The sequence below is a fragment of the Lentzea sp. NPDC060358 genome (assembly GCF_042725365.1).
Taxonomy (GTDB): Bacteria; Actinomycetota; Actinomycetes; order Mycobacteriales; family Pseudonocardiaceae; genus Lentzea.
This window is the reverse complement of record NZ_JBHXCW010000003.1, coordinates 1-54,922: the sequence shown is the minus strand read 5'-3', so window position 1 is coordinate 54,922 and position 54,922 is coordinate 1. Positions and strand designations below refer to the sequence as shown.

57 protein-coding genes and 1 tRNA gene (1 of these 58 cut by a window edge) are annotated in these 54,922 nt (G+C 69.7%); 28 read left to right on the top strand and 30 right to left on the bottom strand.

Features of this window, described 5'->3' with window-relative positions:
• From ACFWGZ_RS01225 to ACFWGZ_RS01195, 7 genes are all read right to left on the bottom strand, one after another.
• Nucleotides 1–268 carry the 5' portion of a SigE family RNA polymerase sigma factor gene (locus ACFWGZ_RS01225; RefSeq protein WP_382449423.1) on the bottom strand. The gene continues 227 nt to the left of window position 1, outside the view, so only the first 268 of its 495 coding nucleotides appear in the window; its start codon is at nt 266–268; its stop codon lies beyond the left edge, outside the window.
• 119 nt (nt 269–387) lie between these two features.
• A complete protein-coding gene (locus ACFWGZ_RS01220; protein WP_382449422.1) occupies nt 388–1,998 on the bottom strand; it encodes a cation acetate symporter in 1,611 nt (536 codons plus the stop codon).
• A complete protein-coding gene (locus tag ACFWGZ_RS01215) occupies nt 1,995–2,345 on the bottom strand; it encodes a DUF485 domain-containing protein (protein ID WP_382449421.1) in 351 nt (116 codons plus the stop codon). The genes ACFWGZ_RS01220 and ACFWGZ_RS01215 overlap by 4 nt, the downstream gene beginning before the upstream one ends.
• 257 nt (nt 2,346–2,602) lie before the next feature.
• The gene (locus tag ACFWGZ_RS01210; protein ID WP_382449420.1) at nt 2,603–4,402 is read right to left on the bottom strand and encodes a cation acetate symporter; all 1,800 of its coding nucleotides are present in this window, start codon (nt 4,400–4,402) and stop codon (nt 2,603–2,605) included.
• Nucleotide 4,403: 1 nt separating this feature from the next.
• Nucleotides 4,404–4,832, bottom strand: coding sequence for a hypothetical protein (locus ACFWGZ_RS01205; protein ID WP_382449419.1), 429 nt, complete (start codon nt 4,830–4,832; stop codon nt 4,404–4,406).
• The gene (locus tag ACFWGZ_RS01200) at nt 4,829–5,686 is read right to left on the bottom strand and encodes a LytR/AlgR family response regulator transcription factor (protein WP_382449418.1); all 858 of its coding nucleotides are present in this window, start codon (nt 5,684–5,686) and stop codon (nt 4,829–4,831) included. The genes ACFWGZ_RS01205 and ACFWGZ_RS01200 overlap by 4 nt, the downstream gene beginning before the upstream one ends.
• A gap of 72 nt (nt 5,687–5,758) precedes the next feature.
• Nucleotides 5,759–6,619 (bottom strand): S49 family peptidase, encoded by an 861-nt coding sequence (locus ACFWGZ_RS01195; protein ID WP_382449417.1) that lies wholly within the window; start codon nt 6,617–6,619, stop codon nt 5,759–5,761.
• A gap of 91 nt (nt 6,620–6,710) precedes the next feature.
• Here ACFWGZ_RS01195 and ACFWGZ_RS01190 point away from each other — a divergent pair, with 91 nt between their 5' ends.
• Nucleotides 6,711–6,878: a hypothetical protein gene (locus ACFWGZ_RS01190; RefSeq protein ID WP_177220854.1), complete on the top strand. Its 168-nt coding sequence runs from the start codon at nt 6,711–6,713 to the stop codon at nt 6,876–6,878.
• Between the two features lie 302 nt (nt 6,879–7,180).
• Here ACFWGZ_RS01190 and ACFWGZ_RS01185 read toward each other — a convergent pair whose 3' ends face one another.
• Entirely contained in the window at nt 7,181–8,443 is a 1,263-nt protein-coding gene (locus ACFWGZ_RS01185) for a histidine kinase (protein WP_382449416.1), read from the bottom strand.
• Nucleotides 8,444–8,553: 110 nt separating this feature from the next.
• Between ACFWGZ_RS01185 and ACFWGZ_RS01180 the strand changes: the two genes are divergently transcribed.
• Genes ACFWGZ_RS01180 through ACFWGZ_RS01170 form a run of 3 tightly spaced genes read left to right on the top strand, consistent with a single transcriptional unit; the run spans nt 8,554 to nt 11,232 of the window.
• Nucleotides 8,554–9,261 (top strand): (Fe-S)-binding protein, encoded by a 708-nt coding sequence (locus ACFWGZ_RS01180; protein WP_382449478.1) that lies wholly within the window; start codon nt 8,554–8,556, stop codon nt 9,259–9,261.
• Nucleotides 9,243–10,661 carry a LutB/LldF family L-lactate oxidation iron-sulfur protein gene (locus tag ACFWGZ_RS01175; protein WP_382449415.1) on the top strand — a complete coding sequence of 473 codons (1,419 nt, stop codon included), beginning with the start codon at nt 9,243–9,245 and terminating at the stop codon, nt 10,659–10,661. Before ACFWGZ_RS01180 ends, ACFWGZ_RS01175 begins: the two co-directional genes overlap by 19 nt.
• Complete coding sequence (locus tag ACFWGZ_RS01170; protein WP_382449414.1) at nt 10,654–11,232, top strand: lactate utilization protein C; 579 nt, start codon at nt 10,654–10,656, stop codon at nt 11,230–11,232. The genes ACFWGZ_RS01175 and ACFWGZ_RS01170 overlap by 8 nt, the downstream gene beginning before the upstream one ends.
• On the opposite strand, the gene ACFWGZ_RS01165 is transcribed toward ACFWGZ_RS01170, so the two are convergent.
• From ACFWGZ_RS01165 to ACFWGZ_RS01155, 3 genes are all read right to left on the bottom strand, one after another.
• Nucleotides 11,225–12,091 (bottom strand): Fpg/Nei family DNA glycosylase, encoded by an 867-nt coding sequence (locus ACFWGZ_RS01165; RefSeq protein ID WP_382449413.1) that lies wholly within the window; start codon nt 12,089–12,091, stop codon nt 11,225–11,227. The genes ACFWGZ_RS01170 and ACFWGZ_RS01165 overlap by 8 nt on opposite strands.
• Before the next feature lie 15 nt (nt 12,092–12,106).
• Complete coding sequence (locus tag ACFWGZ_RS01160; RefSeq protein ID WP_382449412.1) at nt 12,107–12,544, bottom strand: DUF983 domain-containing protein; 438 nt, start codon at nt 12,542–12,544, stop codon at nt 12,107–12,109.
• A 94-nt stretch (nt 12,545–12,638) separates the two neighbouring features.
• The gene (locus tag ACFWGZ_RS01155; RefSeq protein WP_382449411.1) at nt 12,639–13,961 is read right to left on the bottom strand and encodes a sigma-70 family RNA polymerase sigma factor; all 1,323 of its coding nucleotides are present in this window, start codon (nt 13,959–13,961) and stop codon (nt 12,639–12,641) included.
• 159 nt (nt 13,962–14,120) lie between these two features.
• On the opposite strand from ACFWGZ_RS01155, the gene ACFWGZ_RS01150 reads away from it, so the two are divergent.
• The 3 genes from ACFWGZ_RS01150 to ACFWGZ_RS01140 all read left to right on the top strand — a co-directional run bounded on the left by ACFWGZ_RS01150 (nt 14,121) and on the right by ACFWGZ_RS01140 (nt 15,251).
• Nucleotides 14,121–14,519 (top strand): hypothetical protein, encoded by a 399-nt coding sequence (locus ACFWGZ_RS01150; RefSeq protein WP_382419063.1) that lies wholly within the window; start codon nt 14,121–14,123, stop codon nt 14,517–14,519.
• A gap of 32 nt (nt 14,520–14,551) precedes the next feature.
• Nucleotides 14,552–14,627: transfer RNA gene (locus tag ACFWGZ_RS01145), tRNA-Gly, on the top strand.
• Between the two features lie 195 nt (nt 14,628–14,822).
• On the top strand, nt 14,823–15,251 hold the full coding sequence (locus ACFWGZ_RS01140; protein ID WP_382449410.1) for an OsmC family peroxiredoxin: 429 nt from the start codon (nt 14,823–14,825) through the stop codon (nt 15,249–15,251).
• On the opposite strand, the gene ACFWGZ_RS01135 is transcribed toward ACFWGZ_RS01140, so the two are convergent.
• On the bottom strand, nt 15,226–15,984 hold the full coding sequence (locus ACFWGZ_RS01135; protein WP_382449409.1) for a cytochrome P450: 759 nt from the start codon (nt 15,982–15,984) through the stop codon (nt 15,226–15,228). The genes ACFWGZ_RS01140 and ACFWGZ_RS01135 overlap by 26 nt on opposite strands.
• Before the next feature lie 345 nt (nt 15,985–16,329).
• Between ACFWGZ_RS01135 and ACFWGZ_RS01130 the strand changes: the two genes are divergently transcribed.
• From ACFWGZ_RS01130 to ACFWGZ_RS01120, 3 genes are read left to right on the top strand one after another with little or no spacing between them, the layout of a single operon-like run.
• The gene (locus tag ACFWGZ_RS01130) at nt 16,330–19,119 is read left to right on the top strand and encodes a BTAD domain-containing putative transcriptional regulator (protein ID WP_382449408.1); all 2,790 of its coding nucleotides are present in this window, start codon (nt 16,330–16,332) and stop codon (nt 19,117–19,119) included.
• Between the two features lie 40 nt (nt 19,120–19,159).
• Nucleotides 19,160–19,789, top strand: coding sequence for a hypothetical protein (locus ACFWGZ_RS01125; RefSeq protein ID WP_382449407.1), 630 nt, complete (start codon nt 19,160–19,162; stop codon nt 19,787–19,789).
• A gap of 28 nt (nt 19,790–19,817) precedes the next feature.
• Nucleotides 19,818–20,210 (top strand): contact-dependent growth inhibition system immunity protein, encoded by a 393-nt coding sequence (locus tag ACFWGZ_RS01120; RefSeq protein ID WP_382449406.1) that lies wholly within the window; start codon nt 19,818–19,820, stop codon nt 20,208–20,210.
• A gap of 195 nt (nt 20,211–20,405) precedes the next feature.
• On the opposite strand, the gene ACFWGZ_RS01115 is transcribed toward ACFWGZ_RS01120, so the two are convergent.
• Together ACFWGZ_RS01115 and ACFWGZ_RS01110 are read right to left on the bottom strand one after the other, a co-directional pair.
• Complete coding sequence (locus ACFWGZ_RS01115) at nt 20,406–20,630, bottom strand: hypothetical protein (RefSeq protein WP_382449405.1); 225 nt, start codon at nt 20,628–20,630, stop codon at nt 20,406–20,408.
• 101 nt (nt 20,631–20,731) lie between these two features.
• Nucleotides 20,732–21,661 (bottom strand): hypothetical protein, encoded by a 930-nt coding sequence (locus tag ACFWGZ_RS01110; protein ID WP_382449404.1) that lies wholly within the window; start codon nt 21,659–21,661, stop codon nt 20,732–20,734.
• 295 nt (nt 21,662–21,956) lie between these two features.
• On the opposite strand from ACFWGZ_RS01110, the gene ACFWGZ_RS01105 reads away from it, so the two are divergent.
• Nucleotides 21,957–23,081, top strand: coding sequence for a hypothetical protein (locus tag ACFWGZ_RS01105; RefSeq protein ID WP_382449403.1), 1,125 nt, complete (start codon nt 21,957–21,959; stop codon nt 23,079–23,081).
• On the opposite strand, the gene galE is transcribed toward ACFWGZ_RS01105, so the two are convergent.
• Nucleotides 23,066–24,049 carry a UDP-glucose 4-epimerase GalE gene (gene galE / locus ACFWGZ_RS01100; RefSeq protein ID WP_382449402.1) on the bottom strand — a complete coding sequence of 328 codons (984 nt, stop codon included), beginning with the start codon at nt 24,047–24,049 and terminating at the stop codon, nt 23,066–23,068. The two genes, ACFWGZ_RS01105 and galE, sit on opposite strands and share 16 nt — an antisense overlap.
• 53 nt (nt 24,050–24,102) lie before the next feature.
• Here galE and ACFWGZ_RS01095 point away from each other — a divergent pair, with 53 nt between their 5' ends.
• The 3 genes from ACFWGZ_RS01095 to ACFWGZ_RS01085 all read left to right on the top strand — a co-directional run bounded on the left by ACFWGZ_RS01095 (nt 24,103) and on the right by ACFWGZ_RS01085 (nt 28,479).
• A complete protein-coding gene (locus tag ACFWGZ_RS01095) occupies nt 24,103–25,518 on the top strand; it encodes a glycosyltransferase (protein WP_382449401.1) in 1,416 nt (471 codons plus the stop codon).
• On the top strand, nt 25,511–27,454 hold the full coding sequence (locus ACFWGZ_RS01090) for a glycosyltransferase (protein WP_382449400.1): 1,944 nt from the start codon (nt 25,511–25,513) through the stop codon (nt 27,452–27,454). The genes ACFWGZ_RS01095 and ACFWGZ_RS01090 overlap by 8 nt, the downstream gene beginning before the upstream one ends.
• A gap of 71 nt (nt 27,455–27,525) precedes the next feature.
• Entirely contained in the window at nt 27,526–28,479 is a 954-nt protein-coding gene (locus tag ACFWGZ_RS01085) for an NAD-dependent epimerase/dehydratase family protein (protein WP_382449399.1), read from the top strand.
• Here the strand turns inward: ACFWGZ_RS01085 and ACFWGZ_RS01080 are convergent.
• The gene (locus ACFWGZ_RS01080) at nt 28,459–29,745 is read right to left on the bottom strand and encodes a UDP-glucose dehydrogenase family protein (protein ID WP_382449477.1); all 1,287 of its coding nucleotides are present in this window, start codon (nt 29,743–29,745) and stop codon (nt 28,459–28,461) included. The genes ACFWGZ_RS01085 and ACFWGZ_RS01080 overlap by 21 nt on opposite strands.
• A gap of 439 nt (nt 29,746–30,184) precedes the next feature.
• On the opposite strand from ACFWGZ_RS01080, the gene ACFWGZ_RS01075 reads away from it, so the two are divergent.
• Nucleotides 30,185–30,559, top strand: coding sequence for a hypothetical protein (locus ACFWGZ_RS01075; protein ID WP_382449398.1), 375 nt, complete (start codon nt 30,185–30,187; stop codon nt 30,557–30,559).
• On the opposite strand, the gene ACFWGZ_RS01070 is transcribed toward ACFWGZ_RS01075, so the two are convergent.
• Together ACFWGZ_RS01070 and ACFWGZ_RS01065 are read right to left on the bottom strand one after the other, a co-directional pair.
• The gene (locus ACFWGZ_RS01070; protein ID WP_382449397.1) at nt 30,560–30,739 is read right to left on the bottom strand and encodes a DUF397 domain-containing protein; all 180 of its coding nucleotides are present in this window, start codon (nt 30,737–30,739) and stop codon (nt 30,560–30,562) included.
• A gap of 5 nt (nt 30,740–30,744) precedes the next feature.
• On the bottom strand, nt 30,745–31,557 hold the full coding sequence (locus tag ACFWGZ_RS01065; protein WP_382449396.1) for a helix-turn-helix domain-containing protein: 813 nt from the start codon (nt 31,555–31,557) through the stop codon (nt 30,745–30,747).
• A gap of 55 nt (nt 31,558–31,612) precedes the next feature.
• On the opposite strand from ACFWGZ_RS01065, the gene ACFWGZ_RS01060 reads away from it, so the two are divergent.
• Together ACFWGZ_RS01060 and ACFWGZ_RS01055 are read left to right on the top strand one after the other, a co-directional pair.
• Nucleotides 31,613–31,888, top strand: coding sequence for a hypothetical protein (locus tag ACFWGZ_RS01060; protein WP_382449395.1), 276 nt, complete (start codon nt 31,613–31,615; stop codon nt 31,886–31,888).
• A gap of 65 nt (nt 31,889–31,953) precedes the next feature.
• A complete protein-coding gene (locus tag ACFWGZ_RS01055) occupies nt 31,954–32,298 on the top strand; it encodes a hypothetical protein (protein WP_382449394.1) in 345 nt (114 codons plus the stop codon).
• An 80-nt stretch (nt 32,299–32,378) separates the two neighbouring features.
• Here ACFWGZ_RS01055 and ACFWGZ_RS01050 read toward each other — a convergent pair whose 3' ends face one another.
• Both ACFWGZ_RS01050 and ACFWGZ_RS01045 read right to left on the bottom strand, forming a co-directional pair.
• Complete coding sequence (locus ACFWGZ_RS01050) at nt 32,379–34,163, bottom strand: gamma-glutamyltransferase family protein (protein WP_382449393.1); 1,785 nt, start codon at nt 34,161–34,163, stop codon at nt 32,379–32,381.
• Nucleotides 34,164–34,182: 19 nt separating this feature from the next.
• Complete coding sequence (locus tag ACFWGZ_RS01045; RefSeq protein WP_382449392.1) at nt 34,183–35,484, bottom strand: UDP-glucose dehydrogenase family protein; 1,302 nt, start codon at nt 35,482–35,484, stop codon at nt 34,183–34,185.
• A gap of 293 nt (nt 35,485–35,777) precedes the next feature.
• On the opposite strand from ACFWGZ_RS01045, the gene ACFWGZ_RS01040 reads away from it, so the two are divergent.
• Complete coding sequence (locus tag ACFWGZ_RS01040; protein WP_382449391.1) at nt 35,778–36,536, top strand: SDR family NAD(P)-dependent oxidoreductase; 759 nt, start codon at nt 35,778–35,780, stop codon at nt 36,534–36,536.
• Here the strand turns inward: ACFWGZ_RS01040 and ACFWGZ_RS01035 are convergent.
• On the bottom strand, nt 36,533–38,176 hold the full coding sequence (locus ACFWGZ_RS01035) for a TM0106 family RecB-like putative nuclease (RefSeq protein WP_382449390.1): 1,644 nt from the start codon (nt 38,174–38,176) through the stop codon (nt 36,533–36,535). The genes ACFWGZ_RS01040 and ACFWGZ_RS01035 overlap by 4 nt on opposite strands.
• Nucleotides 38,177–38,259: 83 nt before the next feature.
• Here ACFWGZ_RS01035 and ACFWGZ_RS01030 point away from each other — a divergent pair, with 83 nt between their 5' ends.
• Complete coding sequence (locus ACFWGZ_RS01030; protein WP_382449389.1) at nt 38,260–38,694, top strand: DUF6474 family protein; 435 nt, start codon at nt 38,260–38,262, stop codon at nt 38,692–38,694.
• On the opposite strand, the gene ACFWGZ_RS01025 is transcribed toward ACFWGZ_RS01030, so the two are convergent.
• Complete coding sequence (locus tag ACFWGZ_RS01025; RefSeq protein WP_382449388.1) at nt 38,672–40,342, bottom strand: BCCT family transporter; 1,671 nt, start codon at nt 40,340–40,342, stop codon at nt 38,672–38,674. The genes ACFWGZ_RS01030 and ACFWGZ_RS01025 overlap by 23 nt on opposite strands.
• A 59-nt stretch (nt 40,343–40,401) precedes the next feature.
• On the opposite strand from ACFWGZ_RS01025, the gene ACFWGZ_RS01020 reads away from it, so the two are divergent.
• The 4 genes from ACFWGZ_RS01020 to ACFWGZ_RS01005 are packed head-to-tail and all read left to right on the top strand — an operon-like array spanning nt 40,402 to nt 43,251.
• The gene (locus ACFWGZ_RS01020; protein ID WP_382449387.1) at nt 40,402–40,917 is read left to right on the top strand and encodes a hypothetical protein; all 516 of its coding nucleotides are present in this window, start codon (nt 40,402–40,404) and stop codon (nt 40,915–40,917) included.
• A 50-nt stretch (nt 40,918–40,967) separates the two neighbouring features.
• Entirely contained in the window at nt 40,968–41,702 is a 735-nt protein-coding gene (locus ACFWGZ_RS01015; RefSeq protein WP_382449386.1) for a YcnI family protein, read from the top strand.
• A complete protein-coding gene (locus ACFWGZ_RS01010) occupies nt 41,699–42,235 on the top strand; it encodes a copper resistance CopC family protein (RefSeq protein WP_382449385.1) in 537 nt (178 codons plus the stop codon). Before ACFWGZ_RS01015 ends, ACFWGZ_RS01010 begins: the two co-directional genes overlap by 4 nt.
• The gene (locus ACFWGZ_RS01005) at nt 42,232–43,251 is read left to right on the top strand and encodes a copper resistance D family protein (protein ID WP_382449384.1); all 1,020 of its coding nucleotides are present in this window, start codon (nt 42,232–42,234) and stop codon (nt 43,249–43,251) included. Before ACFWGZ_RS01010 ends, ACFWGZ_RS01005 begins: the two co-directional genes overlap by 4 nt.
• Here ACFWGZ_RS01005 and ACFWGZ_RS01000 read toward each other — a convergent pair.
• Nucleotides 43,244–44,077, bottom strand: coding sequence for a LysR family transcriptional regulator (locus ACFWGZ_RS01000; protein WP_382449383.1), 834 nt, complete (start codon nt 44,075–44,077; stop codon nt 43,244–43,246). The genes ACFWGZ_RS01005 and ACFWGZ_RS01000 overlap by 8 nt on opposite strands.
• 88 nt (nt 44,078–44,165) lie before the next feature.
• On the opposite strand from ACFWGZ_RS01000, the gene ACFWGZ_RS00995 reads away from it, so the two are divergent.
• Entirely contained in the window at nt 44,166–44,885 is a 720-nt protein-coding gene (locus tag ACFWGZ_RS00995; RefSeq protein ID WP_382449382.1) for an SDR family oxidoreductase, read from the top strand.
• A 100-nt stretch (nt 44,886–44,985) separates the two neighbouring features.
• Here the strand turns inward: ACFWGZ_RS00995 and ACFWGZ_RS00990 are convergent, their stop codons facing one another.
• Together ACFWGZ_RS00990 and ACFWGZ_RS00985 are read right to left on the bottom strand one after the other, a co-directional pair.
• Nucleotides 44,986–45,267, bottom strand: coding sequence for a hypothetical protein (locus tag ACFWGZ_RS00990; protein WP_382449381.1), 282 nt, complete (start codon nt 45,265–45,267; stop codon nt 44,986–44,988).
• Between the two features lie 152 nt (nt 45,268–45,419).
• Complete coding sequence (locus ACFWGZ_RS00985; RefSeq protein WP_382449380.1) at nt 45,420–46,799, bottom strand: helix-turn-helix domain-containing protein; 1,380 nt, start codon at nt 46,797–46,799, stop codon at nt 45,420–45,422.
• 217 nt (nt 46,800–47,016) lie between these two features.
• Here ACFWGZ_RS00985 and ACFWGZ_RS00980 point away from each other — a divergent pair, with 217 nt between their 5' ends.
• Nucleotides 47,017–47,280, top strand: coding sequence for a hypothetical protein (locus tag ACFWGZ_RS00980; RefSeq protein ID WP_382449379.1), 264 nt, complete (start codon nt 47,017–47,019; stop codon nt 47,278–47,280).
• A gap of 13 nt (nt 47,281–47,293) precedes the next feature.
• Entirely contained in the window at nt 47,294–47,653 is a 360-nt protein-coding gene (locus ACFWGZ_RS00975) for a hypothetical protein (RefSeq protein WP_035909125.1), read from the top strand.
• A gap of 365 nt (nt 47,654–48,018) precedes the next feature.
• On the opposite strand, the gene ACFWGZ_RS00970 is transcribed toward ACFWGZ_RS00975, so the two are convergent.
• The 4 genes from ACFWGZ_RS00970 to ACFWGZ_RS00955 are packed head-to-tail and all read right to left on the bottom strand — an operon-like array spanning nt 48,019 to nt 51,529.
• Entirely contained in the window at nt 48,019–48,261 is a 243-nt protein-coding gene (locus ACFWGZ_RS00970; RefSeq protein ID WP_382449378.1) for a three-helix bundle dimerization domain-containing protein, read from the bottom strand.
• Between the two features lie 40 nt (nt 48,262–48,301).
• Entirely contained in the window at nt 48,302–49,084 is a 783-nt protein-coding gene (locus tag ACFWGZ_RS00965) for an SDR family NAD(P)-dependent oxidoreductase (protein WP_382449377.1), read from the bottom strand.
• Nucleotides 49,084–50,241 carry an MFS transporter gene (locus tag ACFWGZ_RS00960; RefSeq protein ID WP_382449476.1) on the bottom strand — a complete coding sequence of 386 codons (1,158 nt, stop codon included), beginning with the start codon at nt 50,239–50,241 and terminating at the stop codon, nt 49,084–49,086. The genes ACFWGZ_RS00965 and ACFWGZ_RS00960 overlap by 1 nt, the downstream gene beginning before the upstream one ends.
• A 40-nt stretch (nt 50,242–50,281) precedes the next feature.
• Nucleotides 50,282–51,529: a GH1 family beta-glucosidase gene (locus ACFWGZ_RS00955; RefSeq protein ID WP_382449376.1), complete on the bottom strand. Its 1,248-nt coding sequence runs from the start codon at nt 51,527–51,529 to the stop codon at nt 50,282–50,284.
• A gap of 82 nt (nt 51,530–51,611) precedes the next feature.
• Between ACFWGZ_RS00955 and ACFWGZ_RS00950 the strand changes: the two genes are divergently transcribed.
• The gene (locus ACFWGZ_RS00950) at nt 51,612–52,256 is read left to right on the top strand and encodes a TetR family transcriptional regulator (RefSeq protein WP_382449375.1); all 645 of its coding nucleotides are present in this window, start codon (nt 51,612–51,614) and stop codon (nt 52,254–52,256) included.
• An 8-nt stretch (nt 52,257–52,264) separates the two neighbouring features.
• Here ACFWGZ_RS00950 and ACFWGZ_RS00945 read toward each other — a convergent pair whose 3' ends face one another.
• Nucleotides 52,265–53,446 (bottom strand): amino acid deaminase/aldolase, encoded by a 1,182-nt coding sequence (locus ACFWGZ_RS00945; protein WP_382449374.1) that lies wholly within the window; start codon nt 53,444–53,446, stop codon nt 52,265–52,267.
• A gap of 88 nt (nt 53,447–53,534) precedes the next feature.
• On the opposite strand from ACFWGZ_RS00945, the gene ACFWGZ_RS00940 reads away from it, so the two are divergent.
• A complete protein-coding gene (locus ACFWGZ_RS00940; RefSeq protein WP_382449373.1) occupies nt 53,535–54,821 on the top strand; it encodes a D-arabinono-1,4-lactone oxidase in 1,287 nt (428 codons plus the stop codon).
• The last annotated feature ends 101 nt before the right edge of the window (nt 54,822–54,922 follow it).

Sequence of the window (54,922 nt, the reverse complement as noted above, 5' to 3'; positions counted from 1 at the left end):
CCACGCCGTGGTCCGGCAGGTCGGCGACAGCGCGTTCGCGGTCGCGGCCGCGCCTCCTGCTGTCGATGAAGGCACGCGTCAGGATGGTGCGGACGTAGGCCTCCGCCGTCTCCCGCCTGATGCCCGGCCACTTCGCGTACGCCTTCACGAACGCGTTCTGCGCGAGCTCTTCCGCCTCCGACCAGTCGCCGCACAGCGCGTACGCCGTGCGGCGGGCCCAGTCGAACCTGCTCGCGAAGAACTCCGAGAACTCCTCGTCCCGTCGCACTCCGGTCCCCCATGCCTTCGCCGCCTTCGCGTTCATTACGCGAGCGGCGCGACCAGGGTTGCACGCACGAAGAACGGGCCGCCCCTCGTGAGGGACGGCCCGTTTCCGTGCTTTCCGGACTAGTGCGCGATCGCCTTCTCGGCGCCCGCACCGGTGAGGGAGCGGACCTCCATCTCGGCCTGCTTGGCGGGGTCGGCCTTGTCCTTCGAGAGGATCGTGCCGATGTAGCCCAGCAGGAACGCGACGGGGATCGAGACGATGCCGGGGTTCGACAGCGGGAACAGGTCGAAGTCGGCGTTCTTGAACATCGAGGTCGGCGTGCCGGAGACGGCCGGCGACAGGATGATCAGGGTGATCGTCACGAGCAGGCCGCCGTAGATGCTCCACAGCGCGCCCGAGGTGTTGAAGCGCTTCCAGAACAGCGAGTACAGGATCGTCGGCAGGTTCGCCGAGGCCGCGACCGCGAAGGCCAGTGCCACGAGGAACGCGATGTTCTGGCCGTTGGCGATGATACCGCCGCCGATCGAGACCAGGCCGATGACGATCGCGGTGATGCGGGCGACCTTGACCTCGTCGGTCTTGTCCTCGGCGTCGCCGTTCCCGTTCTCCTTGCCCTTCTTGATGATGTTGGCGTAGATGTCGTGCGCGAACGACGCCGACGCCGTGATCGTCAGACCGGCCACGACCGCGAGGATCGTCGCGAAGGCGACGGCCGCGATCAGGCCGAGCAGGATCGGGCCACCCAGTTCCAGCGCGAGCAGCGGGGCGGCCGAGTTGGCCTTGCCGGGAGCCGCGTTGATCTTGTCCGGACCCACGAGCGCGCCGGCGCCGTAGCCCAGGACCAGGGTGAACAGGTAGAAGATGCCGATCAGCCAGATCGCCCACACGACCGAGCGACGGGCTTCCTTCGCCGTCGGCACGGTGTAGAAGCGCATCAGGATGTGCGGCAGGCCCGCGGTGCCGAGCACCAGGGCGAGCGCCAGCGAGAGGAAGTCCAGCTTGCTGGTGCCGGTCTTGCCGTACTGCAGGCCGGGGCCGAGCAGCTTCTCGCCCGCCTTCGGGGCGGCGTCGACCGCGGCACCGAGCAGGGACGAGAGGTTGAAGCCGTACTTGCCGAGCACCCAGACGGTCATGATGCCCGCACCGGCGATCAGCAGGACGGCCTTGATGATCTGCACCCAGGTGGTGCCCTTCATGCCGCCGATGAGGACGTAGGCGATCATCAGGGCGCCGACGACGGCGATGACCAGGGCCTGGCCGCCGGTGCCGGTGATGCCGAGCAGCAGGGCGACGAGGCCGCCCGCACCGGCCATCTGGGCCAGCAGGTAGAAGAACGAGACCGCCATCGTCGACGTGGCGGCGGCCGCGCGGACCGGGCGCTGGCGCATCCGGAAGCTCAGCACGTCGCCCATCGTGTACTTGCCGGTGTTGCGCAGCAGCTCCGCGACCAGGAGCAGCGCGACGAGCCACGCCACCAGGAAGCCGATCGAGTACAGGAAGCCGTCGTAGCCGTTGAGGGCGATGGCGCCCGCGATGCCGAGGAACGACGCGGCCGACAGGTAGTCGCCGGCGATCGCGATGCCGTTCTGCGGGCCCGTGAAGGCGCGGCCGGCGGCGAGGTAGTCGGCAGCGGTCTTGGTGTTGCGGCTCGCCCGGACGACCACGACGAGCGTGATCAGGACGAAGACACCGAAGATGCTGATGTTGAGGATCGGGCTGGACTCGTTCACTTGCCGTCTCCCTCGATCTCGTTGCGGAGCTTCTCCGCGAGCGGGTCGAGGTTCTTGTTCGCGTGCCGCACGTACAGCGTCGTGATGAGGAACGTCGACACGAACTGCAGCAGGCCGAAGATGAGCCCGACGTTGATGTTGCCGAACACCTTGGTGGACATGAAGTCGTGCGCGTAGTCCGCGAGCAGCACGTACAGCAGGTACCACGCGAGGAAGAGGCCGGAGACGGGGAAGACGAACCTGCGGAGCCGGCGCTTCAGCTCGGTGAAGTCGTCACTTGCTTGGACGTCGGCCCACCGTTGTGCGTCCGGGGCCGACTCGGACGGGGTGTGTTCAACGCTGCTCACAGGCCCCTCCTCGCGGTACTCGTCGTAGGTGTCAGCAACGTGACGTGCACGTAATGCCTCCTGGTGCGGTCCGTTCTTGGTCGAGAACCGTATGGAGACTTGAGTCACTCAGGTAAGAGTCCGTTCGGGCCGTTGCGCTCAGCAGTCGGGTGATGCGACGAACGGTCGGTATGCGTAGACGAACAGCACTCTGGGTGACCAGATTCACCGTTCACCGATTCGAGTGACCGTTTTCACCCATTTGAAACGGTGCTAACTCACCGTGCGCGATCGGTTCCCCTGCGCTTGTCCTCGGCCATGCGGGCCTTCTCCTCGGCGGTCCCGAACCGGGCGATGTCGCGGTCGCGGATGAAGCCGAGGGGGTCGGGGGCGTGCAGGCGCAGCAGGATCTGGCTGACGTCCGCGGGCACGCGCCGGGGGGTCGCCTTGCTGACGACGATCATCGTCGCGAACGCCAGCGGCACCGTGATCAGCGCCGGCTGGGTGATGAACGCGGGCGCCCAGCGGCCCGTGAAGGAGCTGACGACGCTCACGGCCTGGGCCGTGATGACCAGGCCGCCGCCGACCACGAGCCCGCACACCGCGCCCACCCACGTGAGCCCGCGCCACCAGATCCCGAGGACCAGGAGCGGGCAGAACGTCGACGCGGCCAGCGCGAAGGACATCGCCACCGTCAGCGACGCGTCGGAGCGCGGGAGCACCGTGGCGAGGCAGATCGCGACGATGCCGGTAAACGCGGTCGCCCACCGGAAGTCGCGGACCTTGCCCGGCAGGATGTCCGTCGAGACCACCCCGGCGACCGACACCACGAGGCCCGACGAGGTCGACAGGAACGCCGCGAACGCACCGGCGGCGACGATCGCGCCGAGGATCTGGCCGCCCAGGTTCGGCAGCATCGTCTCCGGCAGCATCAGCACCGCCACGTCGGTCTTGCCGTTCACGAGCAGCTGCGGCAGGTAGAGCCGGGACAGCACGCCGAGCACCGTCGGGAAGAGGTAGAAGAGCCCGAGCAGGTAGAGCACGTGCAGCGCCGTGCGGCGGGCCGCCTTGCCGTCCGGGTTGGTGTAGAAGCGCACCAGGACGTGCGGCAGGCCCATCGTGCCGAGGAACGTCGCGAAGATCAGCGAGTACGTCCTGATCAGCTCGGACAGGCCGCCGGTCTGCGGGTGCGTCCAGTCGAAGTTCGTCGTCGGCGACCCCTCGACCACCGGCACCGGGCTGCCCGCGTCGAACTCCAGGACGGTGCCGGGAGCCACCTCGTAGAGACCGCGGGTCCAGTACACCGGGCCGTCGACGTCGGCGCCGTCGATCCTGCCGTCCGCCCGCAGCATCAGCGGCTCGTCGACGCGGACCTTGACGAGCTGCTCGGCCACGGTGATCTTCGCGGCCTCCGGGAACCGGACCGCGCCGTTCTCGCTGATCGGCTGCGTGCCGCGGTCGGGCGAGGCGAGGAACACGACGAAGAGCACGAACGTGGGCGCGGCGATCGCGAAGAGCTTGCCCCAGTACTGGAACGCCTGCACGAGCGTGATCGCCCGCATGCCGCCGCCGAGCACGTTGACCACCACGATGGCCGTGACGATCAGGCCGCCGAGCTCCGCGGGCAGCCCGGTGATGGTGGTCAGCGTGAGGCCCGCGGACTGCAGCTGCGGCACCAGGTACAGCACGCCGATGCAGACCACGAAGAACGTGCTGAAGTGCCGCACGTTCACCGACCCCAGCCGCGCCTCGGCGAAGTCAGGCAGCGTGTACGCGCCGGACCGGCGCAGCGGCGCGGCCACGAACAGCAGCAGCGCGAGGTAGCCGGCGGTGAAGCCGACCGGGTACCAGAGCGCGTCGACGCCGTCCTTGAGCACGAGCCCGGCCACGCCGAGGAACGACGCGGCGGACAGGTACTCGCCGGAGATCGCGGCGGCGTTGCGGCTGGCGGGGATCGCCCTGCGCGCCACCAGGAAGTCCGGCGTGGTGTTGGCCTTGCGGGACCCGACGTACCCGAGCAGGAACGTCACGCCCGCGACGAGCACGATGGCGCTGAGGCTCCAGATGGTGGCGTTCACGTCAGCGGTCGACCATGTTCACGAAGTCGCGCTCGTGCCTCTCGGCCTGTCTGCGGAACACCCACCCGACGCAGTAGAGGACGGGGAACGGCGCGAGACCGAGCACGAGCCAGGGGACGGGGATGCCGAGCACCAGCAGGTCCCCGATCTCGGGGAACGCGAAGAAGGCGATCGGCAGCAGGCACATCCCGATCAGGACCGCGAACGCGAGCCCGAACGCGGACCTCAGCTGCTGCCGGATGAGGTCGCGGACCAGCTTCTCGCCGACGCTGGTCTGCTCCTCCAGCTCGATGATCGTGCGCAGCGCCTTGCCGCGCGTCTTGGTGGAGTCGGCGAGCACGACCCTGCGCCTGCGCGGCTTGCGCGCCTGCTCACCGAGCCAGGCCTCGCGGGCGGCCTGCTCGGGCTTTCCCGCGTCGTGCCTGCTCACCAGCCGCTCTTCGGCGGTCGCACGATCCGTTCCTTGAGCTCCTTGGTGTGCCGGCGGCTCACCGGGAGTTCCTTCGCGCCCTCACCGGTGCCGATGACGACCGCGTAGCCGTTCGCCGTCATCCGCAGCTCGCTCACCAAAGGCAGCGCGACCAGGTACGAGCGGTGGATGCGCACGAACCCCGCGTTGGCCCACCGCTCCTCGAGCTGGGCGAGCGGGATGCGCACGAGGTGGCTGCCGTCCTGGGTGTGCAGGCGGGCGTAGTCGCCCTGCGCCTCGACGTACCGCACGGTCGCGCGCGGCACGAGCTTGATGGTGCCGCCGAGCTCGACGGGGATGACCTCGTCGTCGGTCGGTTCGGCGGGGTTCTGCGCGGTGGCCGCGCTCTGGGCGGCCGGTGCCGCCGTGCGCCCCACCCGGTCCGCGACCCGCGAGATCGCCTTGAGGACGCGCTCCTCGTTGATCGGCTTGTTGATGAAGTCGAGCGCGCCGACGTCGAACGCCGTGACGAGCGCGTCGCGTTCCTCCACGCCCGTCACGAAGACGAGCGCGGGCGGGTAGCGGAAGGCGCTGAGCACCCGTGCGAGATCCATGCCGGACAGGCCGGGCATGTTGATGTCGGCGAACACCGCGTCGACCGGCGGCAGGCCGGCCTTGGTCCTCGCCATGACCTCCTGCTCGTAGTCACCCCTCAGGATGCGCAGCGCCTCGGCGGCGTCGAAGGCCGTGAGGACGCGCCGGATGTGAGGGCTGCTCTCGAGCAGGAACTTGATCTCGCTCAGGCCGGGAGCCTCGTCATCGACTGCGAGGACGAGGAGACCGGCGTTGTCTTGGGTACTCACTGTGTCGGGCATCTTGCCCACCAATGTGCGGTCGTGTCTACGCCGGGGCAGGGCTCGACACGCCCTGCGAAACCGAACTGATGCTCACAGCCCGAATCGGGACCAGCGAGCACGTTCCTCGACGCTCGCCAGCACCTGTGCCACGAGATCGCCCGATCGGGTGGAAGTACTTGCCAGGCCGAGCTTCGCCAGCAACGGCTTGCGCGGCTCCGCGACCGTCAGCTCCGCGTCCGGGAACCGCTTCGCGATGACGCTGCGGATCGTCCCGATGCCGTCCACCAGACCGAGTTCCACGGCCTTGCTGCCGGTCCACACCTCACCGCTGAAGAGGTCGGTGCCGTCCTTGAGCTTGGCGCCGCGGCGTTCGGTGACCCACTCCTTGAACTGCTCGTGCAGGTCGGCGTGCAGCCCCTTGAGCCACTCGACGTCCTCGGGCTTCTCGGCCTGGAACGGGTCGAGCCGCACCTTGTTCTCCCCGGCCGTGTAGACGCGGCGTTCGACGCCCGCCTTGTCCAGCAGGCCGTTGAGCCCGAACCCGGCGCTCACCACACCGATGGACCCCACGAGACTCGTGCCGTGCGCGTAGATCTCGTCACCCGCGCACGCCAGCCAGTAACCACCCGAGGCCGCCACGTCCTCGCAGAACGCGAGCACCGGCACGTGCTTCTTGGTGGCGAGCTCCCGGATCCGCTCGGCGATGAGCGCCGACTGCGTGGGCGCGCCACCGGGCGAGTTGATGAGCAGAGCCACGGCGATCAGCCGCTCGTTGTCGAACGCGCGGTTGATCGCCGACTCGACGTTCTGGAGGTTGATCGTGTTGCGGGCGACCGGCGAGGACTGCGGGGTGATGACCCCGTGCAACCGCACCGCGGCGACGACCGGCGGCCGCTCGCCCCGGTCCATGACCCTCGGAAGACGGGCCGCGATCTTGTCCGTGACGCTCATGTGCTCGACAGTACGTGCGTTTCGCGGTCACGCGGGGTCGAGATGGTCCGAGGTTGCTCCCGCGTGACCTTGGACACGTATGGTTCGGCAGGTGACGTTCAACCCGATCCGCTGGCTGGAACGCTACGTCGAGTGGTGGGACGACCGGGGCCGGCAAAACGCCGCCGGTCCCACGCCGATGCACATCTACTGGATGTGGGTCAGCTGGGGGGTCTGCGCCGTCGTGCTGATCACGACCCTGGCGGTGGCAGCGCGCTGAACGGCGGCGTTGCTCAGCACTTGCAGCTGGAAAGACCTTTGGCGGTGCACTTGATGCAGACGCGGACACGTTCGGGTGCCTGTGGTTCGTGCATTGACTTCGCCCTCACTCGCGGCCGGCACCTGGTGTTTCAAGCACCGGCTCCTGCTTGGTCACCACCACAATCGGCAGCTTGCTCACACGGGTTGAGCCATGGTTGCGCACGCAAGTTGACTCGCGACTCAGGTTGGGATTGCACAGGCGCGCGTTGCCGTTCCGAGGTGAGGTGAAACCACACGTCCGGGGCCTGCGGAGGGGTTCGGTCAGGCCCGGATCGCCGGCTGCTCGTTCGTCATCGGCTCGTCCGTCAGCTGCGTCCCGATGTTCAGGTTCGGCAGCACGTTCCGCGCGAACTTCGGCACGTTCAGGATCACCTTCGTGCCTGCGTTGGGCGCCGTCTCCACCACGAGTGCGTACTCGGCGCCGAACACGGTCCGCATGCGGTCGTTGATGTTGCCGATGCCGACGTGCGCGCCGGTCTGGTGCGCGTCCTTGATGTCGTCGAGGCGCTCGGGGTCCATGCCGACGCCGTCGTCCTCGACGCTGATCAGGGCCTCGTTGCCGTTGTCCTCGGCGGTGATCGTGAGCATGCCGCCGCCCGGCTTCTTCGCCAGGCCGTGCCGCACCGCGTTCTCGACCAGCGGTTGCAGCACCAGGAACGGGAGCACGACCTGGAGCACCTCGGGGGCGATGCGCAGGCGGACGTTCAGCCGGGAGCCGTAGCGCGCCTGTTCGATGGTCAGGTAGCGGTGGATGTTCGTCAGCTCGTCGGCCAGGGTCGTGAAGAGGCCGTCGGTGCGGAACGAGTAGCGCGTGAACTCCGCGAACTCCTGCAGCAGCTCGCGGGCGTGCGCCGGGTCGGTGCGGATCAGCGACGAGATGGTGTTCAGGGCGTTGTAGACGAAGTGCGGGGAGATCTGCGCGCGCAGCGCCTTCACCTCGGCCTGGGCCAGGGCCTGCCGCTGCTTCTGGACGACCTCGAGCTCGAGCTGGGTCGAGACGAAGCGGGCCGTTTCCTCGGCCATGCGGACCTGGCGCTTCGAGGCCACGCCGTAGACGACGATCAGCGTGCCGGTGACGTTGCCCTCGACGACCAGCGGCACGACCACGACGCTGTGCAGGGAGCACGGGCCCTGGAGCTCGCAGCCGAGCTTGCGGTGGTCGACGTGTTCCTTGTGGCAGCTGGTGATGGCCCGGGCCACCGTGTCGTTCAGATACTCGCAGTGGTCGTTGGCGCCGCCGTCCCACGACAGGACGGTGCCCTCCTCGTCGGTGATGGCGACCGCGACGCACCGCAGCATCTCGCGCAGGTGGGGTGTCGCCTTGTCGGCGGCCTCCTGGGTCAGGCCCGCGCGGAGGTCGCTCGACGCCTTGGACATGCGGTCGAGCATGTCCATCACAGCATCCTCGGCGGAGGTGCTGACTCGTCGAGCGCGGCACAGCATCACGAAGAGGCCCAGAACGGCCAGGGTCGCGATGACACCGAGCACGGCGCGCTCGGTCAACAGGTCGCCCACAGCGCACATGCTCTGCTGAGTGGACCTGCTTGGCAAGGGGCTCGCCTCCCGTACCCCCGGACGGTCCACTGCCACGGGTAGACATCCGATGAATTTGGGGAGAGGGTGTGCTGGTGAAAGTGGCCCTGTTCGCGACCTGCCTGACCGACACGTTCTTCCCGTCGACGGCTCGTGCGGTGGTGCGTCTGCTGGAGAGGCTCGGCTGCGAGGTCGACTTCCCCCTCGACCAGACGTGCTGCGGCCAGATGCACTTCAACACCGGCTACCGGGAGCAGGCCAAGCCGTTGGCCCGCAAGTACACCGACGTCTTCCGGGACTACGACCACGTGGTTGCGCCATCCGGGTCATGCGCGGGCATGGTCAGGGAGATCCACCCCACGCTCGGTGAGGCGCCGCCGCGCACGTTCGAGCTCGCCGAGTTCCTCGTGGACGTGCTCGGCGTGACGGACGTCGGAGCGTGGTTCCCCCACCGCGTCACCTACCACCCCACGTGCCACTCGTTGCGCATGCTCGGCGTCGGCGACAAACCGCTGGCGCTGCTCAGGGCCGTGAAGGCACTCGATCTGGTGGAGCTGCCGGACTCGACGCACTGCTGCGGCTTCGGCGGCACGTTCGCGGTGAAGAACGCCGAGACGTCCACGGCGATGCTCGCGGACAAGATGACGTGCGTGCTCTCCACCGGCGCGGAGGTGCTGTGTGCGGGCGACAACTCGTGCCTCATGCACATCGGCGGCGGCCTCTCGCGGCTGCGCGCGGGTGTGCGGCCGGTGCACCTGGCCGAGATCCTGGCTTCGACGGAGGAGGACCCGTGGCGCGCAACCCCGTGACGTGGCTGGGCAGCCCGACGTTCCCGAAGGCCGCCCACGAGGCGCTCGCCGACACCCAACTGCGGCAGAACCTGCGCAAGGCCACCGGCACGATCCGCGGTCGCCGGGCGGCGGCGGTCGCCGAGATGACCGACTGGGAGCAGCTGCGGGTCGCCGGCGAGCAGATCAAGAACGACGTCCTGGCCCGCCTCGACACGCTCCTGCTGCAACTCGAGGAGTCGGTCACGGCCAGGGGCGGCGTCGTCCACTGGGCGCGCGACGCCGAGGAGGCGAACCGGATCGTCCTCGGCCTCTGCAAGGCCGAGAACACCTCGGAGGTCGTCAAGGTCAAGTCCATGGCCACGGCCGAGATCGGGCTGAACGAGGCCCTCGAAGCCGGTGGCGTGCAGGCGATCGAGACCGACCTCGCCGAGCTGATCGTGCAGCTCGGCGAGGACCGGCCGTCGCACATCCTGGTGCCCGCGATCCACCGCAACCGCTCGGAGATCCGCGAGATCTTCCAGCGCCGCATGGGTGTCGAGGTGTCCGACGAACCGGCCGACCTCGCCGAGGCGGCCCGCACCTACCTGCGGCAGAAGTTCCTCTCCACGAAGGTCGCGATCTCCGGCGCGAACTTCGCCGTCGCCGACACCGGGTCGATCGTGGTGCTGGAGTCCGAGGGCAACGGCCGCATGTGCCTGACGCTGCCGGACACCCTGATCACGGTGATGGGCATCGAGAAGCTCGTGCCCACGTGGCAGGACCTCGAAGTCTTCCTGCAACTGCTGCCGCGCTCCTCGACCGCGGAACGCATGAACCCGTACACGAGCGTCTGGACCGGTGTGACCCCCGGCGACGGCCCGCAGCGGTTCCACCTCGTGCTGATCGACAACGGCCGCACCGCGACGCTGCAGGACTCCGTGGGGCGCCAGGCACTCCGCTGCATCCGGTGCAGTGCGTGCCTCAACGTGTGCCCGGTCTACGAACGCACCGGCGGCCAGTCGTACGGCTCGGTCTACCCCGGCCCGATCGGCGCGATCCTGACGCCGCAGCTGGTCGGCGACATGCACGACCCGCAGGCGGCCTCGCTCCCCTTCGCCTCGTCGCTGTGCGGCGCGTGCTTCGAGGTCTGCCCGGTGCGGATCGACATCCCGTCGGTCCTCACGCACCTGCGCGCCGAAGCAGTGGAAGCCAAGGGGCGCACCGCGGAGTCGATCGCGATGGCGGCCGCCGCGTGGGTGTTCCAGGACGCCTCCCGCTACGAGAAGGCGCAGAAAGCCGGTTCCCTGGCCCGTTTCCTCGCGAAGGACGGGCGCATCACGTCGTTGCCGTGGCCGGGCTCGAGGTGGACGTCGTCGCGCGACGTGCCCGCGCCGCCCGCCGAGTCGTTCCGCGCCTGGTGGAGGAACAACCGTGGCTAGCGCCAAAGAAGAGATCCTGGCCCGCATCCGGGGTGCACGCGTCCCGCCGGCGGCACCGGTCGTCCGCGGCTACCACCGCGAGGGGTCCGGTGACGTCGAGCTGTTCGCCGAACGGGTCGCGGACTACCGCGCGATCGTGCACACGGTCACGGACGTGCCCGCGGTCCTCGACCGCCTCCGGGGCAAGCGGATCGTCGTGCCGCAGGACGTTCCGGCGGAGTGGCTCGTCGACGGCGTCACGTGGTTGCGCGAACCGCTCACGATCGACGAGCTGGACCGGTCCGACGGCGTGCTGACCGGGTGTGCCGCGGCGATCGCGGACACCGGCACGATCGTGCTGGACGGCGGCGTGGCCCAGGGCCGGCGCGCGCTCACCCTGCTACCCGACCACCACCTGTGCGTGGTGCGCCGGGACCAGATCGCCGCGTCGGTGCCGGAAGCGTTGCAGCGATTGGAACCGACGCGTCCGCTGACGTTCATCAGCGGCCCGTCGGCGACGAGCGACATCGAGCTCAACCGGGTGGAGGGCGTGCACGGCCCCCGCACCCTGGAGGTCCTGATCGTCACTTGAGCAGGCGCGACAACCGGCGGTCGGCCAGCGGCTTGCCGCCGGTCTGGCACGTCGGGCAGTACTGGAACGCCTTGTCCGCGAACGACACCTCACGAACCGTGTCGCCGCACACGGGACACGGCAGCCCGGTGCGCGCGTGCACCCGCAACCCCGACCGCTTCTCGCCCTTCAGCCGTGCGGCGTCCTGCCCCACGGACCGTGCGACGGCGTCCGTCAGCGTGGTGAGCATGGCCTCGTGCAACCGGTCGAGCTGCTCCTCGTCTAGCTTGCCCGTCGTCGCATACGGCGAGAGCCGGGCCATGTGCATGATCTCGTCGGAGTAGGCGTTGCCGATGCCCGCGATCAGGGTCTGGTCCGTGAGCGACGTCTTGAGCCGCTCGGTGCGCTTGGCGAACAGGTCCTCGAGCTGCGTGCGGGTGATCCCCAGCGCGTCGGGGCCCAGCCGCGCGATGCTCGCGATGGTCAGCGGGTCGCGGACGATCCACGCCGCGAGCCCCTTCTTCGTGCCGGCCTCGGTCAGGTCGAAGCCGGGGCCCTGGCCGGGCGGGCCGAGGTGCACGCGCAACGCGAGCGGGCCGCGGCCCTGCTTGGGCGGCGGTGCGGCCATGGTGTCCGCCCAGCGCAGCCAGCCGGCGCGGGCGAGGTGGACGACCAGGTGCAGGCCGTCGGCGACCTCCAGGTCGAGGTGCTTGCCGTGCCGGTGCGCGGCGACGACCTCCTGGCCGTGCAGCGCGGTCCACGGCGGGTCGAACGTCTTGAGCACCTGCAGCGAGGCGACGTCGACGCGGTGCACGGCACGGCCCACCGCGTTCTCGCGCAGGTGGTGGACCAGTGCTTCTACCTCGGGTAGCTCGGGCACCGGTCCAGTGTCGCATCAGTCGACGGGTTGCAACGGGCCTTCGACGTCGGGCAGCGAGTGCATCTCGATCGTCCTGGCGACCCGCGACGCCTCCTGGCGCACCGCGAGGGGACCCCGGACCTGGCCGATCCACCGTTCGGGCGGCAGCTCGTCGGCCGTGGCCTTGCTCTCCGCGACCAGCGTGTGCGGGCGGCGCAGCGCCCAGCGGACCGGGAAGAACAGGAAGAGGAAGATCAGCGCGAGGATCAGCCACGCGGGGATGACGACCTGGGCGGGTGTCCAGGCGATCAGCACGACCACCATCACGACCAGCATGCCCGCCATCATGATGCCGGGCAGCGCACCACCGCTGACGTCGTGCTCGAAGTCGTCGGAAAGCACCGGGTTGCGCCACTCGACGCGGCTGTGGACCGTCCACATCCGCCCGTCCGCACCGCGCACCAGCCGTGTCATGTCCCCGTCTCCCACGCTCGGTCGGTCTTGGACAAACCGTACCTGGCGCAGGCCGAGCCTTGTGGGTGAACTCGCCCGGCCTTGATCGTCACCGTCAGTTCTGGACGGGTTCCGTGGGGTAGAGCGTGGCGGTCGTCTCGGTGGTCCACGGCGTGGAGCACGGCTTCGACGGCGGGGGCGACGAGCCGGACGTGGTGGCCTGCGTGTTCAGCGAGTTGATGTCCCGCGACGTCGTGACGACCGTGGGCTGGGCGGAGGAGGAGGGCGTCTCCACGACCTTCTCGGACCGCTCGACCGGCGGTTCCTCGTGCTGCTCGGAGGTCGGCTGCGCGGCGGACGACGTCGTCCTGCGCCCGGTCTCCTGCCGCGGCTGGCCGGCGGGCGCGACCACGTTCCCGTGCCCCTCCTGCTGCCGCTGGGGCTGCGGCGGCGGGACGACCGCGAACTCCTCGGCACGGCCGGAGCTCGACGTCCCCGACGACGTGTTCAGCGCGACCACCGCCGGGTTCTGGTCCGGCTCCAGCACCGCGGTCCCCGGCCCGGCGGTGAACACCGCCGCCATCGTCCCGACCAGGCCGACCGTCGCGACGCTCGCCGCCGCGAACGCCAGCTTGACCTTGGTGAGGAACACGTTCCCGGCGAACGCGAGCCCGAGCCCGGCCGGCACGACCAGGAACGCCGCGTTGGCCCGCAGCGTCGCGCAGACCTCGTTCAGCTCGGCGTGCAGCTGCGAGCAGGACGAGCAGGTGTCGAGGTGCGCGCCGATCCGGCGTTCCTCGACGCCCTGGACCCCGCCCGCGGTGTAGGTGCCGAGCTTCGCCCGGATCGCCGCGCACGACGAACGCCCGTCGTCGGCCGCGAGGTGAGCTTGCAGGTACGCCGCACGCAGCCCCTCGCGCGCACGGCGGGCCAACGCCGACATGGCGTTGGGCGAGAGTCCGAAGTGCGGTGCCACCGTGGCGGGGCGTTCGCCCTCCACCTCGACGCGCCACAGCACGACACGCCACCGCTCGGGCAGGCTCGAGAAGGCGCGGGTGATCAGGTTGTGCTCGACCCGGCGGTTCGCGTTGTCGCTGACCGGCTCGACGCGCCGGCCCAGCTCCTCGTCCTCGACGGGCACGTCCCGGCGGCGGCCGCTCCACTCCCACGCGACGCGGCGGGCGACGGTCAGCAGGTAGGTGCGCACGTGGTCGGTGGGACCACTGCCGCGGCGGATCGCCTGCAGCATGCGGAAGAACGCCTCCGCGGTGAGGTCGTCCGCCTCGGCGGCCTCCCGCACGTGCCTGAGAGAAAAACGGCGAATCGCGTCCGCATGCCGGGAGAACAGTTCGCCGTAGGCCGAGTCGTCTCCCTCGCGCACCCTGGCGAGCAGGTCCCGGTCGACCTCGTTCTCGTCGACCATCACGCGCTTCAACATGCCACAAGGGGCCAGACCTGCCCCGGGATGAGAACAGGTCGATATACAAGACCATCCGTTAGTAGTGGTCTGTTCAGCGCAACGCATCCGGTGACGAAGCGGTCACAGGTGGGCGTCGGGCGGTCGGCCGGAGAAGATCCAGCGACTATCGTCAGCCCCGTGGTGGACTGGCGAGAACGCGCCTCGGCACTCGTGCCGGAACTCCGTGCTGTCGCCGAGACCGAGGAGTGGTCCTGCCACGTCTTCTTCTCCGAGCTGTCGCAGCTGGCCCAGGAGGCGCACCGCGAGCAGGACGACGACGTGCTGCGCCGCGCGTACGGCTTCGCGCACTGGTGCTTCCACCAGCCGGAGCAGTTCCTGGAGAACGCCGCGCTGGTGAGCTTCTACGAGCACGTGTTCGACGACTGGGACCTCCGCGAGGAGGTGGCGGCCTGGCTGCCGGTCGACGTGCTGGCCAAGGTGCGGGCGCTGTGGGAGTGGCGGTGGCCGAAGGAGCAGTTGTCCGAGGTAGATCAACTGCTGGCCGGTTTGCAGCCCCCCGGTCGAGACGCCGTCTGAGCCTGTTGTATAGTTCTCTCCCGTAAGGCAGTGCGGATGTAGCGCAGTTGGTAGCGCATCACCTTGCCAAGGTGAGGGTCGCGAGTTCGAGTCTCGTCATCCGCTCCACTCGGGAAGGCCCGTGCTCATGGAGAGCACGGGCCTTTTCGTTTCGCCATGACTTTGGGGGACGACCCCCCAAGCCCCCCTTCTCCGCGGTGTTTCCCGGGCTCGTCGAGGTGATCTCCGGGCCCACCCGTGACAGGCTGGTCCCAGCCGCTCGCATCAACCTGATCGAGCTCGTTCGACAAGGACCCGGAGATCATGGCCATCACTCAGACGGCAAACGCGCACTGGGAAGGTTCCCTCGTCGAGGGCAAGGGCAACGTCGCCCTCTCCACCTCCAACAGCGGCAGCTTCGACATCGACTGGAAGGCGCGCGCCGAGGAGGCGGGGGGCAAGACCAGCCCCGAGGAGCTCATCGCGGCCGCGCACTCGGCCTGCTACTCGATGGCGCTCTCGCACGGCCTCACCGGTGCGGGCACGCCGCCCACCTCGATCGACACCAAGGCCGAGGTGAAGTTCCAGGCCGGTCAGGGCATCCTCGGGATCCACCTGACGGTGCGCGCCAGCGTGCCGGGGCTGTCCCAGGAGGACTTCGTCGCGGCCGCCGAGGGCGCCAAGGCGAACTGCCCGGTCTCCAAGGCGCTCGCGGCCGTCGAGAACATCACGCTGGACGCCGCCCTGGTCTGAACCGCAGTGCCGCGGGCCCGTGACTGATCAGGTGCCTGCGGTAGCGCACGTCGCCGGGCTGCTCGGCCACTTCGAACGAGCGGTCGAGCAGCTCTTCGGCGACGATCCGGCCCTCCAGGCGGGCCAGGCCCGCGCCCAGGCAGTAGTGCGGCCCGTGGCCGAAGCCCAGGTGGGCCGGCACCGACGGTCTGCCGGGGTCGAAGTCCCCGGTGAACACGCGCGGGTCGCGGTTGCCCGCCGCGTAGTCGAGGAAGAGGTGCTCGCCCTCCTCGATCCGCACGCCCGCCACCGTCACCGGGCACGTCGCGGTGCGGAAGAAGCCGGTGAACGGCGCGTCGAGCCGCACCACCTCCTCGACCACGCCGTCGAGCCGGCGTTCCCGCTCGTCGAGCCGCAGCAGCATGCTGGCCAGCAGGTTCGTGGTCGACTCGGTCCCGGCCACGATGACGGCGAGGCAGAGCGACAGCCGTTCCCGTTCGGAGAGCTGCCCGCCGCGGAACGCTTCCGACCGGGCGAAGTAGGCGCAGAACTCGTTCATCCCGGCGAAGTACGAGCCGAGGACCCGTTCGTCCACCTCCTCGCCGCTCGTCAGGTCCAGCACGGGCGCCATGAACTCTTGGAACAGCGGGAAGTCCCGTTCGGGCACGCCGAGCAGGTCGCCGATGACGCCCAGCGTGAGGGGCGCGGCGAACTCGCTGACGAAGTCCGCCTCGCCCGGAATCGAATCGAGCAACCCGCGGACCCGTTCCCGAATTGCACCAGCCAGGTGGCGCACGGCCGTTGGAGTGAATTTCTGGTTCGCCACCGCACGAATTCGCGCGTGTTTCGCGCCGTCCGCCGTGTTCACCGAAGACATCAGTTCCAACAATCGCCGCTGCTCCGGCGGCAACATCGCCGCCAGGGCCGCGAGCTGCGGACCTGACATGTCCCGGGAAGAGAACGTCGCCGGATCAGCGAGCACGGCACGCAGGTCGGAGTAAGCGACAACTCTTCGGGCTTTGATTCTCCCATCAAATTCCATTGGGATATCTTGGCGCGGTTCCAGTCTTTGTCGGGGCTGACGACAGGACGAAAAAACGTGATCATCCGGCTGCTCGGACCGCTCGAACTCACCGGTCCGAACGGAGCAGTGCAGCTCAGCAGCGCGGGACAGCGGACCCTCGTGGCCCGCCTCGCCGTCAACCCCGGGGAAACGGTGCCGAGGAGCGCGCTCGTCGACGCGCTCTGGTCCGACGAGGTGCCCGCGACCGCCACGAAGACCCTGCACAGCCTCCTCGCCCGGCTGCGCGGCCAGATCCGCGACGCGGGGCTCGGCGAGCTGATCACGACCCGCGAGCCCGGTTACGTGTTCAACGCGTCCGCGGACCACGTGGACGTCGCACGGTTCGAATCGCTCGTCGCAGCAGCACGGCGCAGTGACGAACCGGCGGAGTCCGCGCGGATGCTGCGCGAGGCCCTCGCGTTGTGGACGGGCGACCCGCTGGTGGACTGCCGGCCCGGCGAGTGGGCGCGCACCGAGTCCGCGCGGCTCACGGAGCTGCGGCTGGGCGCGACCGAGGACCTGATGGACGCGTCGCTCGCGCTCGGGGAGCACGCCGCCGTGGCGCCGCTGGTGAGTTCGCTGGTCGAGCAGCACCCGTTCCGCGAACGGCTGTGGGAGCAGCTGATGATCGCGCTCTACCGGTGCGGGCGGCAGGCCGAGGCGCTGGCCGCGTTCCACCGGGCGCGCGGGGTGCTGGTCGACGAGCTGGGCATCGAGCCCGGTACCCGGCTGCGCGACCTCGAACAGGCGGTGCTGACCGCCGACCCCCGCCTCGACCTGGTCGAACGCCCGCCGGTGCCGGTCCGCGGCAACCTGCCGGCCGACCGGTCCGGCTTCGTCGACCGCCCGGAGACCGCGCAGCTCGCGGACCTGGTCCGGCAGCACCGGCTGGTCACGCTGATCGGTGTCGGCGGCGTGGGCAAGACGCGCCTCGCGGTGCAGGTGGCGCGCGGCGAGCACCCGTCGGACGGGGTGTGGCTGGTCGAGCTGGCGGCGTTGCGCGACCGGGCGCTGGTCCCCCACGCCGTGGCGGAGGCGCTGGGCGTGGTCGACCAGACCGGGCGCGGGCTGCTGACCGTGCTCACGGAGTTCCTGGCCGACCGCGACGCGCTGGTGGTGCTGGACAACTGCGAGCACGTCGTGGACCACTGCGCGGTACTGGTCGACACGCTGCTGCGCGCCGCTCCACGGCTGCGGGTGCTCACGACGTCGAGGCGCGCGCTACGGGTCTACGGCGAGCAGGTGCTGTCCGTGGCTCCGTTGTCGGTGCCGTACCCGGCGGCGACGTTGTTCGCCCAGCGCGCCGACGCCGCGATCCCCGGCTCGTTCGTCATCACAGCGGCGAACGAGCAGGCCGTGGCCGACCTGTGCCGCCGGCTGGACGGCATCCCGCTGGCGATCGAGATGGCCGCGCTGCGCGTGCGCGCGTTGTCGCCCGCACAGCTGCTGGCACGCCTCGACGACCGGTTCAGGGTGCTGACCGACGGCGAACGGACGGCGTTGCCGCAGCACCAGACCCTGATCGCGACGATGGACTGGAGCTTCGACCTCTGCTCGCCGCGCGAACAGCTGCTCTGGGCGCGGGCGTCGGTGTTCGCGGGCAGCTTCGACCTCACCGCGGCCGAGGCCGTGTGCTCGGACGACGCGCTGACCGCGGACTTCATGTTCGACGCGGTCGACGGACTGGTCGACAAGTCCGTGCTGCTGCGCGAGGAACACGGCGGCGTGGCGCGCTATCGGTTGCTGGAGACCATGCGCCAGTACGGCCAGACGCGGTTGCGTGCGGGCGATGAGGAACCACGGCTGAAGCTGCGGCACCGCGACTACTACGCCGGTGTCGCCGTGCAAGGTGAACGGGCCTGGTTCACGCCACGGCAGGCGGCGACCGTCGGTGCGATGACGACCGAACGCGGCAATCTGCGGGCGGCGCTGGAGTACTCGCTGACCACGCCCGGCGAGGCCGAGGCGGGACTGCGGCTGGCGGCGACGCTGTGGTTCTACTGGGTCGGCTGCGGGCGGCTCGCCGAGGGGCGGCACTGGCTGACCTGGGCGTTGTCGCTGGAGACCGAGCCGTCCCGGGCGCGCTGCAAGGCGCTGTGGGTCGCGGGGTACGTGGCGACGTTGCAGGGCAACACCGCCGCGGTGCCGGCGTTGGTGCGGACGTGCCGCGCCGAGGCGTTGTTGGTGGACGACGAGAACGCCGACGTCTACGCCACCTACGTGCAGGGCGCGGCGGCGGTGTTCGACGACGAGCTGCCGCTGGGCGCGTCGCTGCTGGCCGAGGCCGACCGGCGCCACGCCGCGTTGGGGCACCTCGACAGCAACGTGATCATGTCCCGGGTGGCGCTGGCGATCACCGTGGCGTTCAGCGGTGATTTCGACCGAGCGACGGCCATCTGTGCCGAGGCGCGCGCTGTGTGCGAGGAGAACGGCGAGCTGTGGGCGCGCGCGTACGCGTTGTACGTCCTGGCGTTCGTGGCGATGGGACGCGGTGACGTCGCCGAGGCCCGTGAGCTGGCGACCACGTCGTTGCGCATCAAGGAGAGCTTCGACGACCTGCTGGGCATCGCGGTGTCGGTGGAGCTGCTGGCGCTGGTGTCGGTGGTCGCGGGGTCGGCCGCGCACGCCGCGCTGCTGCTGGGCGGGGCGGACCGGGTGTGGCGGTCGGTCGGGTTGCCGCTGTTCGGCTCGGCGAACTTCGCGGCGTCGCACGACCAGTGCGTGGCGCTGTGCCGTCAGGCCCTCGGCGACGAGGCCTTCGACGAGCACTTCGCCCGCGGCGCGGCGCTGACCGTGGCGGCGGTGGTGGCGGCCGCGCAGTCGTGACGCAGCCCCCGTGCAGCCGTACGGGCGCACCGTGATCAGCATGAGGACCAGCGTGCGCACGCCAGACGCGGGAACCGTCGACGAAGTGCTGAAGCTCGCCGTGAGGGCGCCGTCGTTCGGCGTCGTGCCGCCGTGGCGGTGGCGCAACAGCAAGGACTGTCTCGAGCTCCTGACGACGCGCACGGACCCGACGGCGCTCCTCGCGTGTGGAGCAGTGCTTCACCACGTACGAGTCGCACTGTCGGCCATGGGCTGGGACTGCCACGTGCTGCGAGACAGCGCACCTGACGGCCGGGTCGCGTCCGTGTACCCGCGCTGGGAGCTGGACCCGTTCTCGTGCGAGGTGGCCTCGGCGGCCGCGATCTCGTTGCGCAGGGCCGATCCCCGCCCCTACCTGCCCGACGAGGTGCCGGACTCGGCGCTGACGTGGTTGCTGCACGCGGCCCGCGCCGAGCTGTGCGACGTGGAACTGGTGGCACGGCGCCACGGCGTGCTGCTGCGCCTGGTCGGGGACGACCGGCTGCGGCTGGGCGAGGCGATGAGCGCCGTGCTGCTGGCCTCGACCGTGTGGGGCCTGGCCTCGCAGCCGCTGCTGCACGAGGGCGAGGTGCTCGTCCGGGTCGGCTGGCAGTCGCCCAATGCCGAACCGTTGCCGCGGTGCGCTCGTTAGATCGTCCCCTTACCGGGACGATGTGCGGGTGGACCGGGACCGCACGCTCGCGCACCTGATCGACGACGACTGGCGGGGGCCGGACGCGTCGTCCACCCAGCTGTACCGCGACCTCTGCGCGCTGCGGGACCTGCCGGTGGGGCAGCTGACACCGACGTCGCTGCACCTGCTCGTCACGCACCAGGTCGGCCTCGACGTGACGGCCCTGCTGGCGCTGGAGCACGTCGAACGAGACCCGCTGCGCTCGTTCGCCCTCTACCCCGGCGACCTGCTCGCGGCTCTACTGAGAGTAGATCACTCCTTCTGGATTGATCACCCGCAGTTACTGACGAGAATGTCGGTATTGCTCGACCGTTTGCGCACCCTTCCCGAGGGCGATTGGCGCCTTCTCGTATCGGCCGCCGAACAATTCCCGGGCTGATTTCGGAGTCGAGATGTCTGCCGTGGTCACGCGGCGTGTTCGAGCTGCGGTACATCACTACGTGATTGAGTAGAAAACGCTCGTACTGCTTGACCCAATCGAGTGAACCAGATAGGCAATCCGAGTGTTAGCGGCGATGAGCGGGCCGGGTCGGCTCGCAACGGGGGCGCTCCTGGGAGTCGCCGTAGCCGCGTTTTACGTGCTAGCACCACTTGTCGGATCATTCGCATCGGGCGATCCGGTGGCACCGGAGGGCGACGGCAGAGCCCGCGTCTCGCTCATCAACACACCTTCGTTGCTCCCAACGCCATCTGAGACGACATCACTGTCGGTGTCGTCCGCCGCGAGTTCGTCATCCGCGCCGTCTTCTTCTTCCAAGACAACGACTACGACGACCACGAAGACGACGACGGCCGTCACGACGACGACAACTCAGGCACCGCCTCCCACGACGACGACCACCCGTCCCCGGCCGACGACCACCACCACGACGACGACCACGACAACGCGGCCGTGCGGGATCATCTTCTGCTGATGCGCCGCTGGTGGTGGGCTTCGAGCCTGGCCGGGTCGGTGAGGTTGTGCCGCAACAGGTACGCGGCGTCGACGAGGTTTTTCTCGGTGCGTGTCAGACCTTCGGAGACGTGGTCGAGACACGCGTCGACCAGTTCGTCGTGACTCGGCACCACCAGCTCCGGATAACGCTCATCAAGCCGTGCAACGAACTCGGCCCGTGAGAGCGCGACCTCCTCCGGCAGGTACACGCCCTTGGCGAGACCGTGGTCCCACATCCAGAACGCCAGGTCCACGAACGTCTGCCGGTCGCTCACCGCATCGTGCGACGCCACATGCCCCGCCGTCAGCCTTGCGCAGTACCGCCACCACGACCGGAAGTCCCGCGGCGCTGCCCGTTCGGCCCAGCGGACCCGCTGCTCGGGCGACATCGCGGCAACCGCTTTCACCTGCCGCCACACGGTCTCGGGATCGCCGTCGAACGCGATGGTGAAGTCCTGCCCGAACGCCGTGAAGACCTTGTGCACGGCACCGGCCTCGACATGGACGACGACCTGCGCGTCCGGCTGCCAGAACCGCGCGGGCCCGACCTCGACCAGCCCCACCCCGCGCCGCGCCAGCTCGGCCTCGAGCTCCTCGAACGCCAACAGCCCGCCGAACCGGCCGTAGTGCGCGGCGACGGCGTCGTCCAGGAACTCGACGCCGTACTTCAGCCGGTGCGCCTGCACGGCCAGGTGCACGCCCTGCCAGCCCAGCCCGCGCAGCCGCTCGTACCAGCTGATCTCGACCAGCCCGTGGGAGTGCGTGCAGCTGCGCCCGAACCGGTTCTCGCCGCCCTTGCCGCCCATGACCTCGGCGGCGACGTCCGGGCCCATGTTCGCGTCGAGGCCGAGGACCGTGCCGGTCTGCACGACGTCGGCGAGGAACCGGGCCTTCACGGCCGGCCGGTGACCTTCAACCCCGCCGGGCACTACACCCCCGTCCCCCGAGACTGCGGTACCCGTGAGGGTTCTCGGCGTGCGAGGGCGCGACCCGCACCGGCTCCGCGCGGCCCGGCAGCGCGTCGGCAACGCCGTCCACCTGCGGTTTCTTGCGCTGGAACCACGCCATCCGGCCAATATATCGGTGGGAAGCGCCACAACCAGGTCACGACTTGAGAGGCCAGCACGAAGGGATTAACGGGCACGGGCACAATGTCCGAGTCTCATGTTCGCGCGGAAGGGGGTGCCAGGGGTGACCTGGCAAGACGAGCTGCAGAAGCTCGACAACGAACTCGCCTCTGGTCGGATCTCGGCTGACGACTACCGACGCCGCCGGGACGAGGTCCTCTCCGGGTCGGCCGGCGGTGGGCCCGCCCAGAATCCTCAGAGCGGGCCTTTTGCCCCGCCGTTCAAGTGGGAGGCGCAGCCGCCCAACACCTCGGACCGCACCCAGGTCGTGAACGTCCAGGGTCAGCAGCAACCGCCGCAGCAGCAACAGCAGAACCCGAACCCCGACGCCACCCAGGTGGTGCCGGGCAGCCCGCGCGGCGGCGGTGGCGGTGGTGGCGACGCGGACCGCACGCAGTTCGTCACGCCCGTGCAGCCGCAGGGCGGCTGGGGTCAGCCCCAGCAGCAGCAACAGTCCGCGCCGCCGCCCTGGCTCGGCGGTGACTTCGACCAGATCAACCAGCCGCCGAGCTGGAGCCACGGGCCCGAGGTCTTCGACGAGTCCGGTGGTGGCGGCGGCAAGGGCAAGGTCTTCGCGATCATCGGCGTCGTGCTGGTGCTCGCGCTGATCGGTGGCGGCATCTGGTGGTTCACGGCCGGGAGCAAGTCCGGCAACAACAACACGGCGACGAGCAGCACCCCGCCGCCGCCTCCCACCACGTCGTCGAGCGCCGGCCCCAAGCTGCCGCTCAACGGCCTGTCGGGCAAGGTCGACGCCGCCAACACCGGTCCCGTGACGGTGGACAAGGCGTCGAAGGAGAAGTCTCAGTTCAGCCCGGACGAGGCGGCGCTGATGACGACGTGCGGCGCCGACGAGGGCATGTCGCAGGTGCTCTTCGCGGACGACTGGTTCACCCAGGTCCACGTCTTCACCTGCACGGACGGCGCGGCGGCCAAGACCGCGGCCGACGCGCTCACCGAGCTGCAGAAGGGCTACGGCTTCACCGCCGCGACCGGTCCGAAGCAGCTGCCCGCGATGGTGTCGGAGAAGGCGACCGACGTGCCGGACGCGCCTTTCGACATGCGCATCTTCTACGTCTCGAACAAGTCGCTGGTGCGGGTCGAGGTCCGCGGCAAGACGAAGGCCGCGATGGACAGCGGCGCCGACAAGGTCGTCACCGCCATCGACAAGAACTACCCCGCCAAGTGAGCGGTGCTGGCGTGCCACCGCCACGCGGTGGCGAGGATCTCGGGCAGACCGAGCCCGGCACGCCAGCCCAGCACCTCGAAGGCACGGGCCGGATCCGCCCACACCACGGGCGGGTCCCCCGGCCTGCGGTCGCCGAAGGTCACCGGCAACGGCCGGCCCGCGACCTCCTCCAGCCCCTTCACGACCTGCAGCACCGAGTACCCGGTGCCGGTCCCCAGGTTCAGCGCCGCCGACGCACCACCGGACTGCAGGTGGTCCACCGCGCGGACGTGCGCCTCGGCCAGGTCCACCACGTGCGTGTAGTCCCGCACCGCGGTGCCGTCCTCGGTCGGGTAGTCGCTGCCGAACAACGTCACCGGTGGACGCGCTCCCAGAGCGGCCTTCGCCAGCAGTGGCACCAGGTTGTGCGTCGGGCCCCAGTCCTCGCCGATGCTGCCGTCGAGCGCCGCTCCGGCCGCGTTGAAGTAGCGCAACGACATCCAGCGCAGCCCGTGCGCGTTCCCGTACGCCTCGATCATCCGTTCGCCCACGAGCTTGCTGTGGCCGTACGGGCTGATGGGCTGCAACGGGCTGTCTTCGGTGATGGGCAACGTCTCCGCGGCGCCGTAGACCGAACAGGACGACGAGAACACCAGGTCGCGGACACCCGTGGCCACCAGCGCGTTCAGCACGGACAGCGTGCCGGTCGCGTTGTTGTGGAAGTAGAGGCCGGGGTCCTTCATGGACTCACCGGGGTTCTTGAGCCCCGCCAGGTGGATGCACGCCGTCACGCCGTGCTCCCGGATGACCTGTTCCAGCTTCGCCGTGTCGGTGACGTCGATAGGGTGTGCGGGGGTGCCGGACGGTACGGCCTCGGGCGAGCCCGTGCGCATGTTGTCCACCACGACGACACCACGCCCGGCTTCGGCGAGGGCGTGCACGACGTGCGAACCGACGTAGCCCGCACCGCCGGTAACCAGGATCGTCACCGCTTGTCCTCCGTTCGACGGCGACAGGCTATGCCAGACCCACGAGGGGATTGATGTCGACCATGACTCGCCAGGTCGTGTACGTAGTCCCGGACGTCGCCGAGCCGTCGGGCGGCGTGCGCGCGATGTACCGGCACGCGGAGCTCGCCGAGCGCACCGGCTTCGACGCCAAGGTGTGGCACTTCGCGGAGGGCTTCCAGGCCGGTTGGTTCTCCTCGACCGCGCCGGTCGTCACCGGTGAGACCTGCGAGCTCGGCCCGGACGACGTGCTCGTCGTGCCCGAGGTCATGGTGCTGGACGGGTTCGACCCGGCCCCCGGCGTGCGCAAGGTCGTCTTCAACCAGAACCACTACTACACCTACGACAACTTCAAGGGCACCGACTACCCGGCGTGGAAGCCCGCGCCGCAGGTGTGGGCGGGCTCCAAGGTCAGCGTCGACGTGCTGACCGCGTTGCACCCCAAGCTCAAGGTGCACCTGGTGCCGTACGTGATCGACACCGCGCTGTACCGGTTCGCCGAGGAGCGCAAGCGCAAGATCGTGCTGCTCCCCCGCAAGCGCCCGCGCGAGGCCGCCGTGCTGACGGCGCTCTTCAGGAACGACAAGCGCTTCGCGGCCGTCGAGGTCGTCTCGCTCGACGACGTCAGCGAGCAGAAGATCGCCGACGAGCTCGCGGACGCGTCGGTGTTCATCGCGCTCGGCCGCGACGAGGGCTTCGGCCTGCCCGTCGCGGAGGCGCTCTCCGCGGGCTGCGTCGTGATCGGTTACCCGGCCGGTGGCGGCGCCGAGCTGTTCGAGGCCCCCGGCACGCACGCGGTCGAGGACGCCGACGTGCTCGCGGTCGTCGAGAAGGCCGCCGCGGTCCTCGCGCAGGAGCCGACGGTCGAGGAACGCCGCACCTACCGCGCGTGGGTCGAGCAGCACTACTCCGAGGACTCGCTGGTCAGCCACCTGCAGGCCGCGATCTCCGCCGCCACGAGGACCAGGGCCAAGGGCGGCACCGCGCGCCACCCGCTCAGCCAGGTCGTCACCAGGGCCGACCCGGCGGAGGACCAGCTGGAGCGCAGCCTCCGGTTCGCCGACGAGCAGAAGGCCGCCCGCGAGCGCGCCGAGTCCGTCGCGACCGGTCTCGAGGAGGCGCTGGGCAAGGCGATGGCCGAGCTCGAGGAGTCGCGCCGCCGCGAGTACGTGGTCGCGCAGGAGCTGCACGACCTGAAGAACGAGTACACCGAGCTGGCCAAGGCCGCCGAGCGCCTCACCGCGCTCGACGAGGCCACGACGCTGCTCGCCGAGTACGCGCGCGACAACGACCGCCTCAACCGCAGGCTGGACGAGGAGATCCGCCAGCACCTGCACTGGCGCACCACGCTGCAGGACAAGATCGCGGACCTGGAGCGCTCGACGTCGTGGCGCGTCACGGCCCCGCTGCGCAAGGCCTCCGGCGCGCTCAAGGGCGGCAAGAATGCCTGATCTGCGCCTGCGGGTCGTCCAGTCGCGGTTCCAGAACGCGTTCTTCCACGAGCTGGCCGACGCGATCGTCGACGAGGCCACGCGGCTCGGCGTTTCGGCTGACGTCGTCACGTCCGTCGTGGACACCGAACCGGACGACGTCTTCGTCCTGCTGCCCACGCACGAGTACGCGGTGCTGGAGGGCGGCCAGTTCCTCGAGGACCCGCGCCTCGCGAAGCGCTGCATCGGCATCACCGCCGAGCAGCCGTCGTCGTCACACTTCGACACGAACGTCTACTACGGACACAAGCTCGGCGCCGTCTTCGACTTCAGCACGCTGTCGGTGAAGCGCTACCAGGCCCAGGGCATCGCCGCCGAGCACCTGCAGTTCGGCTGGACGCCCACGTGGGACGAGTTCCGGCCCGACGCCGGCCGCGAAGAGCTCGACGTGCTGTTCATGGGCTGCGCGACCCCGCGCCGTGAGCACGCTCTCTCGAAGATCGGCCGACAGCTGTGGTCGCGCCGCAGCCGACTGATCCTGTCGGACAACGCGGCCCCGAACACCGGCGACCACGCCGCGTTCGTCACGGGCGAGCGCAAGCGGGAGCTGTTGGCGGGCACCAAGGTCCTGGTCAACATCCACCAGGCCGACGAGCCGTACTTCGAGTGGCTGCGCGCCGCCGAGGCCGCGCACTGCGGTGCGGTGATGCTGTCCGAGACCTCGCTGCACACCGACCCGTTCCAGCACGGCGAGCACCTGGTGTTCTCGGCGCTGTCCACGATGCCGCACGCGCTCGCCGCGTTGCTGGAGGACCCGGACCGGCTGACCACGTTGCGCCGCAACGCCTACGCGCTGATCAAGGAGAACCCGTTCTCCGTCGGCGTCGAGAAGCTCGTGTCGGTGGCGCAGGACCTGCGCAAGACCCACGAGGGCCACCGCCTGAAGCTCGGCCCGAGCCGAACGCAGCCGTTCCGGCAGAAGATCACGCCGTCGTGGGAGCGCGAGCCGGAGAGCATCGACGCGGTGCGCCAGGCGATCCGCGAGATCCGCCTCGACATCATCGACCTGCGCCGGCGCGTCTCGACCGATCCGACGATCGACCCGACGCCGGTGATCGACCACCGCACGCCCGCGTGGGACCGCCGCACGCCGCGCGTCTCGGTGATCATGGCGCTCTACAACCACGAGCCCTACGTCGTGGAGGCGCTGGAGTCGGCCGCGTCCGGCACGTACGGCGACCTGGAGATCATCGTCGTCGACGACTGCTCGAACGACGGCTCCAACGAGACCGTGCGCCGCTGGATGGACAAGAGCCCGCACGTCCCCGTCACGCTCGTGCGGCACCCGGTCAACCGGGGTCTGCCGCGCTCGCGCAACGAGGCGTTCAGGCACGCCCGCGGCGAGCTCGTGTTCGTGCTCGACTCGGACAACGCGATCGTGCCGACGGGTCTCGAACGCCTGGTGGCCGCGATCGACGCCGAACCGGACGCGTCGTTCGCGTACGGCGTGCTGCAGCGCTTCGACTCGACCGGCCCGGTCGGGCTGATGGGCGTGTGGCCGTGGGAGCCGTGGCGGCTGCGCTACGGCAACTACATCGACGCCATGGCGTTGATCAAGGCAACCGCGTTGGAGAAGTTCGAGGGCTACACGCTCGACCGCCGCCTGCACGGATGGGAGGACTACGAGCTCTGGTGCCGGGTAGCCGAGAGCGGTGGACACGCAGCACACGTGCAGACGATCGTCGGCCGCTACCGGCAGTCGGCGACGTCGATGCTCAGCCTCACGAACATCTCGCAGGACGCGGGCTTCGACGCCGTCCGGGAGAGCTGCCCGCGCCTCATGTCCGGCGCGCTCGAACTGCAGGTCGACGTGCTCGGTGATTGGCTGTCGAGCATCCGCAGCGAACGCGAGGCGCGTGACGTGTGGCTCAGCAACTGGGAGGCGCAGAACGCCTAGGCGTGGACGTTTCGTAGCCTAGGTTTCACTCGAACGTGTCATTGGTCCTGGGGGAGGGGTTGGTTCACGCCATGCGCGCAGTGGTCACCGGTGGTGCAGGGTTCATCGGATCGCACCTGGTAGACGCGGTGCTCGACCGCGGTTGGTCGGTCGTGGTCGTGGACGACTTCTCCTCCGGGCTCACGGCGAACGTCACGAGGTACGCGGACGAGCCGCGCTTCGAGTTCGTCGAGGCCGACATCTGCGGCGACTGGACCGTCGAGGGTCCGGTCGACCTCGTGCTGAACTTCGCCTCCCCCGCGTCGCCGCCGAAGTTCCTCGAGCGTCCGCTCGAGACGCTGGAGGTCGGCTCGACCGGCATGAAGAAGGTCGCCGAGCTGGCGATCGCGAAGGGCGCGCGGCTCATCCAGGCCTCCACCAGCGAGGTCTACGGCGAGCCGCAGGTGCACCCGCAGCCCGAGGGGTACTGGGGCAACGTCAACCCGATCGGCCCGCGCAGCGTCTACGACGAGTCGAAGCGCTACGCCGAGGCCATGCTCGGCGCGTACCACCGCATGGGCCTGCTCGACGTCGGCATCGTGCGCATCTTCAACACCTACGGCCCGCGCCTGCACGCCACCGACGGCCGCGTCGTCTCGAACTTCGTGCACCAGGCGTTGAGCGGCAAGCCGTTGACCGTCTACGGCACGGGCAAGCAGACCCGCAGCTTCTGCTACGTCGGCGACCTGGTCCGCGGCATCTTCGCGCTCGCGGACCGCAAGGGCGAGTTCGGCCCGGTCAACCTCGGCAACCCGGTGGAGATCACCGTCCTGGAGCTGGCTCAGATCGTCGGCGACCTGACCGGCGTCTCGGTGAGCCTCGAGTACTCCGACCTGCCGACCGACGACCCGACCCAGCGCAAGCCGGACATCGGCCGCGCGCGGGCGCTGCTGGGCTGGGAGCCCCAGGTCGACCTGCGCGAGGGCCTGACCAGGACCATCGAGTGGTACTCGGCCAGCTCGGCCCTATCGACCGACTCCGTGTGACGTGAGGCCGGCGCGCGTCAGGACGTCGACGTCGAGCAGGTTGCGGGTGTCCACCACGACCTGACCGGTCATCGTCCCGGCGAGCGCCGCCCAGTCGAGCGAGCGGAACTGCGGCCACTCGGTCAGCACGACCAGGGCGTTCGCGTCCTTCGCGGCCTGCTGCACGTCGTCGACCACCGTCACGTCGTCCGTGACGCCCTCGACGGCCTGCGGGATCGCCGGGTCGTAGGCGACGAGCTCGGCACCCTCGGCCCTGAGCATCCCCGCGATCTTCAACGCCGGCGAGTCGCGCAGGTCGTTCGTGCCCGCCTTGAACGCGAGCCCGAGCAGCCCGAGCTTCTTGCCCACCAGGTCGCCGCCGACGGCGTTCGCGACCTTGCTGATGATCAGCCGGCTCTGCTTCTCGTTGGTGTTGATCGTGGCGGTGAGCAGCTCGAACTCGTGGCCCGCGGCCTCGGCGATCTGCAGCAGCGCGTGGGTGTCCTTCGGCAGGCACGAGCCGCCCCAGCCGGGTCCGGGCTGCAGGAACGACTGCCCGATGCGCTGGTCGAAGCCCATGCCCTCGGTGACGTTCGCGATGTCCGCGCCGAGCCGCTCGCACAGCTCGGCCATCGCGTTGACGTAGCTGAGCTTCATCGCGAGGAAGCAGTTGGCGCTGTACTTCACGAGCTCGGCGCTGGCCGCGTCCATCAGGACGGTCGGCGCGCCCAGCCGGGCGTAGAGCGCACTGACGCGCTCGGCCGCGTTCTGGGCGTCGGAGCCCACGACGATCCGGTCGGGGTGCATGAAGTCCTTGACCGCGCTGCCCTCGCGCAGGAACTCCGGGTTGCTGGCGACGAACACGTCGTCGCGCCCGAGCAGTTCGAGCACGCGCGCGGCCGTGCCGACCGGGACCGTCGACTTGTTGACGACGACCGCGCCGGGCGCGAGCAGGTCCTTCATCTCGGCGACCGCGGCCTCGACGGCCTTCAGGTCGGCCGCGCCGCCCTCGCCCATCGGCGTCGGCACGCAGAGGAAAATGACCTCGGCGTCCCGCACGGCGTTGCGCACGCCCACGACGAACTCCAGCCGCCCCGCGGCGAGTCCCTCCTGGACGAGCTCGGGCAGACCCGGCTCGAAGATCTGCACCTCGGCCCTGCGGAGCTGCTCGACCTTCTTCTCGTCGATGTCCGCGCAGACGACCTGGTGCCCCAGCGACGCGAGGCAGGCAGCCGACGTGAGCCCCACGTACCCGGCCCCGACCACCGCAACCCGGCGAACGAACATCCTCGAACCGCCCTTGATCAGCACGAACAGTGGAGCGCCGATCGTCGCACAGGAGATCACCGATCCGACGTGGTTTGACGGAGCCGTGAGATCTCTCGCAGGTGTTCTGTCAAAAACGCGAGTCGGTGCGACCTGCAACCGCGGCAGAGTGCTACACGTCTACTTCGGGTGTAGAACACCACTCGGAGGCCAAGATGTGGATCAGCGTGACGTTAGTCACATTGGGCGGTTTGGCGTTCCTGACGCGAACCGTAGCGGCCGTCCTGGCCGTTTCCCCCAGCAAGAAGGGGGCCGATTACCCTCAGCCACAAGCGTCGCCCAATTGAGATAACTCTTTCGGACTACGGCTTACGACGAACTACGACGTACCGTACGATTCCTTTCGGGTCGTATGACTGAACGGTCACTCCAAAGGTGACCTCACAGGGGTAGGTGCGCCATGGACCACGCACTGAGCAAGGTCATCGAGCTGCGCGAGAACGGATTTCAGTTCCTCCACCTGAGGGACGACGCCGGGCAGCTCGACCGCATCATGGCGTTCAAACAGCGCAGAGGCTTCATCGACTCGATCCTGTTCTGGTCCGAGACCGAGGCCCGCGCGGGCCGTCTGCCCGCGGTGCGCGACTCCGCCCGCCCCGCCCAGGCCGTCTGGATCTACGAGGGCCCGCTGGCCGAGGCCGTCGACCGGCTGCTCGACCTCCCGGAGCCCGGTGCCCGCAACGCCCCGGCGCTCATGAAGGCCACCGCGTCGGACCTGGCGGTCGTGACCACGCTTCCGTTCAAGCTGAAGCTCCCGCCCGGCGCCATCGCCTAGTCACTCCTTTTCGAAGTCGCCGCGTTTTACGGCGCCGATGAACGCTGCCCATTCGGGCGCGGCGACCGTGGAATTCGCCCGGTTCTTGGAGTCGCGCACACGCGCGCCCGAACCAGTCAGCGCAACTTCAACGCAGTTGGCGTCATGGCCGGCAGAACTACGACTGCTCTTACGCCACACAGTTCCTACCTCTCGGCAGCCAACCTCTCGATCCAGGTGGCGGAGTCGTCGTGCGACAGCGCCAGCTCCGAAAGGTGCTTGAACAGGAGCGTAGCGGCCTTCAACCGGTGCGGATCCTCGATGTGGATCGCACCGGCCATGTGCTCGATGTAGAGGACCTGCGGGTCGCCGGCGAACGGCATGTCCAGCAGCGTGAACGGTCCGCCCTGCCCGTCGTGCGGACCCACCGATTCGGGCAGGAGCTGGATGGTCACGTTCGGCAGGCGGCCGGTCTCGACCAGGTGCAGGAGCTGCTCGCGATCGACCGGCCGGACCGCGGCCTCCGAAATGACACCGTGGTAGTCGAGCGGGTTGTCGCCGACCAGGCGCTGCTGCCGACGCATCCGTATCGCCACATCGGTCTCGATCCTCTTCCGGGATCGCTGCGTGACCGAACCTTCGAAGACGGCGGTCATGTACCGGACGGTCTGCAACTGCCCCGGGATGTAGCCGAGCTGGAACTCCCGCACGCGTGAGGCGTCGTGTTCGAGACCGAGGTAGCCGTACCCGTCGATGTCGTACGCCCGCCACCAGCCCTTGTCCTTGGCCAGCTCCCACAGCTCGATGTACGGCGTCTCCTCCTCACCGATCACCCCGAACAGGTCGAGCATGGCCCGCATCGCGTGGATGTCCGGCAGCTGGCCGTTCTCGATGCGGCTGATCTTGGGCACGTTGTAGTGCAGGCGCCGGGCAACCTGGTGCTGACTCATTCCGGCGCGTTCGCGCAGCGACTTGAGCGCCTCACCGAGCCGCTGCTGCCGGTAGGTGGGTTCCGCCACGGTCCAAACGGTACGGACGTGATCCCGGATCTGAGATTCTCACCCCACGGGTGCGGTGAGGAACGTGCTGGTCATGGACCACTTCCACCGCATCGAGTACCACCGCCGCAAGCCCGGCGGCGCGCTGCACCTCGAACTGGTCGAGGAAGTCGTCGACCACGGTTGGTACATAAGGAAAGGCGACGAGTGGCGGCGGCGCTACACCCTCGAATGCGCGTACGACTTCCTCACGCGCACCGAAACGAAGGCGGGTGTCTTCGCGATTTCCGTGTGGCGCGGCGAAGCTCGGGTCTGCACGGTCGCGATGGAGTGGAGTCCCACCAAGGGATGAAGAAGTTCCCTCGCCTGAGTTACGCAGCTTGATGTAGGGGGTCCGAACACGGGACGTTCGCGCCCATGAACCTCAGGAAGACCGTCGCGGGGGCCGCCGTGGCCCTCGGCAGCGCCACCGTCATGCTCGGCCTGGGTGGCGTCGCGCACGCCGACACCGTGGACGCCACCGCGCACACGATGCCCGACCTCGGTGGCCAGCTCGGTGACGTCGCCACCGTGGGCGACCTCGCGAAGGTCGACACCGCGGACGTCAACGGCAAGATCCAGGCCATCAACGCGCAGGACGCCGACGTCACCGCGCTCGTGGAGAACGTCGACGCGGGTGGCTCCGGTCTGCCGGCCGCCACGCTGCTCGGGTACGACCAGCCCGAGGGGCCGTGGAACGGCTTCGCGCACGCCGACATCTGATCCGACCAGCACTTCCCTGGCCGGGGCGGCGCCCGATTCCCTCCCCCTCGAATCGGGCGCCGTTCCTCTTCTCCGCCCGGCTACCGGCCCGCGGCGTAGCCCTGGGCACCGCGCGCGTTGGCGCCGGCGCGCAGCAGTCCGTCCGCGGAGTCCCTGGCCACGGCCGACATTCGGCCGAGGGTCCACTCGCCGGCGTCCACGACCTGGTGGCCACGCGCACGCAACGCAGCCAGGACGTCCACCCCGGCGCGTGACTCGACGACCAGCTCCCCCGGCGTCCAGGCGCGCGGGTAGAACGAGCTCGGGAACGCGTTCGAGTGCCACATCGGCGAGTCGATCGCCTCCTGCAGGTTCATCCCCCCGCGGTGCGCGAGCCAGAAGCCGAGCTGCCACTGGTCCTGCTGGTCGCCGCCGGGCGTGCCGAACGCCAGCGCCGCCTCGCCGTTGCGCAGCGCCATCGACGGCGACAGCGTGATCCGCGGGCGCTTGCCCGGTGCCAGCGAGTTCGGCAACCCCTTGTCCAGCCAGAACATCTGGGCGCGGCTGCCGAGGCAGAAGCCGAGCGACGGGATCGTCGGCGACGACTGCAGCCAGCCGCCGGACGGGGTCGCGGAGACCATGTTGCCCCAGCGGTCGACGACGTCGACGTGCACGGTGTCGCCGCGCATCGCGCCGGTCCGCTCCACGGTCGGTTCGCCGATGGAGCCCAGCGAGTCGAGCGGGACACCGTTGCTCGCGCCGCGCAAGACGTGCTGCGGCAGCACCGGTTCCCGGCCGTTCGGCGAGCCGGGGCGCAGCTCCAGCGACGCGGTGTCGGAGATCAGCTTGCGGCGCTCGTCGGCGTAGGCGCGTGAGACCAGCGTTTCCAGCGGCACGTCGCTGACGTCGCCGTACCAGGCCTCGCGGTCGGCGAACGCGAGCTTCGCGGCCTCGACGGCGAGGTGGATCGTCTCGGCGGTCGGCTTTCCGTCCACGTAGGACAGGTCGAAGCCCTCCAGCAGCCGGAGCTGCTGCGCCAGCACGGGTCCCTGCGTCCAGGCGCCGGCCTTGACGAGCGACCACTCGTCGAAGTCGACGATGAGGGCGTCCTCGTACGACGCCTCCCAGCCCGCCATGTCGGCGCCCGTGAGCACGCCGGCGTGGTCGCGGCCGGAGTCGTCGCGGAACTCCTTCTTGGCGAACTCGTCCACCTGCGCGGCCACGAAGCCCTGCGACCAGGCCCGGCGCGCGGCCTCGATCTGCGCCTCGCGGTCGGAGCCCGCGGCCTCACCGGCGGCGAGCAGCCACTCCCAGGTGTCGGCGAGCTTCGGGTTGCGGAACCGGCCACCGGCCGTCGGCAGCACGCCACCGGGCATCCACTGCGCGGCGGAGGTCGGCCAGTGGTCGCGGAAGAGGTCCTGCACGAGCGAGATCGTGTAGACGGCGCGTTCGACGAGAGGGAACCCGTCGCGCGCGTAGCCGATCGCCTTGTCCAGCACTTCGCGCAACGTCTTGGTGCCGTGGTCACGCAGCAGAGTCAGCCAGCCGTCCCACGCACCCGGCACCGTGGCGGCCAGCAGACCACTGCCGGGCACCAGGTCGAGACCCAGTCCGGTGTAGTGCTCGATGGTCGCCCCGGTGGGCGCGACGCCCTGCCCGTTCAGCACGCGCGGGTTGCCGCCGGCGGGTGAGAAGATGATCGGGACCTCGCCGCCGGGGCCGTTGAGGTGCGGTTCCACGACCTGGAGGACGAAGCCGGCGGCCACCGCGCCGTCGAAGGCGTTGCCACCGTCCTCGAGGACGGCCATCGCCGCCGCGGAGGCCAGCCAGTGGGTCGAAGCGACCATGCCGAAGGTGCCGACGAGTTCGGGGCGCGTGGTGAACACCCCATAAAGGTATGCGACGCTAACTAAATTGCGTGACTCCGAGTGACGCACGCCCCACGCCCGAATGGAGCAGCCCGGCGCGCAGCAGCACGTCGGCGTCGAGGTGGTTGCGGGCGTCGACGACGACGTGCCCGTCCATCAGTTCGGCGACCCGGACCCAGTCGAGCGTGCGGAACACGGGCCAGTCGGTCAGCAGCACCGCGGCCTCGGCGCCCTTCACGGCCTGGTAGGGGTCGTCGACCACGAGCATCCCGGCGATCGGCCCGGTCACCTCGGGGTCGTAGGCCGTGAGGTCCGCGCCTTCGAGCACGAGCTGCTCGGCCACCGCGAGCGCAGGCGAGTCGCGCAGGTCGTTCGTCCCGGCCTTGAACGCGAGCCCGAGCACCCCGACCCGGACCCCGGCCAGCGAGCCGCCGCACGCGGTGCGCACCTTGTCGACGATCCGCGTCTGCGCGCGGACGTTGGCCTCGATCGACGACCGGACCAGCCCGAAGTCGACCCCGACGGCCTCGGCGATCTGCACCATCGCGTGCGTGTCCTTGGGCAGGCACGACCCGCCCCAGCCCGGTCCGGGCTGCAGGAACGACTGCCCGATCCGCTTGTCGTAGCCGATGCCCTCGGACACCGACGCGATGTCGGCGCCGAGCAGTTCGCACAGCTCGGCGACCGCGTTGACGTAGCTGAGCTTCATCGCGAGGAAGCAGTTGGCCGCGTACTTGACCATCTCGGCGCTGGCGGCGTCCATGAGCACCGTGGGCGCGCCGAGCTTGGCGAACAGCGCCGCGACCCGTTCCGCGGCCTGCGGCGAGTCCGAGCCGACCACGATCCGGTCGGGGTGCAGGAAGTCCTGGACCGCGGTCCCCTCGCGCAGGAACTCGGGGTTGGACACCACCGCCACGTCCTCACGACCGAGCAACGCGCGCACGCGTTCCGACGTGCCGACCGGCACCGTGGACTTCGTGACGACCACCGCGCCGTACGGCAGCACGGCGGAGATCTCCGCGGCCACCGACTCGACGGCGCTGAGGTCCGCCGCCCCACCCGCGCCCATCGGCGTCGGCAGGCAGAAGAACACGACGTCGGCCCCGGCCACCGCCGTGGCGGCACCGAGCACGAACTCCAGCCGCCCGGCCGCCTGACCTCCGGCGACGAGCTCGGCCAGCCCGGGTTCGAGGATGTCGACCTGCCCGGCCCGGAGCCTGGCGACCTTCAGGGCGTCCACGTCAGCACACACGACGCGGTGCCCGAGAGAGGCGAGACAGGCTCCGGTGGTCAACCCGACGTAACCGGTTCCCACCACGGCGATCCGACGCGCGAACATGGGAGTGACCCTGACGTGCCCAGATGGCGTCCCGGAGAACTCCGTACGACTTTCGTCGTAGCTGACCGTGACAGATCTCCTACCAGAGGTCTACCGGCGCGGCCGATGTTTCGATCACGGTCGAACGGCACAGTTCAAGGCATGGGTGTTCTCATGATCGCAACCATCTTCATCGGCCTCGCACTGGTCGCGGCGGTGCCGCTCGTCGCGCTGCTCCACTGGTCCGACCGGTGATCTCGAGGTAACGAGCGTTAACCTCCTCGCGAGCAGTCCGCTTCGAGGAGGGTGCAGGCATGGAGATCTCGGGTACCGCGGCCATCGTCACCGGTGGCGCGTCCGGCCTCGGCGGCGCGACCGCGCGAGCGCTGGCGGCACGAGGAGCGCAGGTGTTCGCGCTCGACCTGCCCGCCGCCGTCGAGAAAGCCGAAGCCGTCGAGAACGTCACCTACCTGGCCGCCGACGTGACCTCGGGCGAAGAGGTCCAGGCGGCCGTCGACACCGCCGCCGGCTCCGGTGCGCCGCTGCGCATCACGGTGAACTGCGCGGGCATCGGCCCGTCGACCCGCACGGTCGGCAAGAGCGGCCCGCACGACCTCGACCTCTACCGCAAGGTCGTCGAGGTCAACCTCATCGGCACGTTCAACGTGCTGCGCCTGGCCGCCGCCGCCATGGGCAAGACCGAGGAGCTGGAGCACGGCGCCCGCGGCGTCATCATCAACACCGCCTCCATCGCCGCGTTCGACGGCCAGATCGGCCAGGTCGCCTACGCCAGCTCCAAGGGCGGCGTCGTCGGCATGACCCTCCCGGCCGCGCGCGACCTGTCGTCCGTCGGCATCCGCGTGCTGACCATCGCCCCCGGCATCGTGGACACCCCGATGCTCGCCACGGTCTCTGACGAGTTCCGCGCGGGCCTCGCCGCCGGGGTGCCGTTCCCGAAGCGCCTCGCGCAGCCCGCCGAGTACGCGCAGCTCGCCGTGTCGATCGTCGAGCACGACTACCTGAACGGCGAGGTCATCCGGATGGACGGCGCCCTCCGGATGGCACCCCGCTAGAGGTCCCCCGCGTACGGCAGCCGGTCCATGGCGTCCGAGGTCATCCACTCGCGCAGGCGGTGGGTGGCCAGGACGTCGTCCTCGTTGTACTCCAGCAGCCGCTGCCGCTGCGCGACGTCCAGCGGATCGCCGTTCAGCCCCACGGCCGCCCGGTACCAGCGCATCGAGTTCTCGCCGCCCGCCTCCGGGTCGCGCCACGAGAAGCCCGCGACCGGGGCGATGATCTTCAGGCCCTTGCCGTGCGCGCACAGGAACTGTTCGCGCACGATGCCGAAGAGGTCGACCCAGGAGTCGGAGTTGATGAACTCCTTCACCTGCGCGATGGTCGGGATACCGGGCTTGCCCGCGAAGCGTTCCGCCGAGGCGAGGAGCCAGCGGTTCTCGGCCAGTTCGTTGTAGCAGTAGGCCTTGAACGACAGGCCGCGTGCCTTGGCGCGCAGGCGGATGCCGGTGAGCCAGGTCCAGAACTCGGCGAACGAGCGGGCCTCGTCGTCGCACGGCAGCCCGTCCCACGTCACGAAGGCGCGGTAGCCCTGCGGTTCGTCGATGTCCTTGCCGGACAACAGGCAGCCCCACATGTAGGCGCCCAGGTCGCCAAAGCTCTCCATGTCGACATCGACCTCGACGTCCGCGCGTGGCACGTCCATCTCCGGCACGCGGCGCACCAGGGTGAGGTCGCGCAGCCACGCGCGGGCCAGCACCACGGCGTCGCCGAACGGCATGCCGACGAGCTGGATCGGGCCCTCCGCGCGGGGGTCCAGCTCCGCGAGCTCGTCCACTGTGGACAGGCCGATCCTGCGCAGCGCCACGGCGTCCTCGCCGCGCACGACCAGGCTGACGTCCCTGCCCCGCTTGAGATCGCTGTCGCAGGTCGGCCACCAGGGACACGTCTTGCAGTCGACGATCCGGGACGGGCGGGCCAGCGGTTCGTTCTGGTTCGCGGCCGCCAGCGCCACGGAGAGCCGGTCGGAGAACCGCGCGTCGTACTCGGCCAGCGCCGTGCGGCCGCCGGGCCACGTCGGGGCCTCGAGGTCGTGCCACAGCACGACGTCCGCGTCCATGCCGATCACGCCACCGGTCGCGCGGCCGACGCGGGCGTGCCCCGCGGCCTGCAGCTGGCGCTGGGCGTGGGCCAGCCGCAGCTGGTCGCGGGGCTGGGGGCGGACCTTGCGCAACGGGTCGGTGCGGCTGCCGCCGGGCAGCGGCATGGTCAACGGGCTCGTCTTCGCGCCGTGGCCGGGGTCGGTGATCTTGTGCCGGACGACGAGCACCGGCACGTAGCCGGTGGTGTCCTTGACCAGCAGGTCGATCCCGCCGCGCCGGCCACCGCGCGGATCGCGCGGCAGGGCGGCACCCCAGATGTAGGGCGCGCCCATCTCCATCGCCTCGAGCGTCACGCGTTCGCGGTCGGCGCTGCGCACGTCCGGGCCGTTCGGCACCTCGAAGAGGTTCGAGCCGACGATCCGGCCGAGCGCGTCGGCCACCGCGCGGCGGTGGTTCGCCGCGTCCGCTTTCCGTTGTTCCGAAGCCGGATCCGGCGCCGCTGTGGGAGCGTCGCGCATCTCCGGATCGTTTTCGAGGTGCACCCGCCGCCGACAACGAGTGACCACGCCGGCGTCTAGCTGCACCTGGGAAGTCACAGGATGCAGGGTATGTCGCGCGTCGGGGGGATGTGTCGGCAACCTGCACAGTAAGTTCGTCGTGACGGAGGAGGAGTACCCGAATGGCGCGCAAAGCGAAGGCGGGCTTCACGCCCAGCCGGGCGAAGAACCTGGTCGGTGTCGCGAAGGTGGTGGCTCCCGCGCTCATTCCCGTGCTGGCCCCCGTGATCGCCCGCGGAGCTGGGGTTTTGAGCGAGCAGTACGACCGGTACCGGGCCCGCAGGCTCGGCATCGACGTCGCCGACGTGGGCAAGTACTCCGGTTACGGCGCGCGCCTGCACGCGCGGATCGTCGGTTTCGCGGAGTCGCTCGAGACGGTGCGAGCGGCTGATTCCGATTGGGTTTCGAAGACCGAGGCGCGGCTGGCGCAGTTGCTCGCGGCGGTGCGCGCGTCCGAGCGCATGCCGACGGCCCGGCGCAAAGCCGCGCACCGGGCCGTCGGGACTGATCTGGAGATGCTCGAGCAGGACCTGCTCAGGCGTCTGAACGTGCGCTGACCTCCGGGGTCTTCGGGGTGACCTGGGGGGTCTTCCCGGTCACCTCGGCCACGGCCTTGACCGCTGCCTCCTCGACCACCTCACCGGGGTCGAGGTGGGCGGTGACCTCCTCCATCACCTCGGCGACGCGTTCCTCGCGCTTGATCATCGGGTCCGAGCGCAGGTCCTTGGCGAGCGAGAAGCACAGGCCGACCATCACGACCATGAACGGCAGCGCCACGATGATCGTGAGGTTCTGCAGGCCGGTCAACGCGTTCGAGCCGCCGACGAGCAGCATGACCGCCGCCACGGCACCGGTGAGCACGCCCCAGAAGATCACTCCGGGCTTCTTCGGCTCGATCGTGCCCTGCTGCGAGAGCGTTCCCATCACGATCGACGCGGCGTCCGCGCCGGACACGAAGAAGATCGCCACCAGGACCATGACCACGACGCCCGCGATGGCCGCCAGCGGGAACTGGTCGAGCAGCGAGAAGAGCTGCGACTCCGGCGTCGACTGACCGGCGAGATCGACCCCGTTGCGCTGTTCGAAGATCGCGGTGCCACCGAGGATCGCGAACCACACCAGCGACACCGCGGACGGCACCAGGATCACACCGGCCACGAACTGCTTGATCGTGCGGCCGCGGGAGATGCGCGCGATGAACATGCCGACGAACGGCGTCCAGGAGATCCACCACGCCCAGTAGAAGATCGTCCAGCCGGACAGCCAGGTCTCGGTCGCGTCACCACCGGAGGCGGCGGTGCGGCCGGCCATGTTGGCGAGCTCGCGGAAGTAGTCGCCGAGCGCGGTCGGCACCAGGTTCAGGATGAAGATCGTCGGCCCGACCACGAACAGGAACAGCGCCAGCACGACGGCCAGCACCATGTTCGTGTTCGACAGCCACTGGATGCCCTTCGAGACACCGGACACCGCCGAGGCCACGAACGCCACGGTCAGCACGGCGATGATCGCGACGAGCACGCCCTTGCCGACGTTGTCCGCCCAGCCGGCTGCCTGCAGCCCGCTGCCGATCTGCAGGGCGCCGAGGCCGAGCGAGGCGGCCGAGCCGAACAGGGTCGCGAAGATCGCCATCACGTCGATGGCGCGGCCCCAGCCGGAGGCGGCGCGGCGGCCGAGCAGCGGGGCGAACGCGGAGCTGATCAGCGAGGACCGGCCGCGGCGGAAGCTGCCGTACGCGATGGCGATGCCGACGACGGCGTAGATCGCCCACGGGTGCAGCGTCCAGTGGAAGAGCGTGGTGGCCATCGCGGTCTCGAGGGGGTCGCCCTCGGTGCCGGGCGGCGGCTTCACGTAGTGGGTGAGCGGCTCGTTGACGCCGTAGAACATCAGGCCGATGCCCATGCCCGCGCTGAACATCATCGCGACCCAGGACACGGTCTTGAACTCGGGTTTCTCGTCGTCCCGCCCGAGCGGGATCTTGCCGTAGCGGCTGAACGCGAGCCACAGCGCGAAGACGACGAACCCGGAGGCCGAGATCACAAAGGCCCAGCCGAGGTTCTGGATGATCCAGCCCAGAGCAGCCTTCGAAGCTGCCGCCAAGCTGTCGGTGCCGACGATCCCCCAGGTCACGAATGCAAGCGTGAGACCTGCGGCAACGCCGAACACAACCCGGTCGGTACGGCCCGGCCTGTCGCATTGAGCGGTCATGCGGCCCGGGCTACCCGGCCGTGGACCTGTCCAAACTCCTCCGATTACCCTCAATCCTCGTGAGTACACGGACCAGCGGGATGCGCACCCTTCGGGGTACGGCGCTGGCGCTGACGTCCGCGGCTCTCACGATCACCGCCCACGGGCTGGGCGGTGGCGAGCTGAGCGAGTTCGTCCACGCGGTGCCGCTGGTGGCGCTGATCGCGTTCGCGGCGGCCTCCCTGGCCGACAGGCGCAGCGGGAAGCTCTCGGTCGTGGCCGGGCTCGGCACGGCCCAGCTCGCGCAGCACCTGCTGCTCACGTGGGTCGGCCACGACCACACGACCACGCTGACCTGGCCGATGTTCGCGGCGCACCTCGTCGCCGCGACGCTCACCGGCCTGCTGCTGTTCCACGCCGAGACCGCCCTGTTCAGGCTGGTCGCCGCCGTCACCCGCCTGATCCCCCGCAGGCTCACGCCGCTGCCCGCCACCCGGCCGCTGCGGACGTTCACCAGCACGCCGTACGTCCGGAACGCGCACTTCCTGGACATCACGCGCGCGAATCGGCGGCGTGGCCCGCCCTGTGCCTCCTGATCATCCGTATCCCCTGCTGGAACCCCTTTGGCATCAGGAGCCACAACTTCATGTCGACCAACCGATTCGGCGTGCGCGTGCTCGCCGTCACCGCCGTCGCCGGGTTCGCCGTGCTCGGCATCCCGGCCACCGCATCCGCCCACGTCAGCGCCCAGCCCGCGGAGTTCACGCAGGGCGGCCGCGCCACGTTCGCGTTCCGCGTCCCGAACGAGCGGGACAACGCCGGCACCACCAAGATCGAGGTGACCCTCCCGCAGGACACCCCGCTCACGTCGGTGCGCACGAAGCCGCTCGCCGGCTGGAAGGCCGAGGTCGTCAAGGGCAAGCTCGACAAGCCCGTGACGGTCGGCGGCAAGGAGATCACCGAGGCGTTCAAGTCCATCACCTGGACCGCCGACCCCGGTGTGAAGATCAACGTCAACGAGTACCAGGAGTTCTACGTCGCCGTCGGCACCCTGCCCGAGGGCAAGGACAAGCTGGAGCTCCCGACCAAGCAGACCTACGAGAGCGGCGAGGTCGTGGACTGGTCCCAGCCGACCGGGGCCGACGGCAAGGAGCCGGAGCACCCGGCGCCCGCGCTGAAGCTCGCCCCGAAGGCCGCCGGTGCCGACGAGCACGGCCACGGCACCACGCCGGCCGCCAACGCCGCTACCGACACGCACGAGGCGTCCGCCGCCGGTGCCGACTCGACCGCCCGCTACCTCGGTGGCGCCGGTCTGGCCGTCGGTGCGCTCGGCCTCGGCTTCGGCGTCGGCGCGATCCTGCGTTCGAGGCGCAAGGCATGAAGCGCGCTCTGATCGCGTTCCTGTTCGCTGGTGCGGCCGTGCTCGCCACGGCCGCCCCCGCGGCGGCCCACAACGCGCTGATCAGCAGTGACCCGAAGGACAAGACCTCGCTCGAGGCGGGTCCGGCGAGCGTCACGCTCACGTTCGACCAGGACGTGCAGGGCGGTCAGGGCATCAACACGATCTCGGTCGTGGACGCGAACGGCGGCCACTACGAGGTCGCGGGCGACCCGACGATCAGGGACAACGCGGTCTCCGCGAAGGTCAACGCGCTCGGCAAGGCCGGCGAGTACAAGATCGGCTACCGCATCCTGTCCGCGGACGGCCACCCCGTGTCCGGTGAGCTGACGTTCACGCTGACCAAGGACGGCACGGGCACGCCGACCACCCCGGCGACCGCCGACACCGCGTCGAGCGGCGGGGACTCCGGCGGCGGCCTGCCCGTCTGGGTGTGGATCGTCGGCGCCGTGGTGCTGCTCGGCGGCGGTGTGTTCTTCGCCCTGCGCGGCGGTGGCGGGGGCGCGAAGGCATGAGCGAGGTCCGTACCGCCGTCGCCACCCACCACCGCGTGCTCGCCGGGCTCGTCCTCGGCGCGCTCGCGGGCATCGCGCTCGGCTTCGTGCTGGCACCACCGTCCGTGGTCGCCGGGGTCGTCGACGCGGGGGCGGCGGTCCGGTACGGCCTCCCGGTCACCCGTGTGCTGCTCGACGTCTCGGCGACGATCGTCGTCGGGCTGTCGGTCCTGCCGAAGCTGCTCGGCTTCAGCAGGCCCGCGCACACCGAACCGGTCATGCGGATCGCCCGGCCGGCCGCGGTCGCCGCCGCCGCCGTCTGGGCCGTCACGGCGCTGCTGTCGATCGTGCTGCAGGCCGCCGAGCTGCGGCCGGGCAGCGACGTGAGCATCGGCAACGCCGTCGACTACGTCGCGACGGTCGGCGCCGGCAAGGGCCTGCTGTTCAGCGCCTCCTGCGCGCTCGTCTACGTGCTCGTCGGCGTGATGGCGGTGCGCAGCGGTGAGTCCGTGCCCGCCGAGCTGCGCGTCCTGATCTCGATGTTCGGGCTGCTGCCGATCCCGGTGACCGGGCACGCCTCCAACTGGAAGTACCACGACTACTCGATGGTCTCCATGGAGCTGCACATCCTCGCCGCGGCGGCGTGGACCGGCGGGCTCGGCGCGTTGATGGCGCTGGTCGTCCACCGCAAGGGCCTGCTCGCGATCGCGCTCCCGAAGTTCTCGAAGATCGCGACCGTCTGCCTGGTCGTGGTCGCGGTGACGGGCCTGTTCAACGGCGTGCTGGAACTCGTCCTCAACCCGGTCGTGCCGTTCCTGGAGTCGCTGTTCACCACCGGCTACGGCCTGCTGCTGCTCGGCAAGATGGTGTGCACGGCGCTGATCGCGCTGCTCGGCGCGCACATCCGGTGGCGGCTGCTGCCGCGGATCTCCCAGCACGAGGTCACCGCGATCGTCCAGTGGGCGGTGCTGGAGGTGACGATCATGGGCGTCGCGTTCGGGCTCGCCGTCGTGCTGAGCAGGGCGCCCGTCAGCTGACGCCCGTCGCGACCCCGACGAGGTCGGCGAGCGCGCGCGACCGGCTGTGCGGTGGCCACGCGAGCACCGTGGTCACCCTCGGCGCGTCCACGATGGGAATGGCGACCAAGCCCTCCGCGCGTCCCGTGGCGACGCCCTCCGACATCGCCGCGACGGCTCTGCCCAGTTCGATCATCTGGAACAGCTGCGTCAGGTTGCGCACCTCGATGCCGGGGCCGTCCGGGTAGGTGCCGTCCGGACGGGGCCAGCGAACTCCGTCGGCCAAGCCCGAGACCTCGGCCATCCGCAGCCGGGACGCCCCCGCGAGCCGGTGCGTCGACGGCATGACCGCGACCTGCGCCTCGGTCCGCAGCACCTCGACGTCGAGGCCGTCGGTCGGGTCGTAGGGCTCGTGCAGCAGCGCTACGTCCGCCCGTCCGTCGAGCAGCGGCACATGGGTGTTCGACTCGCAGAGCAGCAGCTCGACCTCGACGGCGCCGGGTTCGGCCGCGTAGGCGTCGAGCAGCTTGGCCAGCACCTCGGAGGACCCGCCCGCCTTGGCCGCCAGCACCAGCGACGGCCGGTCGGTGGCCGCGTTCCTGGTCCGGCGTTCGGCCGCCGCGACCGCACCGAGGATCGCCGTGGCCTCGGCCAGCAGGGTCGTGCCGGCGCCGGTCAGCGCCACCTTGCGGCTGGTGCGCGTCAGCAGTTCGACGCCGAGGCGGTGTTCGAGCTGGGCGATCGTGCGCGACAGCGGCGGCTGGGCGATGCCCAGCCGCTCGGCGGCACGGCCGAAGTGCAGCTCCTCCGCGACCGCGACGAAGTACCGGAGCTCTCGGGTCTCCACGACGTCCAAGGTATCCATACCGGCCGGGTATCGCCGCGACACCGAAGTGGTGTTGGTCGCGGCGGCGGTGCGGACGACGATCAAGTGCATGAGCGAGAAGACGATTGCGCTGGTCACCGGCGCGAACAAGGGAATCGGCTACGAGATCGCGGCGGGGCTTGCGGCGGTCGGCATGACCGTCGGCGTCGGGGCGCGGGACCCGCGGCGCGGCGAGGAGGCGGTCGCGAGGCTGCGGGCGAACGGCGCCGACGCGTTCCTCGTGCCGTTGGACGTGACCGACGACGAGAGCGTGGCCGCCGCCGCGAAGCTGTTCGAGGAGCGGTTCGGGCACCTCGACGTGCTGGTCAACAACGCGGCCGTCGCCGGGCAGTGGCCCACGGCGCCGTCCGCCACGACCCCGGAACTGCTGGAGGTGGTCATGGACACCAACGTGAAGGGCGTCATCCGGGTGACCAACGCCCTGCTGCCCCTGCTGCGCCGATCCGCACGGGCGCGGATCGTCAACCAGTCGAGCCACCTGGCGTCGATGGCGCTGCAGACCTCGCCGGACCCCGCCTACGGTGACGTCGACGGGGTCTACACCCCCTCGAAGGCGTTCCTCAACGCGTTGACCGTGCAGTACGCGAACGAGCTGACCGGCATCAAGGTCAACGCCAGCTGCCCCGGCTACGTCGCGACGGAGTTCAACGACTTCCAGGGGCACGAGACGCCGGCCAACGGCGCGAAGATCGCGATCGAGCTGGCCACCCTGCCCGACGACGGTCCGACCGGCGGCCTGTTCGACAGCGCCGGGACCGTGCCCTGGTAGGCCCTCGGGCGGCACGGCGAATGTTCAACGTGAAACATCCACAAAATCCGACACACTCGGTGAGTGGTCCGGTGAGCGCGACGAGCTGCGCGCGGACGGCCTAGTCGGTGATCAGTCGCGCTGAAGATTCTTCGCGCATTCGGGCCAGCCGGTTCATCGTCCGCTGGCCGCGGCGGTCCAGCTCGCGGTTGTCGATCCAGCCGTTGGCGTAGTAGCGGTAGTCCTGCGCGAGCGCCACCAGCTCGGCGAGGTAGTCGGCGGACCGCCGCCTTCGTTCCTCGTCGAACGCCGCCAGCAGCGGCAACTGGGTGTCCACCACCTCGTCGAGCAACTGCGCGGACCGCAGCGCTCTCCTGGAACGCCACCTCCGTGTAAGGCTCACGCGCCGCACCTCGTCCTTCGCCCCGACCTGCCGCACCTTAGGCGTGGATTGCACGCCCGTCGATGCTGCATTCGTGTGTGGAGGCGCTGGCGTTACCGCTTCGTGTCCCACGCCATCCGAAAGGGGTGCTATAGGTCCCAAACGAGACGAGATCAGGCAGCGGAGTCGGCTCCCGTGAAGCGGGCGACGCGGTCGGCGAGCTCGCGGGCCTCGGGGTTGTTGCGGCGCTTGTCGGCCTCCTGGCGCAGGGGCTCCATGCGCTGCTTCGTGCGCACCGACTTGAGGCTTTCCGACAGGTCGACGGCCTGGCGGCCGATCTTGGCGCCGTGGTCGATGTCGCCCTCGAGCAGGTGGTTGATCGCCATCGACGTCAGGTTGAACGACCGGCTGCGGGCGTACTCGTCGCCGAAGTTGTTGATCGCCTTGGACAGCGCGGGGATCGCGGTCCTCGTGTACTTGGCGTCCACCGTCTGGGCCAGCTCGGTGTGCACCGTGCCGATCATCGACGAGAGGTCGATCTCGTTGAAGAACTTGGCCCAGGCGGGGGCCTCGGCGACGTTGGCGCGCGAGAACTCGTCGCGCGCCCGGCCGAGCAGCTTGAGCGCCTGCTCGTCGGAGCCCATCTTCGCGTAGGCCCAGGCCTCGTTCGCGCAGAGGATGCCCACCGCGAGCTCCGAACCGGAGTTCTGCGCGGCCAGCTGACCCAGCTGGAACACCTTGAGCGCGTCGTCCGGCGCGTTCTGGTGCAGGTAGACGCGGCCCATGCGGTACAGGATGTTCGCCATGAGCGCCTCGTTCTCGCCCTGCTTGGCGAGGTCGAGCGCCTGACCGAAGTGGTTGCGGGCGGAGTCCATCAGGCCCGTGTCGAACGACGTCCAGCCGGCGAGGTTGTGCAGGTCGGCCAGCGCGACGTAGAGCCGCTGGCGCACGATGTCCGTGGAGCTCGCACCGAGCATCTGCTGTCCCCAGGACAGCTGGGCGACCACGGCGTCGCGGCAGGAACCGCCGCCGTACTGGTAGTCGAGGGCGCGCAGTGCTCGCGTCGCCGCTTCGACCTGGCGGACATCGGTCATGCCGATGCGGCCAGGAGCCGGAGTCTGTGTGGGGTGGGAGACCCACGACCCGGAGTCCGCTCCGAACACGGCCGCGCCGACTGTCACGGCGGCGGCGTGCGCGAGGAACTTCCGACGCTTCACCGACTCGTCCTCCTCAGGATGGGGTGAGTCCGCGGTCGCGGCCACCCGTACTGCCGTTGTCTCGTCATAGGCGAGACCCATGTATCCACGTGGGACACCCAGGCCGATGGCGATCCTGGTCAGGACGTCGTAGGCCATCACCTGACGTCCCTTGAGGATCTCCGAGACCTCGGACTGCGACTGCCCGGTGAGCGCCGCGATCTGGCGCTGGGACACGCCGTGCCGGCGGAGCAGCCGGTAAACCGAGCTGATCTCCCGCCGTGCCAGTGCGTCCCGCATCTCCTGCTGGTCCCACACCTCGGCGGGAATAGGAGAGCTCTGGGAAGTCGTGTTCATCGCACCCTCGCAGTCCGTTGGGCGTCATCGGCAGACTAGGGGCAGGTCCCCGAGCCCGAGAAGTCCTCTTCGGCGGGGCTGATCGGCCCTGCCGAACACCGCTTACCGCTCACCGTAAGACTCCCACCGGTCAGCGCTGTGACGTCCCGTTCCGACATGAATCATCGCAATCTGGAGTCCGGTAAGCGAGTGAGCACGGAGAGGAACGGCCAATCAGATGGACAGCTCCTCCACGTACTCCACCTCCATTGTGGAGACGGGTGACACCGACTCCACATGGCGCGGCACGACCGGGCACCGTCGGACGTGGCAGATCAGCTGCGGCGACGTGGTCGAGAGGGACCGCCAGCTCACGGTGAAGGTGGTTCAGGGCCAAGTGGTCCTGGTAGGGCCACCCGGTGAGACGGCAGTCTTGTCCCACGACCAGCTCGTACAGCTCAGGGCCGCGCTACGCGAAGCCGCCGACCAGGCGGAAAGGTGACGGTGACGTTTCGATGGACGCGATCCTCGGACAGGTTCTTCGCAACGCTGTGTGGGAACGCCTCGACCTGCTCACGGAGCTGGCGAGCCGCGCAGACGCCCCGTCCCTCCTGTCGGTGGCTCGATCCGAGCTCCCTCGGCTGACCGAGGGATGGCGTGCTCTGCTGGCAGCGCACGAGCCGGACGAGAAGGGCAACTGCCCCGAATGCTCCGGCCGCTGGCGCCAGCAGAAGTCACCTTGCTCGGTGTGGCGCGCCGCGTACGAACACCTGGTTGCGGGCGGACTCGCCCCGCGCCCGGCTCGCCACCTGCGCGAGGCCCCGGTGACCCCTCCTGTCACCCGGACCCGCCGCGCGGTGGCTCGAGCCCACTAACGGGCGTTTGCGACCGACCTGGCGTCCCCCCGACACGACCAGGTCTGCAAACCGCCTACTGACCGGGGTCCGCGATGTGCGAACCCCCGACCGCGACATCGCGGGCCCCGGTCAGCTTCACAACTCCACAGATTCCCGCGGGCCGGTGACGTGCACCCACCCTCCCCGACCGTCGTCGGCCCGCGGTCACCAACCACGGCCCCTGTCTGCGCCTCCCGCGCAGGTGGGGGCCGTTTTCACGCTCGCGCAAGGGTCCCCCCGCGAAGGGGAACCCTTGCTGAAATTCTTCCAGCCCGCACCGACAGGTCCGGGTCGAGATCGCGAGTTGTCCACAGCCCCGTGTGGATGAATCCACAGCCGGAGCGTCAGGCCTCCTCGAGCTTCTGCTCGGCCGACCGCGCCGCGAGGATCGGCAGGAACGACTCGATCCTGGCCCGGTCCGCGATCTCGTCGTAGGCCTCGCGCACAGCGCCCTGGACGGCCTCTTCGTCGTACTGGTCGCCGACGCGGCGGCGCACCTCGGACTCCGCCTGGCGCAGCTGGTCCTCGGTGTTCGCGTGCAGGCCGTGCGGGTCCCGCACCCGGTGGCCGTCGATCATCCCGGTCATGGTGTCCTCCCTCGGTTCCGTGACCGGGGAATTCCCACTCTCAGCGGTGCGTACCCGTCCGCCACGCCAGGTACGAGGTCAAGCCGGGGAAGAGCCGGCCGGAGATCTCGAACGCCTTCAGCTGCCACGGGAAGAGGTGCTCCGCGCGTTCCCCGACGACGGCGTCGACGATGGCCCTGGCCACCCGTTCCGGGGTCACCGACGGGATCATCAGCCGTGCGATCGCGGGGATCCGCTCCTCGGAGCCGGGGTTGTTGGCGAAGTACTCGCTCGACACCTTGCCCGGGACGACCTCGCTCACCCCGATGCCGGTTCCGCGCAGGTCGAGGCGCAGTGACGCGGTCAAACCCCGAAGCGCCCAGCGGGACGACTGGTACCCGGTGCAGCCCGGGATCGGCAGGCGCGAGACCGGCGAGTTCACGGTGACGATCCAGCCGGACCCGCGCGCCCGCATCGCGCCCAGGTACTCCCTGGTCAGCAACAACGCCGCCAGGTACGGCACGGCGGTCATGGTCTGCAGCTCGTCGGCCGTGGTGTCGTCGAGGAACAGCCAGCGGCCCACGCCCGCGTTGTTGACGAGCACGTCGGGGGCCGGCACCTCCTCGGCGAGCGCGCGGATCTGCGCGGCGTCCGCGAGGTCGGCCACGTGGGCCGACGCCGAGCCGCCGAAGTCCTTGATCCGCTTGACCTGCTGATCGAGCAGTTCGGCGCTTCTGGCCACGAGGTGGACGTGTGCGCCGTGCGCGGCGAACCGGAACGCGGTATCGGCCCCGATCCCCTGCGACGCCCCGGTCACCAGGACGTTCTTGCCGGACAGCTGCATCAGACCACCGATCGCACTCGACTGATCACCCAGGCCGCCAGCCCCGTCGCCAGCGCCGATGCCGCGAAGAGACCCCGGTAGCCACCGAGGCCGGTGAGGATCGCGGAAGCCAGCAGAGGTGCCACTGCCTGCGGCAACGCGTTGGCGATGTTCAGCACGCCGAGGTCTTTTGCCCGATCGGTCGCGGAGGGCAGCACCTGGGTGAGCAGGGCGATCGCGACCGCCGTGTAGATGCCGAAGCCGACGCCGAGCAGCGGCGCCGCGACCAGCGCGCTGACCCACGTCGGCCACACGACCAGCAGCAACGCCGCGAGCGCCATCACGAACGAGGCCAGGTAGACGTACGGCTTCCGGCGGCCCGTTCGGTCACTTCGTGCGCCGAACAGCACCGCTCCTGCGGTGAGCGCCACCCCGTAGAGCGCCATCAGCTGCAGCAGGCCCTGGTCCGGTGACGGGTGCTTCACCACGTCGCCGAGGAAGAACAACAGGTACAGGGTGCCGAGCGCGTTGCCCAGGTTGATCATGAAATGCCCGAGCCACGCCCACGCGAAGTCGGGGTGCTCGCGCGGGGAGATCCAGAGCGTGAGCCGCACCGGTTTCCGGACCAGCTGGGTGTCCGGGGTCATCAGCACGAACAGCAGCGCCCCGATGACGACGACCGCGGCGCACGCCAGGTAGCTGCGCGGCAGGTCGTCGACCACCACCACCAGGACTCCGCCGGCCACGGTGCCGAGCATCTGGCTGATGCCGATCAGCCCGCCGACCTGCGCCCGCTGCCCGACCGGCACCCGGTCGGGCACGGTCGACGTCAGCGCGGCGAGCATGCCGCCGATCCCGGCCTGCACGAGCGACCAGCCGAGCGTCATGACGGCGACCGACGGCGCGTTGGCCAGCACGACGAGGCCGACGGCGCCGAGGACGGACCCGGCCAGCGTCCACGGGTGGCGGCGGCCGAACCGCGAGGTCGTGCGGTCGGACAGCACGCCGATCAGCGGCACGACCAGCATCGTCACCACCGCGCCGACGCCGGTGACGACGCCGAACACGACGACCTTGTCCGCCCTGTCCAGCATCTCGGCCTGTTGCGGCAGGAGGATCTGGATCGGCGCGTAGATCGCCATCCACAACCCGAGGTTCGCGACGAACAGCCAGGCCATCCAGCCCCGGCGAACCGGGACGACCGGTTCGGTCAGCACGTCACTCACCGCGGATCACCTCGCGGTACCAGTGGAACGAGTCGCGCGGCGTGCGGACCTGGGTGTCGTAGTCGACGTGGACCAGGCCGAAGCGCTGCGAGTACCCGGCCTCCCACTCGAAGTTGTCGAGCAGCGACCACACGAAGTACCCGGACACGTCCGCGGCCCGCGCGGCCTTGAGGTGTCCGTCGAGGTAGGCGATCCGGTCTGCGTCCGCGATCTCGTCCGGGAAGCTGCACCCGCTCTCGGTGACGTACACCGGCGGCAGGTCCGGGTACCGCTCGCGCAGCGCCGAGATCATCTCGGTCAGCCCGGACGGCACGACCGGCCAGCCGAACCCGGTGCGCGGGAACTCGTCGATCTCCACCAGTTCGAACGGCAGCGGGTTGCCCTCCGACGGCGCCCTCAGCCGCGTCGGGTTGTAGTAGTTGACGCCGTAGAAGTCGAGCGGACGGTGGATGACCTGCATGTCTCCGTCCCGGACGGGCAGCAGGTCCGCGACTGCGTCGGGATATCGGCCCGACAGAAGTGCGTCCGCGTACAACCAGTTGTGGATTTCGCCGTAGGCCTCGGCTGCTGCTACGTCGTTCGGCGTAGCGGGCCAGGCCGGCGTGTGGTTGTTGGCCGTGCCGACGGCCTGCGCGCCCGCCGACCGGAGCACCTCGACGGCACGTCCGTGGGCGAGGTTGAGGTGGTGGGCGGTCGGCAGCGCGTCGAAGAGCAGCGTCTTGCCGGGGGCGTGCTCGCCGATCGCGTAGCCCTGCAGCGTCACCATCGCGGGTTCGTTGATCGGGATCCACATCTTCACCCGATCGGCGAGCCGGTCCGCGACGAGCGCGGTGTAGTCGGCGAACCGGTCGGCGATGTCCCTGGTCAACCAGCCGCCCTCGGCTTCGAGCGCCAGCGGCGTGTCCCAGTGGTAGAGCGTCACGACCGGGGCGATGCCGACGTCGGCCAGCTCGTCGACCAGGCGGTCGTAGAAGTCGAGGCCCTCGGTGTTGGCGGGGCCCTTGCCGGTGGGCTGGATCCGCGGCCAGGCGATCGAGAACCGGTAGGCGTTCACGCCGAGCATCGTCATCAGCCCGACGTCCTCGCGCCACCGGTGGTAGTGGTCGCACGCAACGGACGCGGTGTCGCCGTCGTGTACCGGAGTGAACTCGTCCCACACGGAGGGGCCTCGGCCGCCAGCGTCGAACGCGCCCTCGATCTGGAACGCGGACGTCGACACTCCCCAAAGGAAGTCGCTCATCGATCCTCCAAATGTGAAACTTGTTCGGATCGTAGGCGTGTTGACAGGTTCAGGGAAGTGAAAAGGCCGTGCAACGGGCAAGATGGAAGAACCCGAACTACTGGGAGTCGCCGTGACGAGCACCACCCCGCTTCGCCGTCAGCCCGTCCAGCAGCGCAGCGCCAAACGAGTCGAGCGCATGCTCGAAGCCTGCGCGACTCTCATCGACGAGGTGGGCTACGACGGCGTCACCACAACGCTCATCGCGGAGAGAGCGGGTGTGGCGGTCGGTTCGCTGTACCAGTTCTTCCCCGACAAGAGAGCCGTGGTGCAGGCGCTGACCCTGCGCAACGTCGACAAGTTCTCCCAGGGCATCACCACCAAGCTCGAGCAGGCGACGCTCGAGCACTGGTGGGACGCCGTGGACACGGTGTTCGACGTCTACGTGACGATGCACCGCGAGATCCCCGCGTTCGGCAGGCTGCACTTCGGCGACGTCGTGGACATGCGGCTGCTCGACGACCGCCGGGACAACAACGCGGTCATCTCGGACAAGATCTCCGAGCTCATCTCGGGCAAGTTCAGCATCCCGATGGGCGAGGTGGGGCTGCCCATCGCGATCGCCGTCGAGGCCGCGGACGCCGTGCTCAAGATGGCGTTCCGCAACAACCCCAACGGCGACCCGGAGATCTTGGCCGAAGCGAAGGCGCTGGTCAGGGGCTACCTGTCGTCGCGACTGCCCGAGTAGGGGCCGTCCTAGCCGAAGTTGCGGCGCTCGCCGCGGTAGGTCGGGACCGTGCGCTCGACGCGGTCCCCCCGCACCAGGTGGACCTCGTCGAAGCGCTCGAAGAGCTCGCCCGCCTTGGCGTGCCGCATCCAGACCCGGTCGCCGATCTTCAGCAGCTCCGCGGCCTTGCCGGTGACCGGCGTCTGCACCTCGCCGGCGCCTTCGAGGCCGAGGGTCTTCAGCCCCTCCGGCAGGTACGGCGACGGCTGGCGGTCGGGCGTGGGCGTGCCGGAGGCGATGTAACCGCCGGCGAAGAGCGTCGCCGTGCGCCTGGTCGGCTTGCGCACGACGGACAGCGCGAAGAGCGCCGCGGGTTCCGGCTTGAACGACTGGTAGGCGTCGAAGAGCGTCGGCCCGAAGAGCCCGCTGCCCGCCGCGAGCTCGGTGACCGACGGGTCGGACCCGGTCAGCTCCAGGCTGCCGGTGCCGCCGCCGTTGACGAACTCGAGGTCCGCGACCTGCCTGACAGCGTTGACAACGGCCGTCCGGCGCTCGACCAGCTCGGGCCCGGACTTGCGCTGGATGAACCGGATGCCGATCGCGCGGAACGGCTGACCGGGCGGGTTGTCGCCGAGCCCGGCGATCTGCCCCTCGTAGGCCATGATCCCGACGAGCTGGAACCCGGCCCGCCGCACGATCCGCCCGGCGAGGGCCTTCGCCTGCTCCGGCGTGTGGATGGATGAGCGCCGCGGCCCGATGTGGACACCCGGCACCGGCCGCCACGACACGTCGAGCTCCAAGCAGACCCGGAGGTCGGCGTGCGGCCCGACGACGGAGTCGACGAAGTCGAGGTGCTCCAGCGAGTCGACCATGATCGTGACCCGCTGCCGCGCGACCTCGTTGGCGGCGAGCTTCTGCAACGCCGCCCGGTCCGCCGTCGGGTACGCGACCAGCAGGTCCTCGCTGACGTTCTGCTCGGACAGCCACAGCGCCTCGGCGAGCGAGTAGCACATGACCCCGGCGTACCCGGGCCGTTCGAGCGCGCGGCTCACCAGGTCGCGCACCCGGATCGACTTGCTCGCCACCCGGATGGGATGACCGGCAGCACGACGGGCGAGGTCCGCCGCGTTGTGGTCGAAGGCGTCCAGGTCGACGATCGCGAACGGAGGATCCAGGTCCTTCGTAGCGGCGTCGAGTCGAGTTCTGCGCATGCTCTGACGGTACGTCGTGAACCCTTGAAACGTGAAGAGCTTTCACTTACGTTACTCGCAGGTCACACTCTCCAGTGGAGGTACGCGCGTGTGGACGAACTGGGCTAAGACTGCGTCCTGCACCCCGGCGCGCGTGGTCCACCCGTCCAGCACGGACGAGATCGCGGCAGCGGTCACCGCGGGCAGCCGAGTCAGGGCGAGGGGCAGCGGCCACTCGTTCAACGACATCGCGGTGGCCCCGGAGACGGCGCTGGACCTCGACCGCTGGATCGGAATCGTACGCGCGGACACCGAAACCGGCCTGGTGACGGTCCGCTCCGGCACTCCCCTGAGCGCCTTCAACGCGGACCTGCACCGCCTGGGCCTGGCCATGCCGAACCTGGGCGACATCGACGCCCAGACGGTGGCCGGCGCCGTCTCGACCTCCACCCACGGCACCGGCGCGAAACTGGGCGTCCTGGCCACCGCGATCGAGGCCCTGGAACTGGTCCTGGCCGACGGTTCGGTAGTCACCTGCTCCCGCACGGACCGCCCGGACCTCTTCGCCGCGGCCCGAGTGGGCCTGGGCGCACTGGGCGTCATCAGCACCCTGACGCTGCGCTGCGTACCGTCGTTCGTCCTGCAGGCGTCGGAAACCCCGGGCCGCCTCGACGCGGTCCTGGAACAGTTCGACGACCTCTGCGCGGTCGAGGACCACGTCGAGTTCCACTGGTTCACCCACTCGGACCGCGTGATCCTCAAGCGCAACAACAGGATCACCGACCCCGCCCGCCCCCTCTCGAAGCTCCGCCAGAAGTGGGAGTACGAGGTGATGGAGAACGCCGCCTTCGGCGCGGTGACGAAGGTCGCGAAGTCGTTCCCCCGCCACACCAAGCGCCTGAACGAACTCTGCGGAGCCCTGATCTCGGAACGGTCCTATTCGGACTACTCCCACAACGTCTTCGTGACCCCGAGGCGAGTCCGCTTCGTGGAGACCGAGTTCTCCATCCCGCGCGAAACCCTGCTGGACGTCATCGGCGAACTCAGGGCAGTGGCGAACAAACTGGGCGCCCGCGACCACCTGATCGTCCCCTGCGAAGTGCGGGTGGCCCAGGCGGACGACATCTGGCTCTCAACGGCCAACGGCAGGGACACCGCCTACATCTCCATGCACCAGGCACTGGGCATGCAGTACAAGACCTTCTTCGACGCCTACGCGAGCATCGCCGCACAGGTGGGCGGCCGCCCCCACTGGGGCAAGATGCACAACCTGACGGCAGACGAGCTGCGCCCGCTGTACCCGCACTTCGACGACTTCCTGGCAGTAAGAAACGAAGTGGACCCCAACAAAACCTTCACCAACGACTACCTGGACCGGGTGCTGGGCAGCAGTTGATCGAGGGCCAACGGCCCGAGAAGACCGGAGCAAAGCTCCGCGCGGTGGGTGCCCCGTCACGAGTCGCGCCTCAACTCTTGCTGCACCTGAGGGGTGAGGTC

What these genes read in the sequence shown, in the direction of transcription:
- ACFWGZ_RS00955 (WP_382449376.1), bottom strand. Translation starts at nt 51,529, where the DNA reads ATGAGCGACTTCCTTTGGGGAGTGTCGACGTCCGCGTTCCAGATCGAG.
- ACFWGZ_RS01040 (WP_382449391.1), top strand. Translation starts at nt 35,778, where the DNA reads ATGGAGATCTCGGGTACCGCGGCCATCGTCACCGGTGGCGCGTCCGGC.
- ACFWGZ_RS01185 (WP_382449416.1), bottom strand. Translation starts at nt 8,443, where the DNA reads ATGTGCGCTGTGGGCGACCTGTTGACCGAGCGCGCCGTGCTCGGTGTC.
- ACFWGZ_RS01125 (WP_382449407.1), top strand. Translation starts at nt 19,160, where the DNA reads ATGAGGACCAGCGTGCGCACGCCAGACGCGGGAACCGTCGACGAAGTG.
- ACFWGZ_RS01080 (WP_382449477.1), bottom strand. Translation starts at nt 29,745, where the DNA reads ATGTTCGTTCGCCGGGTTGCGGTGGTCGGGGCCGGGTACGTGGGGCTC.
- ACFWGZ_RS01200 (WP_382449418.1), bottom strand. Translation starts at nt 5,686, where the DNA reads ATGCCCGACACAGTGAGTACCCAAGACAACGCCGGTCTCCTCGTCCTC.
- ACFWGZ_RS00975 (WP_035909125.1), top strand. Translation starts at nt 47,294, where the DNA reads ATGGACGCGATCCTCGGACAGGTTCTTCGCAACGCTGTGTGGGAACGC.
- ACFWGZ_RS00985 (WP_382449380.1), bottom strand. Translation starts at nt 46,799, where the DNA reads ATGAACACGACTTCCCAGAGCTCTCCTATTCCCGCCGAGGTGTGGGAC.
- ACFWGZ_RS01055 (WP_382449394.1), top strand. Translation starts at nt 31,954, where the DNA reads ATGAACCTCAGGAAGACCGTCGCGGGGGCCGCCGTGGCCCTCGGCAGC.
- ACFWGZ_RS01005 (WP_382449384.1), top strand. Translation starts at nt 42,232, where the DNA reads ATGAGCGAGGTCCGTACCGCCGTCGCCACCCACCACCGCGTGCTCGCC.
- ACFWGZ_RS00945 (WP_382449374.1), bottom strand. Translation starts at nt 53,446, where the DNA reads ATGCGCAGAACTCGACTCGACGCCGCTACGAAGGACCTGGATCCTCCG.
- ACFWGZ_RS01030 (WP_382449389.1), top strand. Translation starts at nt 38,260, where the DNA reads ATGGCGCGCAAAGCGAAGGCGGGCTTCACGCCCAGCCGGGCGAAGAAC.
- ACFWGZ_RS01085 (WP_382449399.1), top strand. Translation starts at nt 27,526, where the DNA reads ATGCGCGCAGTGGTCACCGGTGGTGCAGGGTTCATCGGATCGCACCTG.
- ACFWGZ_RS01090 (WP_382449400.1), top strand. Translation starts at nt 25,511, where the DNA reads ATGCCTGATCTGCGCCTGCGGGTCGTCCAGTCGCGGTTCCAGAACGCG.
- ACFWGZ_RS00970 (WP_382449378.1), bottom strand. Translation starts at nt 48,261, where the DNA reads ATGACCGGGATGATCGACGGCCACCGGGTGCGGGACCCGCACGGCCTG.
- ACFWGZ_RS01025 (WP_382449388.1), bottom strand. Translation starts at nt 40,342, where the DNA reads ATGACCGCTCAATGCGACAGGCCGGGCCGTACCGACCGGGTTGTGTTC.
- ACFWGZ_RS00950 (WP_382449375.1), top strand. Translation starts at nt 51,612, where the DNA reads ATGGAAGAACCCGAACTACTGGGAGTCGCCGTGACGAGCACCACCCCG.
- ACFWGZ_RS01045 (WP_382449392.1), bottom strand. Translation starts at nt 35,484, where the DNA reads ATGTTCGCGCGTCGGATCGCCGTGGTGGGAACCGGTTACGTCGGGTTG.
- ACFWGZ_RS01140 (WP_382449410.1), top strand. Translation starts at nt 14,823, where the DNA reads ATGGCCATCACTCAGACGGCAAACGCGCACTGGGAAGGTTCCCTCGTC.
- ACFWGZ_RS01155 (WP_382449411.1), bottom strand. Translation starts at nt 13,961, where the DNA reads ATGTTGAAGCGCGTGATGGTCGACGAGAACGAGGTCGACCGGGACCTG.
- ACFWGZ_RS01015 (WP_382449386.1), top strand. Translation starts at nt 40,968, where the DNA reads ATGTCGACCAACCGATTCGGCGTGCGCGTGCTCGCCGTCACCGCCGTC.
- ACFWGZ_RS01195 (WP_382449417.1), bottom strand. Translation starts at nt 6,619, where the DNA reads ATGAGCGTCACGGACAAGATCGCGGCCCGTCTTCCGAGGGTCATGGAC.
- ACFWGZ_RS01160 (WP_382449412.1), bottom strand. Translation starts at nt 12,544, where the DNA reads ATGACACGGCTGGTGCGCGGTGCGGACGGGCGGATGTGGACGGTCCAC.
- ACFWGZ_RS01075 (WP_382449398.1), top strand. Translation starts at nt 30,185, where the DNA reads ATGGACCACGCACTGAGCAAGGTCATCGAGCTGCGCGAGAACGGATTT.
- ACFWGZ_RS00995 (WP_382449382.1), top strand. Translation starts at nt 44,166, where the DNA reads ATGAGCGAGAAGACGATTGCGCTGGTCACCGGCGCGAACAAGGGAATC.
- ACFWGZ_RS01095 (WP_382449401.1), top strand. Translation starts at nt 24,103, where the DNA reads ATGTCGACCATGACTCGCCAGGTCGTGTACGTAGTCCCGGACGTCGCC.
- ACFWGZ_RS00965 (WP_382449377.1), bottom strand. Translation starts at nt 49,084, where the DNA reads ATGCAGCTGTCCGGCAAGAACGTCCTGGTGACCGGGGCGTCGCAGGGG.
- ACFWGZ_RS00960 (WP_382449476.1), bottom strand. Translation starts at nt 50,241, where the DNA reads ATGGCCTGGCTGTTCGTCGCGAACCTCGGGTTGTGGATGGCGATCTAC.
- ACFWGZ_RS01010 (WP_382449385.1), top strand. Translation starts at nt 41,699, where the DNA reads ATGAAGCGCGCTCTGATCGCGTTCCTGTTCGCTGGTGCGGCCGTGCTC.
- ACFWGZ_RS00980 (WP_382449379.1), top strand. Translation starts at nt 47,017, where the DNA reads ATGGACAGCTCCTCCACGTACTCCACCTCCATTGTGGAGACGGGTGAC.